The sequence below is a fragment of the Telmatospirillum sp. J64-1 genome, from assembly GCF_006980715.1.
Classification (GTDB): domain Bacteria; phylum Pseudomonadota; class Alphaproteobacteria; order Rhodospirillales; family Magnetospirillaceae; genus Oleiliquidispirillum; species Oleiliquidispirillum nitrogeniifigens.
This window is the reverse complement of sequence record NZ_SBHN01000009.1, coordinates 114,696-167,507: the sequence shown is the minus strand read 5'-3', so window position 1 is coordinate 167,507 and position 52,812 is coordinate 114,696. Positions and strand designations below refer to the sequence as shown.

Sequence of the window (52,812 nt, the reverse complement as noted above, 5' to 3'; positions counted from 1 at the left end):
TCCGTCGGGGGCTGTTCGCCGTTGGTCGGCGGTTCTTCACCGTCCGTCGGCGGCTGTTCGCCGTCGGTCGGCGGTTCCTCGCCATCCGTCGGGGGCTGTTCGCCGTTGGTCGGCGGTTCCTCGCCATCCGTCGGGGGCTGTTCGCCATTGGTCGGGGGTTCCTCGCCATCCGTCGGCGGCTGTTCGCCGTTGGTCGGCGGCTCCTCACCGTCCGTCGGAGGCTCATCGATCGCCGGCGGTTCGTCAATGACCGGCGGTTCGCCGTTGGTGGGCGGTTGTTCACCATTCGTCGGGGGCTGTTCGCCGTTGGTCGGTGGTTCCTCACCGTCTGTCGGCGGCTGTTCGCCGTCGGTCGGTGGTTCCTCACCGTCCGTCGGGGGCTGTTCGCCGTTGGTCGGCGGTTCCTCGCCATCCGTCGGGGGTTGCTCGCCGTTGGTCGGCGGTTCTTCACCATCCGTCGGCGGCTGCTCGCCGTCGGTCGGCGGTTCTTCACCATCCGTCGGCGGTTCCTCACCGTTGGTGGGGGCTTCCGTCACGTTGACCGTCGCGGTACCGGAGCTGGACTCGCCGTTCAGGCTCTGGATCGCATAGTCGAAGGAGGCCTCGCCGGTGAAGCCGTCCGTCGGAGCGAAAAGCACATGGCTCACGCTGCCGCCTTCGACATCGGAGATGCCCGTCAGCTGGACATCCTCAATATTCTCACCCTCGGGCAGCAGGTCTGCCAGGGAGAGGGCCACAGGCACGGAGGTCTGGGTCGTGCCGTTGGGCGAGGAGGGGTCTTCGCTGCCCGCCGCGACGGAGGTCACCTCGGCCGAGTCGCCGGAGTTGCCGTTCTGCGCTGGAGCTTCGTCGACCTGGATGGTGGCGGTGCCGCTCTGCTCGTTCCCGTCGGCATCCAGATAGGTGAAGGAGAAGGAAGCCTCGCCGGTGAAACCGGGCGAGGGAACGAAGACCACATGGCTGATCGAGCCGTTCTCGAAATTGCTGAATTCGAGCGACTGCGCCCCTTCAGACCCGGTCGGCAGCAGATCCTGGATCGCAACGGCGACTGGCGTGCCGGCGACGGTATCGAAATCCGGGCTGTCATCGGTCGGCGGTTCTTCACCGTCGGTCGGCGGCTGCTCACCATCCGTCGGCGGTTCCTCGCCATCGACCGGGGGCTCTTCGCCATCGGTGGGCGGTTGTTCGCCACCGGTCGCTTCACTGACATCGATGGTGACCGTCGCGGACTCGGTGTCGCCCTCCGTGGTCTGGATGGTGTAGTTGAAGGAGGCTTCGCCCGTGAAGTCGGTTTCGGGCATGAAGAAGACGTGGCTCAGTTCGCCGCCTTCGACACCCCAGACACCGGTCAGCTCGGCCTGATTGCCGTTATCGTCCACAGGCAGCAGGTCCGCCACGGAGATGACGACGGGCCATTGCCCGGTCTCGGCGACGGACGAGGCATCGTCCGTTCCGTTGCTATCGGTCCCATCGGTTTCCTGGCCCGTGCCGTCCGCGCCATTGACCTGAATGGTCGCGGAATCGGTCTGGGTGTTGCCATCCGCGTCCCGATAGCTGAAGGAGAGGCTGGCTTCACCTGTGAAGCCCGTATCGGGAACGAAGACCAGATGGCTTAGATTGCCGCCGGTGAAATTGCTGAACAGCACGACTTCCGCGTTATCGGCGTCATTGGACAGCAATTCGCGGATCGAGATGGCGGCGGGCTGGCCGGCGACGGTGCTGAAGGCATCGTCCACGGCAGCCGGGGGAGAGGGTTCTTCCGTCGGCGGTTCCTCGCCGTCCGTGGGTGGTTCCTCGCCATCGGTCGGCGGTTCCTCACCGTCCGTGGGAGGTTCCTCGCCATCGGTCGGCGGTTCTTCACCGTCGGTCGGGGGCTGCTCGCCATCCGTCGGCGGTTCCTCGCCGTCCGTGGGCGGCTCTTCGCCATCGGTCGGCGGTTCTTCGCCGTCGACGGGTGGCTCTTCATCCTCGCCATCGTCGACAGGCGGGTCTTCCTCGTCCACGGGCGGGACGAGGTCATCGTCGGTGGGGGTGACGACGAGACGCACGTCATAGCCCTCGAGCCTGACCAGCACCATCGTGCCGCTTTGTCCATCGGTTTCAAAGTCGGTCTGGCCGGTACCGTCCGGGGTGATGGGCTCGACGATGATGCTGCCGTCATTCCCATCGGTCGCCTGGGTGACCCCGATACCGCTCACCGTCGTGATGCCGTCGGGGCCGATGATGCTGACCGCGCCGCCCGTCGAGGCGCTGATCGTCCCCTCGCCGAAGCCCCGCGTGGAAGCCGTTCCATTGCCGGTCGCGCTGATCAGCGAGACCGTGTCCTGGTTATCTGATTGGGCCGTTACGTTCTGCGTCGTTGGCATAACCTCTCCTCCGTTATGGATGGAAGTATGGCCCGTATTTGGCCGGAGGGGGTGCCATGGTCAAAAAACATACAGGCTAGCTATACCGACGGATAGGCGAGTGAGATTGAGGATATCGCCTCAGGGGCGGCGGAACTCTCGAAGGAGCCGCAAGTTAATCAATGGGCGCTCCCGGAAGGGGCTCACTCCCGGAAGGTGAGTCCGTTTGGGTGGAGAACCAGCGCCCAGGCAGAAGCATATATCTGACGTATCTGTCCAAACGGAGCCGCCCATGTCCGAAAGCACAGCAAGGCCGGAATTGCATGTCGTCACCAGCGCCTCGGCCCTGCCCGAAGACCCGTTGTTGGGATGCCTGCTGGCCTTGTCACGGCATTACGACCGACCCGCCACGCCCAGTGCCTTGATCGCCGGGCTGCCGTTGGTGGGCGGGCGGCTGACGCCCGCTTTGTTCGTGAGGGCGGCGGCGCGGGCGGGATTGTCGGCAAGGGTGGTCAAGCGGCCGTTGTCAAAGTTGTCCGAACTGGTCCTGCCGGCAGTGGTGATCCAGAAGGACGGCGGGGCCGTGCTGCTGATGCGCCGCCTGCAGGACGGAGAGTGCGAGGTGCTGCTGCCCGAAACCGGCACCGGCACCGTGACCCAGAGCCTTGCCGAACTGGAAAAGAGCCATAGCGGCTATGTCATCCTGTCCCGCCCGGAATGCCGTTTCGACGATGCCGACGACCATGCCCGACGCAAGCGTCCTTCGAGCTGGTTCTGGGGAACGCTGAGGCAGTTCTGGCCGGTCTACGGACAGGTCGTCATGGCGGCGGTGCTGGTGAACCTGCTGGCCCTGGCGGTGCCCCTGTTCATCATGAACGTCTATGACCGCGTGGTTCCCAACCGGGCGGTCGAGACGCTGTGGGTGCTGGCCATCGGGGTGTGCGGGGCCATCCTGTTCGAGTTCATCCTGCGCGCCTTCCGCGCTTATTTCCTCGATTTCGCCGGGCGGCAGGCCGATGTGATGATCGCCAGCCGCATTTTCGAGCAGGTGGTGGGCATGGAGATGTCCCATCGTCCGCAATCGGCCGGGGGCTTCGCCAGCAACCTGCGGGAATTCGAGACGCTGCGCGACTTCTTCACCTCGGCGAGCTTGGCGACCATCGTCGACCTGCCCTTCATCGGCCTGTTCCTGCTGGTCATCTGGTGGATCGGCGGGCCCGTGGTGCTGGTGCCGCTGGCCGCCGTGCCGCTGGTGATCCTGGTTGGGATCCTGGTGCAAGTGCCGCTGGACCGGGTGGTGCGCCGCAGCTTCCGCGAAGCTTCGATGAAGCACGGTATCCTGATCGAATCTATTTCCGGCCTGGAAACCATCAAAAGCGTCGGCGCCGAAAGCCGCGTGCAGCGCGACTGGGAACGCTTCGTCGGCGCGACGGCGGCTTCGGGGATGCGGGCGCGAAACCTGTCCGCTTTCGCCACCAATTTCGCCCATGCGGCGCAGGGGATGGTGACGGTCGGCGTGGTGGTGGTCGGTGTCTACCTGATCGCGCAGAACCAGCTGAGCATGGGGGCGCTGATCGCCTGCACCATCCTATCCGGACGCATGATGGGGCCGCTGTCCCAGGTGACTTCGTTGCTGACCCGCTTCAGCCAGTCGATGACGGCGCTGAAGACGCTGAACCAGATCATGGCCCTGCCCAGCGAGCGTCCGGCGGGACGGCAATTCCTGCACCGTCCCGAATTGCAAGGCGAGATCGAGTTCCGCAACGTCTCCTTCGCCTATCCCCATCAGGACGGCAAGAGCCTGGAGGACGTGTCCTTCCGCATCGCGCCGGGCGAGAAGGTGGCCATCGTCGGCCCCATCGGCTGCGGCAAGAGCACCATTGCCCGGCTGATCCTGGGCCTCTATCGCCCCAACGAAGGGAATGTGCTGATCGACGGCACCGATTCCCGCCAGATCGATCCCGCAGACTTGCGCCGGACCTTCGGCTATGTGCCGCAGGACAGCTTCCTGTTCAACGGTACGGTGCGCGAGAATATCGCGCTCGCCTATCCCCGCATCGACGACGCGATGATCCTGCGCGCCGCGCGCATCGCCGGCATCCACGACTTCCTGCGCCGCAGCGGCCAGGGCTACGACTTGGCGGTGGGCGAACGGGGCGAGCGTCTGTCGGGCGGGCAGCGCCAAGCCATCTGCATCGCCCGCGCATTGTTGACCGATCCGCCGGTACTGATCTTCGACGAGCCGACCAGCGCCATGGACCAGTCGTCGGAGGAACGCTTCAAGCAGCGCCTGGGCGACAGCCTGCACGGCAAGTCGCTGATCCTGGTCACCCATCGTCCCTCGCTGCTGTCCCTGGTGGACCGGGTCATGGTGATGGATTGCGGGCGGCTGATCGCCGACGGCCCGCGCGATGCGGTGCTTCAGGCGCTGGCCCAGGGCCGGGTGCGGCTTTCGACCAGCGGCGGCGGCCGGACTGCAACGCTTTCCAAGGGGTAAGGGATGTCGCGCGAAGAACTGGAATATATGAAGGAACTCGACGCCGCCGCGCGGCGGCGTCCTCCTTTGGCCATGCGTTTGTTTCTTTTCTTCTCGGTGCTGCTGTTCGGTGTCGGCATCGCCTGGATGGCCTGGGCGAAGCTGGACGAGGTGACCCGTGCCGACGGGCAGGTCATTCCCTCCCGGCATGTGCAGGTGGTGCAGAACCTGGAAGGCGGCATCGTCACCGAGATCCTGGTGCGCGAGGGCGAGACGGTGAAGAAGGGGCAGGTCCTGGCGCGCATGGACCCGACCAGCTACGGCGCCGAGGTCAGCCGCCTCCAAGCCCGGCGGCTGGCGCTGCTGGCGGCCGTTCACCGTTTGCAGTCGGAAGCCTGGAACCGCGACCTGGAGATGCCGGAAGAGGTGCTGAAACTGGCGGCCTCCACCGCCGAGAGCGAGCGCGAGCTTTTCAATTCCCGGCGTGACGAGCTTGCCGCTTCGCTGGACGTGCTGCAGCGCCAATTGGTGCAGCGGCGCCAGGACCTGCTGTCCCTGGAGAACGAGGAGAAGGCCCTGGCGCGGAGCCTGCGCTTCGTGGGCCAGGAATTGGAGATGGCCCGCGACCTGTCCTCGCGCGGGCTGAAGTCGCGCATCGAGACCTTGCGGCTGGAGCGCCAGCATAGCGAGATCACGGGGCAGCTCGAGACGGTGCGGCTGAACGTCCCCGGCGCCCGCGCCGCCGTCGAGGAGGCCGAGGAGAGGATCAACGAGCGCCTGGAAGCCTTCCGGGCCCAGGCCTTGACGGAACTGAACGAACGCAAGCTGGAACTGGCTTCGGTCGAGGCCGAATTGATCGCCAGCCGCGACCGCATGACCCGGCGCGAGGTGCGTGCGCCCATGGACGGCATCGTCAAACGGCTGGACATCAATACCGTCGGCGGCGTCATACAGCCGGGCAGCGAGTTGATGGAGATCGTGCCTTTGGACGACACGCTGCTGATCGAAGCCCGCGTCCGTCCCTCGGACATCGCCTTCCTGCATCCCGGGCAGCGGGCGGTGGTGAAGATCACGGCCTATGACTTCACCATCTATGGCGGTCTCGACGGGCGGCTGGAACATATCAGCGCCGATACCATCGTGAATGAAGAAGGCGAAAGCTTCTACCTGATCCGTGTCCGTACCGATGCCACCCATTTCCAGGGGCGGGAAGGGGAGCTTCCCATCATTCCCGGCATGACCGCCCAGGTCGACCTGCTGACCGGGGAGAAGACGGTGCTCGATTACGTGATGAAGCCCGTCCTTCGCGCCCGCGAAAGCGCCTTGACGGAACGCTGATCCGGAAACTCCTGCCTGGAGGGCAGCAGGCGGCGGGATTTTCCGCCGCCTTTTGCTTGCCTATCCGAATTTCCCGCACTCGATCCATCCGGTTTGCACCCTTTGCCTTCATCCTCATCCGGCTGGACTTGGAACCGGAGCATTCGTCGGCTTTGCCTTGAGGGCCGTTCCTGACGGGCGCATGTAGCCGGAGGACGGCCCGGCGAAGAGATGTGCCCTTATCCCTTCTGACAGAGAAGTAATGGCGCAATGGACGCCCAGAAAAGCTGTTCGAGAGTAACGCGAATGGGAAGGGCGTCGCGGGCGGCAATGCTGTCCGGCCGGGGGATTTTGCTTTTTCGGGCAGGATGTCCGTCTGGCTAGGATACACAGTTCCAGGAGACCCGGATCTATGATGGGCGTTGACGAGAGGGACCATTCGCTGGGCAGTCATGCCCTGTCGACCTTATGGCAGCGCAAGGGGATGATCGCCGCCGTGGTCGGAGGGGTGACGGCCTTAAGCCTGCTGGTGCTCTTCCTCGTGACACCGCGTTACGAGGCCGAGACGCTGATCGCGCTGAAGGCAAGGCCCGGCCCGGTCCAGCAGGTGGCGAGCACGACGCCTCTACCGGCCATGCCGCTGCTCGATACCGCCTCGGTGCGAACCGAAATGGACGTGCTGCAATCGCGCGAAGTGGCCGCCCAGGTGGTTGATGAACTGAATCTTGTGGACGACCCGGAATTCAATCCGTTCCTGGAGGAGACAGGCGAGGGCATGCTGGCATCCGCCCAGGCACGGCTGGAGCGCGGTGTCGAATGGATGCGCGTGCAATGGGCCGAACTGACGGGAGCGCGCCTGCCGCAGCAGGCTTCTCCCCGCAGCGATGCGGCGCGGCTCAAGACCATCGAGAATGTGATGGAACGGATGCGCCTGAAAAGCGACACCGAATCCTTCGCCATTCATCTGACCTTCCAGTCCGAGGACCCGGAAAAGGCGGCGCTGATCGCCAATACCTTCGCAGATGTCTATATCCGCGGCCAGATGGACACCAAGACGGCCGAGTTCCAGCAGGCGACCAACTGGATCAGCAACCAGCTTCAGCAGATCCAGTCGGAGCTGAACTTCGCCACCGAGGATTTGGCGAAGTTCCGCCAGGAAAACCGCCTGTCGCCGCTGGATAGCGATCCCAGCCTGCTGGCCGCCCAGCAATTGGTGGCGCTCAATACCGAATTGGCGACGCTGGAATCCGAACGGGCCACGGCCGAAAGCCAGCTGCAGCAATTGCGCCGCCTTCTGGCCGCGGGTGGCAGCGCCGCGCAATCGGAAGTGGCCGCCGCCTCGCCCTTCATCGGGGCCTTGCGCGCCCAGGAAGCGGAATTGCTGGGCGAGGCCGCCGCCTTGTCGGCGCGCTATACCGACAACCATCCGGCCCTGCGCAGCCTGCGCGACCAGATCAGCCGTATCCGCTCCGACATCAATGCGGAGGTGCGCAACGTCATCAGCGGCCTGGAAAGCCGGGTGGCCGAGGCACGGGCGCGGGAAGAGACGCTGCGCACCCGGATGACCGACATCTCCAACCAGGCCAATGCCAACAGCCGGGAACTGGTGGGATTGCAGCAGCGGGAAATGGATATCGAGAACCGCAACCTGATGATGCAGTCCTTCATGGCCCGTTATAACGAGCTGGTGAACCGCATCCAGATCGAGCAGCCCGATGCCCGCGTGGTGTCGCGCGCCGAACCGCCGCTCGATCCGGCCTATCCGCAGAAGCCGCTCTTCCTGGCCGTGGCCTTCACCGGGTCGCTGGGGCTGGCCATGTCGCTGGCCTTCATGTTCGAGCGGTTCCGTCCCGGCTATGTCAGCACCCAGCAGATCCGCCAGGAACTGGCCCTGCCGACCCTGGGCGTCATCCCCGAGGTGCGCCGGTTGGAGAAGCGCTCCACGCCTTCGGACCAGCTTCTGGGCAAGCCGACATCGGCCTATACCGAGGCCGTGCGGGCGGCGCAGCTGGCCATCCTCAATGCACGGCAGGGGCCGGATTCCAAGGCCATCCTGGTGACCTCGTCGCTGCCGGGCGAGGGCAAGAGCGCCTTCGCCCTGTCCCTGGGCCGCAGCCTGGCGCAGCACGGTTTCCGCACGCTGCTGGTGGATTGCGACTTGCGCCGTCCCTCGCTGGCCCGCCTGACCAAGACGCGCCACGCGCCCGGCCTAGTGGATTTCCTGCGCGAGGAAGTGCCGATGGAAGAGGCGTTGCGCCAGGACGACAAGTCGGGGCTGCATTTCATTCCCGCAGGGTCGCGCTGCGACGATCCCCAGCGCCTGCTGGGCAGCGCCCTGGCCGCCCATACCTTCGATGCCTTCAAGAGCAAGTTCGACGTGGTGCTGATCGACAGTCCGCCGACAATGGTCGCCTCGGACTCCGCCTTGCTCGCCAAGAGCAGCGAACTGGCCCTCTATGTGGTCGAGTGGGACCGCACGCCACGCCGTGCCGTCCAGGCCGGGGTGGAATATCTGCGCTCGCTGGGCGTCAACGTGGCGGGCGTCGTCTTCTCGAAGGTGGACCTCGAGAAGCGCGGCTATCAAAGCGACTACGCGGATTTCTGCTTCCGCAACCCGGAATACTACCGCAATTGACGGCGCTTCATGCGCCGTCCCTTCCATCCAAGAGGAGATCAACCCCAGGAGCGGTCCGCATCCTATCCCACAACCCGCTCGATTCAGGAGGTGGTTGACGTATGAGTGATTCTAAGAAGAACCGATCCGTCCTGATCATTGTCGAGAATCTTCCCGTCCCGCGCGACCGCCGGGTCTGGTTGGAAGCGACGACATTGGCCCAGGCCGGTTGGGACGTGACGGTGATCTGCCCGGCCACCCAGGCCTATCCCAAGCGCCATGAGGTGATCGACGGCATCCACATCTACCGCCACCCCCTGCCGACGGAGGCCGAGGGCGCCATGGGTTATCTGGCGGAATATTCCGCCGCCCTGTTCTGGCAATTCGTGCTGGCCTGGAAGACCCTGTTCAAGCGCGGCTTCGACGTGATCCATGCCTGCAATCCCCCGGATACGGTTTTCCTGGTCGGCGGCTTCTTCAAGCTGTTCCTGGGCAAGCGCTTCATCTTCGACCACCACGATCTCAGTCCCGAACTCTACGAGGCGAAATTCGGCAAGCGGGGCTTCTTTCACAGCCTGTTGCTGCGTTTCGAGCGCTGGACCTTCCGCACCGCCGACCTGTCCATCGCCACCAATGAATCCTTCAAGCGGATCGCCGTCGAACGCGGCGGCATGCCGCCCGAGCGGGTCTATGTCGTGCGCTCCGGCCCCGACCTGGACAAGCTGAAGATCATCCCGCCGCAGCCGGAGCTGAAGAAGGGCCGCGATTACCTGATCAGCTATCTCGGCGTGATGAACAACCAGGACGGCGTGGACCTGCTGCTGGAAGCCATGCGTCATATCGTGCGCGACCATGGCCGCACCGACATTCACTTGGCGCTGATGGGCGACGGGCCGGAACTGAAGAACCTGAAGGCCTGGACCGAGCGCGAGGGCCTGTCGGACTACGTCACCTTCACCGGCTGGGCCGATTTCGGCGTCATCGTCCCCATGCTCAACACCGCCGATGTCTGCGTCTGCCCCGATCCCTACAATCCGTTCAACGACAAATGCACCATGAACAAGATCCTGGAATACATGGCACTGGGCAAGCCGGTGGTGCAGTTCGACCTGACCGAGGGACGGGTTTCGGCCGGCGCGGCCTCCCTCTATGCCCGCCAGAACGATCCCGCCGACATGGCGGCCAGGATCCTGGAACTGATCGACGACCCGGAAACCCGGGCGCGCATGGGCGAACTGGGGCGCCAGCGCATCGAGCACGAACTGTCCTGGCAGCATCAGGCACCCAAGCTGCTGGCGGCCTATGATTCGCTCGAGGCGGAGGCCAGCGCCCGCCGCCGCCTGCGTCCGGGCCAGTTGCAAGGCAAGGGGGGAGAAGGGTCATGACGGACGTTTCCTCCGCTGCCAAGCCTTTCGTCAGCGTCATCATTCCGCATCTCAACGACCACGACCGCCTGGCCCTGTGCCTGGAGCATCTGCACGCCCAGACCTGGCCCCGGGACCGCTACGAAGTGATCGTGGTCGATAACGGCTCGCAGCGGCCCATAGACGAGGTGGTGGCGCGTTTCCCTCTCTCGCGCGCCAGCTTCGAGGCCGAACGCGGTTGCGGTTCCGCCCGCAATCGGGGCGTGGCCGAAAGCAAGGGGGAGATCCTGCTCTTCACCGATTCCGACGTGCTGCCCGCGCCCGATTGGATCGAGCGCGCGGTCCATTGGCTGACGCAGGGTGATGCCGACATCGTCGGCGGACGGGTCCGGGTCTTTCCCAAGGACCCCGCCAATCCCACCGATGTGGAACTCTACGAGCAGGTCTTCGCCTTCCAGAACTGGAAATACATCCAGCGCAAGAACTTCACCGTGGGCTGCTGCATCCTGACCCGGCGCGAGGTCTATGACCGCGTCGGTCCCTTCCGCAACGGCAACCTGCCCGAGGATATGGAATGGGGGCATCGCGCCACCGCGATGGGGCTGCGCATCCGTTATGCCCCGGACGTGCTGCTGTCCCATCCCGCGCGCCATCACTGGCACGAACTGACCCGGAAGATGGACCGGACCACCTTCCATTACCGCTCCATGTGGCGTGAACGCAGTGGCCGGATGTTCTGGGTCAAATGGGCCCTGTTCACCGCCGCCCTGGCGGTGCCGCCGGTGGACAAGCTGTGGGAGGTTTTCACCTGCCGTAATCTCGACAACACGCAGCAGAAGATGCGCGCGGCCCGCGTGCTGCTGGCCCTGCGCTACTACAGGGTGCGGCGCATGGTCGAACACATGCTGCGTCCGGACGTCTTGCTACAGGAATTCAAGGTTTAAGGTTTCAGTCAGGGGAGTCGTCATGCCCAACCTAGGTCGTCGTCAGGTCTGTTCCCTGCTTGCCGGGGGCGCCGCCGCCGTCGCGATGGCGCGGCCCCAGGCCGCCTTGGCTGCGCAACGCATCGTCGAGAAGGTCTGTACGGCTCCGGCCGGGGGAAGCTTGCGGGCAGCCGCCTGTGCCCAGGGCCGCCTGTTCGGTACGGCGGTCGTCACAACACATCTGGAATACGATCCGCCCTACCGGGAACTGGTGGCGCGCGAATGCGCCGTGCTGGTGCCGGAATGGCAGATGAAATGGGGCCAGATCGAGCAGACGCGTGGCGTCGTCACCTTCCAGGCCGCCGACCAGCTGGCCGATTTCGCCCGCCAGCACGGCATGAAGATGCGCGGCCATACCCTGATCTGGTACCGCAACATGCCGAAATGGCTGCCGGAAATCCTGGGGGTGGAGAATTGGCAGCGCCTCATGGCCGACCACTTCGCCCGCATGATCCCGCGCTACCGCGACGTGGCCTATTCCTGGGACGTCGTGAACGAGGCGGTCGAACCCGAGCATGGGCGGCCCGACGGGATGCGCAATTCTCCCTGGCTGCGTGCCGCCGGTGTCGATTACGTGGCGGCGGCGTTCAAGGAGGCGGCGCGTCATGCTCCGGAGGCCGAACTGGTCTATAACGATTACGGCGTCGAGCATGACGACCGCTGGAACCGCCGCCGCCGCGTCGCGGTGCTGAAGCTGCTGGAACGGGCCAAGGCGGCGGGAGCGCCGATCCATGCCCTGGGCATGCAATCCCACCTGCGCGTCGGCGACGGCTGGCATGCCGGCAATCTCGTCTCCTTCCTGCGCGAGGTCGAGGATCTGGGCATCAAGCCCATCGTGACCGAACTGGAAATCCGGACCGACCGCGTCGGCGGGCGGCGCGGGGACGAGGCCGCGGCCGCCCTGGCGCGGGACTATCTGGAAACGGTGCTGGCCAATTCCCGCTGCGATACCGTCATCACCTGGTGCCTCAGCGACAAGTATTCCTGGCGGCGGGAAAGGGACCCACAGGCCCGGCCCCTGCTGTTCGACGACGAATTGCGCCCCAAGCCCCTCTACGACGCCCTGGCGGCGGTTCTTGCCAAGGATGTGGCCTGAACGATGTCGACAGGTGCACTCGTCGTCCGCAACGTCCGCCGCATCACCGGTCTGTTCGCGGACCCCGTGCGCGGCCTGTCCCTGCTCGAACAGGGGCTGCTGTCCGCCACTAATTTCGCCGTCATCCTGACCCTGGCGCGCAGCTTTCCAGAGGCGCATTTCGGGGCCTTCTCCTTCGCCTACATCTCCTACATGTTCCTGCTGAACCTGCACCGCTCGATCGTGGTGGTACCCTTCGTCATCCACACGGCGGATCGCGAGGAACTGAAGCGGGAAGGGCGGCTGTGGAACAGCCTCAACCTGCTGGTCATGGCCGCCTGCACGCTGCTGCTGGGCTTGGCCGCGGCCACGGTGATGCCGTTGGGCGGCCGGGAATGGATGGCGCAGGCCCTGGTGGCCGCGATGGTCTTCGTGCCGGCGGGATTCCTGTACGAATTCCTGCGGCGCTGGATCATCCAGCTGCACGATCCGGTGCGGGTGGTGATGGCGGCCGTGGCCTATTGCGCCGTCTATGTGCTGGGTCTGGTCTGGGCGATCCACACCCATGCCGTCTTCTGGGCCTTCGCCGGTTTCGCCGCCGCCAATCTGGCCGCCGCCCTGGTCTGCCTGCCCAAGGTTCTGGCCAGCCGCAAGGGGGCGCCCAAGCCGCGCAGCTTCCGTGCCTTCCTGGCGGAACTGGGGAGCTACCTGTCCTGGTCCATGCTCAGCAACCTGGCCTATAACGGTTACAATCATCTGCCGCCGCTGATTCTGGGCTTCCTGGCCGGGCCGGTGCCCGTCGCCGCCTACCAGGCCATGCGCAACTTCACCCAGCCGGTCATGACGCTGGGCACCGCCATCGACAATTTCGACAAGCCGCGCGCGGCCCGCGAGATGGCCCGCAACGGCCTGCCCGGCATGAAGCGGCAGTTGCGCGCCACCACGGCGGCACTGTTCGCCATGGCCGGTCCCTATATCTTGCTGATGCTGTTCTTCGCGCCCCAGGCCGAGGCCCTGGTCTATGGCGAGCGCTACGCCGACTACGCCTATCTGATGTATTTCTGGATCGCCTTCGCGGTCATGAACCTGGCGGTCTATCCCTTCGAGACCGGGCTGTTCCTGGTCAAGCGTCCCGACCTGCTGTTCAAGGGGCGGATCATCGGGGCCGTGCTGTGCACCATCGCCACCCTGATCCTGGTGCCCAAGATGGGCGTGGCGGGGGCCATGACGGGCCTGTTGCTGGGCTGGGTGGTCTCCGGTCTCTTTGCCGTCTTCCTGCTTGCAAAGGTAACCCGATGCCAGGCTCCCAACTGACTTCCCCCGACATCGCCGCCCAGGACCTTGCCGCGCCGGCCGCTCCGCTGCGCAGGACATCCGCACCGCCGCCGCCCCGGGGAGCCATGGTGGCGATCCTGGCGGTGTCCCTGCTGGGCTTCGTGGCCTGCCTGCTGCTGGTGCTCCGCCTTTCGCCGCAGACGCCGCTGCTCCTCGCCCTGCCGCTGGTCTTCGCCGGCGGCCTGATGCTGGTGCCGGTAGGGCTGTCGCTGCTGCGGGGCCGGGCGGAAGCCTATATCGGCTTCATGGGCCTGATGCTGTTCCTCACCGTCTCCCAGTTCCGTTCGCGTGCCTGGAACGACGGGTCGGTGGACTGGCAGGTGATGATGAAGGGCGGGGTCTGGGTGATCGCGGGTGCCATCGGCATCTGGCAATTGCAGCGCACCGCCAAATATCTGGCCCATCCGCCGGTGATGTTTGGGGCGTTGTTTATCCTGTTCCTGACCATGTCCACCCTATGGTCGCCGGTGACGGGATACACGGCTTTGTCGTCGCTGGGCTATATCTGCTTCTTCCTCTTCGCGCTGGCGGCCGTGGACCGTCTGGACGAGACGCAGCTGCTGCAAGGCCTGGCGCTGGGGCTTGGGGCCCTGGTGCTGCTGTCCCTGGCCATCTACCCCATCTATGGCGTCAGCTTCGCCGAAGTTTCTGAAGGCAGCACCGGCGAGGCCGACCGCCTGCGCGGCATCACCGGCCATCCGGTATCCCTGGCACAGGCCTCGGTCCAGTTCGCGCTGGTCTGCCTGCTGCTGATGGGACGGGTCAGGCGGGGAAAATGGCTGTTCCTGGTCATGCTGGCCGCCGCCGTGGTGACCTTGCTGTTGACCCAGTCGCGTATGGCGGCCGTGGCCATGACGGCGGGCTTTATCATCGCATGGGTGCATAAGCGGGGTTTGATCCTCTATGCCCTGCCCATCGCCCTGGCCGTGGGAACCGCATTGCTGATGGTGGCGGCGCTGGCCGGGATGCAGGCCATCATGCCCGACAACATCCTGGCCCTGTTCAGCCGTTCCGGACGGGCGACCGAGGTCGTGACCCTGACCGGACGCGTCGATATCTGGGCCTTCGTGCTGGAGCGCATTTCCGCCGAACCCATCTTCGGCCACGGCCATGCTTCGGCCCGCTTGGTGCTGCTCGGCAATTTCGGCCTCTGGGCATTGGCCCATGCCCATAACGTCTATCTCCAGGCGCTGCTCTATCTCGGCATCGTCGGCTTCGTGCTGATGATGCTGGCCCTGCTGTTCCAGGTGCTGCGCTTCCTGAAGGCGCCCTCGCTGATGCGCGACACGATCCTGATCTATCTGCTGATCCTGGGCGTGACCGAACAGGCTTTCCTGTCCAACCTGCCTGGGACGGAAACCTTCCTGTGGTTCGTGGTCATGGCGATGGCGGTCCCGGCGGCCAAACTGGCCGGCTCCCGCAGCCGGAGAGCCCAGGCAGCCTGACGGTGGCGGCTCCCCCCAAAGACGTATAATCTGCGTCGGATACCGGACGCTCTTTGGGGGCAGGGGGAATGGCGGTGAAGTCTAGATGGGCCAGCGGCGCTTGGTGGCGCGGCCAGTTTGGCGGTGGCCGGGCCTTGGCGCTGGTGCTGCTGGGCCTGATGGTCTGGGTGAGGGTGGCGGATTTCGAGGTGCTGGAACTTTCCCGCGCCAAGACCTTCGACTTCTACCAGAAGATCAAGCCCCGCGAGACGCCGCCAGACACGCCCATCGCCATCGTCGATATCGACGAAGCCAGCCTGGAGGAGTTCGGCCAATGGCCCTGGCCGCGCACGGTGCTGGCCGACTTGCTCGACAAGCTGCGCCTGAGCGGGGCGGCGGTGGTCGGCTTCGACGTCATCTTTCCCGAGGAGGACCGTGCGTCCCCGGCGGCCTTCGCCCAGACCGTGGCCGAACTGGACACAGATCTGGCCGAGCGCCTGAAGACCCTGCCCAGCAATGATGAGGTTTTCGCCCAGGCTATCGCGCGTATGCCCGTGGTCCTGGGACAGACGGGCATTTCAGATGCCCGTCGCGGCCGACCCGATGGCCGGATGATTTCTATTGCCGAACTGGGCGGCGATCCGCGCCCGTGGCTGACCGCCTATCCCTCGCTGCTGCGCAATCTTCCGGTGCTGGAGGAACAGGCGGCAGGGCTGGGAATATTCAACACCACCGCCGAAATCGACGGCATCGTCCGCCGCGTACCGGCGCTGGTGCGGGTCGAGGAGCGGCTTTATCCCTCCCTGGCGATCGAGATGCTGCGCGTCGCCACCGGCAACCAGTCCCTGGCGACCCGCCTGGACCCGGTGGCGGGGATGCAGGGCCTGGTGGTGCGGCCCAGTACCGTCCGTACCGACGGCCATGGCCGCATCTGGATCTATGCCGCCCATAGCGACCACAGCAAATACATCTCCGCCCGGGATGTGCTGAACGGCAGCATGCCGCCCGAGCGCGTGGCCGGAAAGATGGTTCTGGTCGGCACTTCGGCGGCGGGGCTGCTCGATATCCGCTCCACGCCGCTGGAGCGCAACATCCCCGGCGTCGAACTTCATGCACAGATGATCGAGACGATCATGTTCGGCACCCAGTTGCAGCAGCCGGCCGATGCCGCCGCCGTCGAGATTTTCGCCATGCTCGGCGTCGGCCTGTTGATGATTCTGCTGGTGCCGCTGGTCGGCGCGCGTTCGACGCTGGTGCTGTTCCTGGTGGCGGCCTCGGGCATCGCCGGCTGGTCCTGGTACAGCTTCACCACGGAATTGAAGCTCTACGATCCCGTCCTGCCGATCCTGACCTCGCTGGTCCTTTACATGATGCTGACCTATGCCGGCTATGCCCGCGAGGAAGCACAGCGGCGCCAGGTTCGTGGCGCCTTCTCGCGCTATATGTCCCCGGCCTTGGTTGAACGGTTGGCCCAGCATCCCGAGCAACTGAAGCTGGGTGGCGAGATGCGCGACATGACGCTGCTTTTTGCCGATGTGCGCGGCTTCACTACGATCTCGGAACAATTCGATGCCGAGGGGCTGACCCGGTTCATGAACCGCTTCCTTACCCCCATGACCGATGTGATTCTGAGCCGGCAGGGCTGCATCGACAAATATATGGGCGATGCCATCATGGCGTTCTGGAATGCGCCTTTGGACGATCCCGACCACGCCGCCCATGCCTGCGAGGCCGCCCTGGCGATGAAGGCCCGGCTGGAGCCGTTGAACCGCGAACTGGAGGAGGAGGCCAAGGCAGAGGGACGGCGCCATGTGCCCATCAATATCGGCATCGGCCTCAATTCCGGCGAGGTCTGCGTGGGCAACATGGGGTCGGACCAGCGCTTCGATTATTCGGTGCTGGGCGACACCGTCAATCTGGCCTCGCGTCTGGAGGGCCAGTCCAAGCCCTATGGCGTGACCGTGGTCATCGGCGAGAATACCTGGGAACGCGCCCCTGGCTATGCCACGCTCGAACTGGACCTGATCAAGGTCAAGGGCAAGACCGAGGCGGTGCGTATCTATGCCCTGCTGGGTGATCGCGCCGAAGCCGTCACTCCTGGTTTCCAGGCTTTGGAACAGGCCCATGAAGCCATGCTGGCAGCCTATCGCGCCCAGAACTGGGGCGTGGCGCGGGGTCTGATTCCGCGCTGCCGCGAGTTGGGAGGCGTGTATGACCTTGACGGGCTCTACGATCTTTACGAAGAGCGCATCCAGGCCTATGAGGCCGCCCCTCCCGGCGCCCAATGGGATGGGGTCTTCGTCGCCACCTCCAAATAGATTCGACCGAAGGAGCGCGGGGCCTCTCCGATCGCGTGAATGACGATCGGGGAGGAGGGGGCCATCTGAAGGGGATGGAGATCGAGCTTGCCACCAATGCCGACCTGTACGAGATCGTTACCCGGCTCGGCCTCGCCGTGCTGCTGGGCATGCTGCTGGGCCTGGATCGGGAACTGAATAGAAAGCCCGCCGGCCTGCGCACCTCGATGCTCGTCTCGCTGGGTGCGGCTTTGACCACTCTGGTCGCCTTCGAACTCTATTATTCGGTGGATGAGCTGAAGGGATCGAGCCAGGCCGATCCCTTGCGCGCCATCGAAGGCGTGGTCGGGGCGATCGGTTTCCTGGGGGCCGGAGTGATCATTCAGGGCCGGGGACGGGTCCAGCATATGACGACGGCCGCGAATATCTGGATCTGCGGTACGATCGGTCTGGCTTGCGGTGGCGGTTTTTATGTCGTCGCCATCATCGCCTTCATCTTCGCGATCGTCATCTTGACCGTCCTGCGTTGGGTCGAGCACCTGTTCATCCAGCCGAAACAGAAGGAATAGACGCTGAGAACCACAGCCCCCGCCGCGATGGGCGGCGGGGGCCGGAACAGGAAAGAGGGGACTTAGCCGCAGCAGCCCGTGTCGCTGCCGCTCGTCCCGGCATCGTCGGCAGCGCTGCTGGTATCGCTATCGCTGTCCGTATCGGTGGCGCTGCTCGTGCCGGTACCGCTATCCGTACCGGTGCCGCTGCCCGTGCCGGTCGCGCTATCGGTGCCAGTGGCGCTCGTGCCGGTCGCGTCGGCGGCCTCGCCGGTCACGTTGCCGGAATCATCCACGCTCATGCTGACGCCGCTCACCGCGTCGCCGGAGGCACTGCCGACACTCGTGGCCGTTCCGGCAACGCCGGTTCCGCCAGCGGCGGCGGCACCGGCCGCGCCAGCCGCACCGCCGGTCCCGCCATTGGAGGCATCGCCGCTGTCGCTATGCGTGTGGGTGTCGCGCAGCAGCGGCGAGCCCTGCCCCAATTCCCCAACCCCGCTATAGCCGGTGTCGAAATGCTGCGCTTCCTGGTCCCAGAAGGGCGCGGTGGCGGCGGTCGCCGCCAAGGGGGCGGCGGCCATGGGCGCGGATTGCTGCTGCGCCTGCAGGTCTTCGCTCGCCGGTCCCATCGCCACCATCTCACCGACGGCCTGGACCTGGATACCGAGCGCATCCAAGGTGGAAAGATCGACTTGGCCGGTCGGGCGCAGGCCCTCGTTGCTCTGGAAATTCAGGACGGCATTGCGGGTCTGATCATCCAGCACGCCATTGACCGGAACATTGTGGCCGCGCTGCTGCAGGCGTTCTTCGACCATGGCGACGACTTCCCGGTCGAGGCCTACGCTGCCTTCCTGCACCACGCGCTGCTCATAGGGGCTGAGATTGGCGTCCAGCTGCGAGATCTGGATGCCGGAATCCTGGAATTGGATGTCTTGGCCTGCCATGGCCTGCTGCTGGCCGGGCGCGGCGCCGGCGCCTTGACCGTAGAGATCCTGCTGCGTTCCCGCCATTCCCTGCTGCTGGGCCTGTTCGGGTTGAGCGAATTGGGGCTGGGCTTCCGCCTGTTGCCCGCCACCGGTCAAGGGTGCGCAGGCAGCCCCCAGGCAGACGAGGCCGAGCCCCGCCAGGGTCGGTGCCAGTTTCATGTCTAGCCTCCTGCAATGCCTTTGGAATGTGAAAGTATCAAATGAAGGACACGACCCCGAATGATCGGGGCCGTGCCTGAAAAGTCTTTACCATCCGGATTGAGTTCCGGGCTGGGTGGTGCCGTAGGTCGGTTCTCCAACCTCTCCATCCGGCTGAATGAATTGCTGCTGCTGCATCGGTTCGGTCGTCTGCGGAGTCTGGGGTGAGGTGTCCAAGCCGGATTGCTGCTGGGAGGTCTGGGGCGCGGCAAAGGGATCCTGGGCCTGCTGGTCGCCCCCCATCAGCTGGCCGCAGGCAGCCAGCAAGGTGGCGGCGCCGACGACCAGCGTCAATGAACGCAACTTCATGAAAGAGCCTCCTCGGGAATATGTTCTGAAAAACGGGTGGCGGTCATGGACCGCCACCCCGGGCAGGCTGGCCTTAGTTGGAACCGCCCGTACCACCACCGGTTCCGCCGCCACCGGTTCCGCCAGCACCGTTGTCGCTATGGCCGTGGGTGTCGCGCAGCAGTGGAGAACCTTGGCCGAGTTCACCGACGCCACTATCGCCGGTATCGTAATGCTGGGCCGGCGGGGCTTCGTCGAAGCCCGGCACGCCGCCCTGCTGCTGGCCGGTGAAGCCGCCCTGTTGGCCGCCGACCTGGCCGGTCTGGCCCACCTGGCTGCCCCCCTGCGAGATCGAGGCCAAGGTTTGGGGTTCGAGTTGACCGGTCACGGGAAGCCCGCGGTCAGCCTGGAACTGCATCAGGGCCGAACGGGTCTGGGGACCCCAGATGCCGTCGATCGGACCGACATTGTAGCCCTGCTGCTGCAGCTGGGCCTGGACCTGGCTGACCATCTCGGGATGCAGGGCCTGCTGCTGGCCGCTCACTTGACCGGTCTGCTGCTGGCCGCCTTGCTGCTGGACCTGGCTGCCGGAATGCTGCTCCATCCCAGCAGCATAAGCGGTGCCGGCCAGGATGAGGCCGGCCGCGGCGAGCGAAAGGGTACCCTTCATTTGTCGTCTCCTTTGTACAAGGGACGGCAGCAACCGCCTTCTGGCGATGCGCCGCCAACGATACAGCCTTCTTGAAAATAAACGCCTAGTTCCCCCAGGGTGTTCCCTAGTCCGAAAGTAGAACGCGGGGAAACCTTTCGGCCACCCCGCGTCGTCAGGCGTAATAAAACGCGAATTTGTTAGTTGGCGCCGGGAGGAGGCGGCGGTTCTTCACCAGCACCGGGCTGCTGATTGTCTTCTTCTGGAGTTTCGGCAGCCTGGACGTCACCGTCTTCCTCAAGGCCCAGCGAAGCAATGGTTTCGCTGTTCAGGCGGCCGGTATTGGGCAGGTCGTTTTCCTGCTGATACTGTTCCAGGGCACTGGCGGTTTGCGGACCCCAGATGCCATCGACCTCGCCGATGTCATATCCTTCCTGCTGCAGCTGTTCCTGCAGACGGCGGACGAATTGTTCATCGGCTTCCAGGCTGGCCGCCTGCTGCTCCTGCTGCCCAGGCTGCTGCTGGCCTTGCTGCGCGGCCTGCTGTTCCTGCTGGCCGGGAGGCTGATCCTGCGGCGCGGCGGCTTGCTGGTCCTGGGGAGCGGGCGGCTCTTCCTGTTGGCCGGCCTGCTGGTCCTGCTGGCCGGGCGGCTGTTGATCCGGCTGGCCGGCTTCAGCGGCCTGGGGGGCGCCTTCCATCTGTTCCAGTTCGGCCAGGAAATCGCGGTTGATCTGGCCGGTGGCGTCCATGCCCTGGGCGGACTGATATTCACGCAGGGCATCGCGGGTCCGCGGACCCCAGATGCCGTCGATCTGGCCGACTTCGTAGCCCTGTTCCTGCAGATGCGACTGCAATTCCTTCACCAGTTCGGGATCAAGGGCCTGATTCTCTTCCCCGGGGATCCCCTCGTCCTGGCCCATGCCGAATTGCTGCTGCTGGCCGTACTGGTCCTGCTGACCATACTGGCCCTGCTGGCCGAATTGATCCTGCTGGCCGAATTGATCCTGCTGGCCCAATTGCTGCTGGCTCGGCTGGCTGAACTGCTGCTGCTGCATCGGCTCAGTAATCTGCTGCTCCGATTGCATGCCGGGCTGGCCCATCTGCTGCGGGAAGCCGCCTTCCTGGCCGACCTGCGCGCCTTGCGCATACGCCGTGCCGGCAAGGAAAAGAGTAGCGACGGCGATGGAAACGGGACCTCTCATGACCTTTTCCTCCTTCTAGAGAACTGCCGCATGGGAAAGGCCGGGCCTTGCCCATGGGACCGGAATAGCGGTCGGAGCGTTACGGAGAGCCGCCACCGGGGGCCGGCTCGTTCATGTCCTGCTCCAGGCCGGGGCTTTCGCCGATACCCGGCTCGGCACTCGGCTGGTCATCGCCGGGCTGACCGAACTGCTGGTCGTCTTCGGGTACGCCTGCCGCCTGGATGTCATCGCCGACACCCAGTGCCGCCAATGTCTCCAGGCCGATCTGGCCTGAAGGCTCGATGTTGTTATCCTGCTGGAATTGCTGCAGGGCGCTGGCGGTCTGTTCGCTCCACTGGCCATCGGCTTCGCCGATGTCATAGCCCTGCTGCTGAAGCTGTTCCTGGATGTTGCGGACGAAGTCGTAGTCCAGGGCTGCCTGCGGACCGGCTTCCAGATCGGTCATGGCGCCCTGCTGCTGGTCCTGGTGTTGCTCTTCGACCTGACCGGTCTGAGGGCCTTCATAGGCACCGACGGTCCCGGTCTGCTGTCCGCCCTGGCCAGCGGCAAAAGCCGGACTGGCGACAATGGCGCCTGCTAACGCCAGGGGTAGCATCGATTTCATACGAAACCTCCTCGGTGGTTAGCCCTTTGGCGTTCCGCCGTGCATTCGGGCATCGTTGTCTGGGTAAATGCGTAAACCGCCAGCCTTGTTCCGGCTCGCCGAAAAAACTGGCCGTCTTCTCCGTTCGGGAACCTGTCGCGCGCGCAAGCGTTGGTCTTGGCAGAGGAAGGGGAGAAGCGGCCATGACCAGACTTCACAGCATGAGCACCATTTGGCTGCGCGGGCCGCTGATCCGCGCCGGGGCGATGATCGGGCTGGGCTTCGGCGGACTGGCCGATGCCGCCGTCTTCCGTCACCTGCTGCAATGGCATCGCCTGATCCCGGCGGGCGGCATGGCGGATGGAGTGTGGCTGGGGGGCTTCCTGCTGGTCCTGGTCATCGGCCTGGGCATGCTGTGGAACGGCATGCGCAATCCGCTGGTCAGCCGTTCGAACCGTTTGCTGGCCGGGTCGGTGATCCTGGGCATGGGGCTGTTCGCCGCCACCAAGGCCCTGCTGTTCCATCATGTCCTGCAATTGCACAATCTACGCCCGGGACCCGACAGGCTGGTCTGGGACATGACTTATCTGCTGGGGGCGTTCGCCCTGCTGGGGCTGGGCTGGCTGCTGATCCGGCGCACCGGATGGCAGTAGGAAGGAGGGGATGATGCGAAAGGACGAAACCGTTTTCGACCCTGCCAAGGCGCTGACCCGCCTGGCCCAGGCCTGCCGGGACGGCGAGCAGGGCTACCGCACCGCCGCCGAGGTGGTGCACGATGACGACGATACCCGCGTCATGTTCGAGCAACTGGCGCAGCAGCGCGCCGATATGGCCAACGAACTGGGAGAGATCGCCCGGAGCCTGGGCGGCGAGAGGGAAGACCAGCCGACGCTGATGAGCAATGTCTTCACCGGCTGGGTCAAGCTGCATGCGGCGCTGAGCACCGACGACACCCAGGCGGCCCTGGACGAACTGGACCGCAGCGAGAACTGGGTGCAAAGAGAGTTCGAGGACGTGCTGGATTCAGGCCTGGAGGGGGAGCTGCGGCCCTTGGTCGAGCGGCATTTCATCCGCGTGCGCGAGGCCCGCGACCGCATCCATACGCTGAGCGAGACGCGCCGGACCTGGGGGCGGCGCTAGAGGCTGCCGGGCTTCAATACGTCCAGAAGCCGCCGGTGGCGCCCACGGCGGTGGTGAACAGGCCGAGGGGAAGGTTGATGGTGATGATCTGCCGGATCTTCCCCAGCTGGCCGGCCGCTCCGGCCAGTTCACCCTTGTCGAAGCTGCGCCGGAAGGCGCGCCAGGGCAGGAAGAAGAGATAGGCGTAAAGCGCCATCATCATCAATCCGGTCGTCTGCATGATGTCGACATGGGGCGGCAGGTTGCCGAAGCCGCCATAGCCCCACAGCACCACGCCATACCCCGTCACCAGCAGCGTGGCGATGGACAGCCACACCCAGCGGAAGAAGCGCGGCAGGACCTGGCGCCACAATCCCAGCCGGTCGGCGGGCTGGCGGTCGCCGAGGGCAGGGCGCAGCAGCATATGGGCGAAGAACATGCCGCCGACCCAGATGACGGCGGCCAGGGTGTGCAGGGCCAGGACCCAGGGAAGCAGACTCAAGGGGCGTATCCTTTTCAGGCCGCGTTGCGCAGGCGGCCCATGATCTCCAGCGCCAGGGCCTGGATCTCGGCGGCGGCGGTGTCGCGGGCATGGGTTTCCACCACGCCCTTGCCTTCCATCATCGAGGCGGCGAAGGCCATGCGGTTGCCGATCTGGCTGTTGGCCAGGGGCACGTTCAATTCCGCCAGCTTGCTGCGCACCACGTCGGACAGGCGGCCGCGCGGCGGCATGCGGTTGAGCACCAGCACCGCCGCGGCTTTCTCCTTCTGCGCCATGTCCAGGGTCGGGCGCGTCGCCCACAGGTCCATGGGACTGGGCTGGACCGGCACCACCACCACATCGGCGGCGCGTACGGCGACGCGGGCATCGGTCTCGGCATGGGGCGGGCTGTCGATCACCACCATGTCGTATTTTCCGCGCAGGCGGTCCAATTCGGTGGACAGCTTCCAGCCGGCGACCTCGACCAGATGCAATCCGCCCGCTTCCTCGCCCAGGATCTCCTGGCGCAGGCGGTACCAGGCCGATAGGCTGCCCTGGGGATCGACGTCGACCATCACGACGCGATGCCCGGAATGCGACCAGGTCACGGCCAGTTGCGCCGCCAGCGTCGTCTTGCCGGCGCCCCCCTTCTGCTGCGCAATGGTCACGGCAAGAGCCGTCATGTCTCTTCCCCCTCAAACTTCCGCGATAGGCTAGACCCTACGCTTCTTATGCCGTTTTGCAAGCGGACCGGGTGAAAACCGCTGGTTTAGAAGCGGTCAAGCCCCAAGCCGCCGGGATCGATGTCGGGTTTGCGTCCGGCGATCAGGTCGGCGAGCAGCCGTCCCGCGCCGCAGGCCATGGTCCAGCCCAACGTGCCGTGGCCGGTGTTCAGCCACAGGTTGCGGACGGGCGTGGCGCCAAGGATGGGCACGCTGTCGGGCGTGACGGCGCGCAATCCGGCCCAGAATTCGGTGCGGTCGTACTCGGCCCCCTGGGGAAAGAGTTCCCGCGTCTTGCGCAGTACCGTCTGGGCGCGGATTTCGGTCAGGCTGGCATCCCATCCGGCCATTTCGGCGGTACCGGCGGCGCGCAGGCGGTTGCCCAGGCGCGAGAAGACCAGTTTGTTCTCGTCGTCGGTGATGCTGACCCGGGGGGCGATATGCCGGTCCGGGTCCAGCGGAGCCGTGATCGAATAGCCCTTGGCGGGATAGATGGGAAGCCGCAGGCCGAGCTGGCGGGCGAGCAGGGGAGAATAGCTGGCCAGCGCCAGCACATAGGCATCGGCGGTGAAGCGTCCCTTGTCGGTCACGACCGCGCTCAGGCGGTCGCCTTCGCGCTCGAAGCCCTGGATGCTGGTGTTCCAGGAGAAGGTCACACCAGCCTCAGCCGCCATTCCGGCCAGCCGGGTGGTGAACAGATGGGCGTCGCCGCTTTCGTCCTGCGGGGTGAAGATGCCGCCGGCAAGCTGGTTGCCGACCGTCCGCAGGGCCGGCTCGATGTCCAGGCACTGTGCGGGCGTCTTCACCTGCCGGACCAGGCCGTAGCGGGCCATGGTCTCGGCGGCATGGCGGGCGCCCTCGAATTCCGCTTCGTCGCGATAGATATGCAGGATGCCCAGCAGGCTCTGGTCGTACTGGATTCCCGTTTCCTCGCGCAATTCGCTGAGGCATTGGCGGGAATAGAGAGCGACACGCAAGGTGCGCTCGGTATTGATCTCGGTGCGGGCGGCGGTGCAATTGGCAAGGAAGCTGATGCCCCAGCGCCATAGCGCCGGGTCCCAGCGGGTCCAGCGGGCGACCAGCGGGGCATCGGGCTTGCCCAGCCATTTCAGCATCTTGCGCGGCGTGCCGGGATTGGCCCAGGGCTCGGCATGGCAGGGCGAGACCTGCCCGCCATTGGCGAAGCTGGTTTCCAGCCCGGCTCCTTCCCGGCGCTCGATCACCGTGACGTCATAGCCGCTTCTGGCAAGGTACCAGGCCGCGGTGACGCCGACGACGCCCGCGCCCATGACCAGAGCTTTCATATCTCCCCCAGGACACTCGCGTGAGAGGCTTTGCCTTATATAATCCGCTTCTGACGGCGAAGCCAGGAATTGCGAGACATTTTCGTTGCAGCGGAGCGGGCCCCGCTTGGCAGTCCTCTTCTCCGCTACTACCCTTTGGACATGACCGACGAACCTGGACATGCCCCGATGAACCAGACCGCCCTCCTGACCGTTGCCCAGATGTATGCCGCCGACCGGGCGGCCATGGCGCGGGGAATTTCCGGCGTGGCCCTGATGGAGGCGGCCGGTTGGAGCGTGGCGCGGGAAGTCCGCCGCCGCTGGCCCCGCCGTTCCGTGGTGGTGTTGTGCGGGCCGGGCAACAATGGCGGGGATGGTTTCGTCGCCGCCCGCTTCCTGGCCGGATGGGGAATGCCGGTGCGGCTGGCCCTGCTGGGGGAACGGGCGGCGCTGCAAGGGGATGCGGCCGTCCATGCCGCGCGCTGGCGGGGCAGGGTGGAGCCTTTGGGGCCGGACGTCCTGTCCGGCAATCCGGTGGTGGTGGATTGCCTGTTCGGCGCCGGGCTGTCGCGCCCGGTCGACGGGACGGCGCGCCAGGTGATCGAGGAGATCGTCCGGCGGCGGCTGGCGGTGCTGGCGGTGGACATGCCCAGCGGCGTGCAGGGCGATACCGGGCAGGTCCTGGGCGTTGCGGCCCCGGCGGTGGCGACCGTGACCTTCTTCCGCCGCAAGCCCGGCCATCTGCTGTTGCCGGGCCGCCTTCTCGCGGGCGAGGTGGTGGTGGCCGATATCGGCATTCCCTCCGCCGTGTTGGAGGAGATCGCGCCGTCCTACTTCGTCAACGATCCGGACCTCTGGCGGCAGGCCATGCCCCGCCCCGATCCCTCGGGCCATAAATACGACCGAGGCCATCTGCTGGTGGTGGGCGGTGCCCGGATGACCGGCGCGGCCCGTATGGCCGCCCTGGCGGCACGGCGTATGGGGGCGGGCATGCTGACCCTGGCGGCGCCGCGCGAAGCTCTGGCCGTCTACCAGGCGGACCGGCCCGGCAATATCGTCCTTCCCCTGGAGCAATGGGAAGAGCTGCTGGGCGACAGGCGGCGTAATGCGGTGCTGCTGGGGCCGGGTGGAGGGCAGGGGGCGGAGATGCGCCGCCTGGTGCTCTCGGCCCTGTCGGCGGGCAAGGCCTGCGTGCTGGATGCCGACGCGGTCACCAGTTTCGCCGGGGATCATTGCGCGGCCTTGACCGAGGCCTGCACTGCAAGATGCGTGCTCACGCCCCATGACGGCGAATTCGCCCGTCTCTTCCCCGATCTCGGCGGCGACCGCCTGAGCCGGGCGCGGGAGGCCGCACGGCGCCTGGGAGGAATCATGGTGCTGAAGGGCGCGGATACCGTCATCGCCGCTCCCGACGGGCGGGCGGCCATCAATGCCAATGCCCCGCCCAGCCTCGCCACGGCGGGGACCGGCGATGTGCTGGCGGGCATGGTGGCGGGGTTGCTGGCCCAGGGCGTCGATCCCTTCCTGGCCGCCTGCGCGGCGGTCTGGCTGCATGGCGCGGCCGCCACGGAAAAGGGGCCGGGGCTGATTGCCGAGGATATTCCGGAGTTTCTGCCCTTGGTAATAGCGCGCCTGGGCCTTTGATGAGGGGTTACCTCCGTTGTCCGGCTTGCCGGGACCGGGGGGCGACGACGATCATCTTAACAAGGCAGGGGAAAGGCTCCATGGAAGAAGTGAAGGAAATTCAGAAGCCGCTCTCGGCGCCTGTAAGCTCCGGTCTTCTCGACCGTCTGCGCGGCCTGTGGCGCGACATCGCCGGTCCTAGCCGCAACGGCGTCATGCCTCCGGTGCAGCCCGATCTGCCCGACGGCGATGCGGAAAGCCTGCGCAGCCAGATGCGCGATTGCCTGGCCGGACGTGGCGGTGAGGTTTCGGCGCGGAGCCGGGCGGCGGCCCTGGGACGGGCCTATCTCAGCCTCAATCCCGAAGGGCGGCGGCGTTTCCTGACCATCCTCGCCTGCGAATTCGCCACCGACCGGGATGCCGTGGACACCGCCATGGCCAAGGTCGCGGCGGCGCGCAACGACCGGGACCGGACGACGGCCGAGCGCGACCTGCGGGCGGCCCTCGAATCCCCGCGCCTGAAATTGCTGACGCAGTTCAATGCCTTGCCCGAGGGGGTGAAGTTCCTGGTCGACATGCGGGCGGAATTGCAGCCATTGGCCCGCCAGGATGCCAAGCTGGCGGGACTGGAGGCCGACCTGAAGGCGCTGCTGGCCAGCTGGTTCGACGTGGGCTTCCTGGAATTGCGCCAGATCACCTGGCGTTCACCGGCCAGCGTGCTGGAAAAGATCATGGCTTATGAGGCCGTGCATGCTATCCGCAGCTGGCAGGATCTGAAGAACCGCCTGGATTCGGACCGGCGCCTCTATGCCTTTTTCCATCCGCGTATGCTCGACGAGCCGCTGATCTTCGTCGAGGTGGCGCTGGTCAAGGGCATGTCGGGGAATATCCAGGCTCTGCTCGACGAAACGGCACCGGTGGACGATCCGCATGCCGCCGACACCGCCATCTTCTATTCGATCAATAACGCCCAGCGCGGACTGGACGGCATCAGCTTCGGCAATTTCCTGATCAAGCGGGTGGTCGACAGCCTGAGCGGGGAATTCAAGAACCTCAAGACCTTCGCGACATTGTCGCCGATCCCCGGCTTCTGCGCTTGGCTGGAGGAGCGGCTGACGCAGGACGAGCCCAAGCTGCTGAGCCCGGCGGAGCAGCGGACGCTGACGACCCTGATGGAAGGCGAAGGGAGCCTGGCCTATGCGCTGCACACGCCCGACTGGTATCGCGATCCGCTGATGGCCGAGGCCCTGCGGCCCATCCTCATGCGCCTCTGCACCCGCTATCTGATGGAGGAGAAGCGGAGCGGCGGGCGGCGCGCCCTGGACCCGGTGGCGCATTTCCACCTGAGCAACGGCGCCCGCATGGAGCGGCTGAACTGGCTGGGCGACGTTTCGCCCAAGGGACTGCGCCAGTCGGCGGGGATGATGATCAACTACCTCTACAAGCTCAACGAGATCGAGGCCAATCACGAAGCCTATACCGGGGCGGGGAGGATCGTTGCCTCCTCCGCCGTCAAGTCCCTGCTCAAGGGGTGAGGGGGCGTTTCCCTTGCTAGGAACGGATATCGCGCAGGAAGCCGTTGACCTGATCGTTCAGGCGTTCGGACTGGCGCGACAATTCCCCGGCGGCGACCAGCACCTCGCCGGCGGCCTGACCGGTTTCCCCGGCCGCCTGGGTGACGAGGCCGATGCTGGAGGAGACTTCGCTGGTGCCGCTGGCGGCTTCCTGGACGTTGCGGGCGATCTCCTGGGTGGCGGCGCCCTGCTGCTCGACCGCCGCGGCAATGGCCGAGGCGATCTGGTTGATGCTGGCGATGGTGTCGCCGATGCCGCGGATGGCGCCGACGGCGTCGCGCGTGCGGCTCTGCACGGTGCCGATCTGCGTGCTGATTTCTTCGGTCGCCCGGGCCGTCTGGTTGGCGAGGCTCTTGACCTCGTTGGCGACGACGGCGAAGCCCTTGCCCGCATCCCCGGCGCGGGCGGCCTCGATCGTGGCGTTCAGCGCCAGCAGGTTGGTCTGGCTGGCGATGTCGCTGATCAGCTGGACCACCTCGCCGATACGCCCGGTGGCCTCGGCCAATCCCTCGACCAGTTCATTGGTGCGCCGGGCTTCCGTGACGGCCGTGCCGGTGATGGCGGTGGACTGGGCGACCTGACGGGAAATCTCGCTGATCGAGGCGGTCAGTTCCTCGGCGGCGGAGGCGACCGTCTGGACATTGCTCGATGCGCGATCGGCGGCATCGGCCACATGATTGGCCTGCTCGGCGGTCTGGTCGGCGGTCGCGGCCATGGCGCGGGCGGTGCTTTGCAGTTCCGTGGCGGCGGAAGCCACGATTTCGACCAGTCCCTGGACTTCCTTCTCGAATTTCACCGCATGCTCGTCGAGCAGCTTGGCGTTGCTCTCGCGGGTGGTGTCGATATAGATGGAAATGGCGAGTTCCATATCGAGGAACACCACCTTGTTAACGGCGGCGAGCAGGGCGGCCAGCATCTCGGGCTTCTTGCGCCAGTGCTGCACGATCACCTGCGTCAGGCGGTTCAGGGTGAAGCAATAGCCCGCCATGTACCAGCGCGGTTCCAGCCCGATGCGTTCATGGGTGCGGCCGATGGTGGTGACCTGACGGAAGTAATTCTCGTCGAAGACCCCGGCGAAGACGCTGTCGAGCCAGTGGCGCCGCTGGATGCTGCGGGCGTGGTCCATGATCTGCTGATTGGGGAAGAGGGCTGCCATTTCGGCAGTCTGGCCGATATGGCGGTAGAAATCGTCGAGGATGGTATCAATATGAGCTTCGAGGACGGGCCTGAACTGGCGCAGAAGGCCGGTTGTCTCGTCGTCGATCTTCAAAAAGCGCAGCCGTCCGGTGCGATCATAATCCGCCATCGCTCAATTCTCCCGCCACAGGTTATATGCACGCACGTTACCGCAACCGGTTCTACCTGCAAGAAAAGAAATGCCGCCTGGTCACCCAGGGCGCGAGAGGAGTGTGCCCTTTTGCCTGTTTACGTCTCCGTGACTATGTTATAGACAGGGGTTCAGGCGGGGCGGCCGGTCCGCTTTCCCAAGCGGGCGTGGTGGAATTGGTAGACACACTGGATTTAGGTTCCAGCGGCGCAAGCCATGGGGGTTCAAGTCCCTTCGCCCGCACCAGCTGTTCCTTCCGGCGCCGGCACCACCCGTCGCGCGCGGCTCACAAGGCCGCGTATCACCACTCTTTTTGACGTTTCGATGGCAGAGATTTCGATGCAGGTAACCCAGACGAACGCTGATGGTCTGAAGCGCGAATTCAAGGTCGTGGTCCCCGCCGGCCAGATCGAGGAAAAGGTTCAGGACCGACTGACCGAAGTTGGTCGTACCGTGCGCCTGCCGGGCTTCCGCCCGGGCAAGGTGCCGATGCCGCTTCTGCGCAAGAAGTATCTTCCCTCCATCATGGGCGAAGTCCTCGAGGCGATGGTCAACGAGGGCACTCGTACGGCCATCACCGACAACAACCTGCGCCCCGCCATCCAGCCGAAGGTTGAGATCACCTCCTTCGAAGAGGGCAGCGATCTGGAATTCGCGGTGGCCATGGAGCTGCTGCCCGAATTCGAGACCATGGATTTCAGCAAGATCGAGCTGGAACGCGAGAAGGTCGAGATCGCCGAGGAAGAGATCAACAAGGCGCTGGAAACCATCGCCGAGCGCCAGTCCAAGACCGAGCCCGCCGACCGCGAGGCCAAGTCGGGCGATGTGGCCGTGATCGACTTCGTCGGCCGCCTGAACGGCGAGGAATTCCCCGGCGGCAAGGCCGAGGGCTACAGCCTGAAGCTGGGCTCGGGCACCTTCATCCCCGGTTTCGAGGACCAGCTGATCGGCGCCAAGGCCGGTGAAGAGCGCATCGTCACGGTGACCTTCCCCGAGGAATACGGCAACGAGGAACTGGCCGGCAAGCCCGCCGAATTCACCGTCAAGGTGACTGAGGTCCGCGAAGTCGTGCCGACCCCGATCGACGACGAACTGGCCAAGGCCGTCGGCCTGGAATCGCTGGACGCCCTGAAGAACGCCCTGCGCGAGGAAATGGGCCGCGACTACACCGCCGTCGCGCGCAACAAGGTCAAGCGCAAGCTGCTCGACGCCCTGGCCGAAGGCCATGACTTCGCCGTGCCCCAGAGCATGGTGGACATGGAATTCGACGCCATCTGGCAGCAGCTGCAGAAGGACAAGGAAGAAGGCCGTCTCGACGAAGCCGACAAGGCCAAGAGCGAGGACGAGCTGAAGGCCGAATACCGTGGCATCGCCGAGCGCCGCGTGCGCCTGGGCCTGGTCCTGTCGGAAGTCGGTCGCAAGAACAACATTCAGGTCAATCAGGACGACCTGAACCGCGCGCTGATGGCCGAAGCCCGTCGCTTCCCCGGTCAGGAACAGCTGGTATTCCAGTACTACCAGAAGAATCCCGACGCCATGAACTCGCTGCGCGCGCCGGTCTACGAGGACAAGGTCATCGACTTCATCCTTGAACTGGCCAAGGTCAGCGACAAGGCCGTCACGGCCGAGGAACTGATGAAGGACCCCGACGCCGAAGGCGAGGAGAAGCCGGCGGAAGAGGCTTCCAAGTAACCTCTGCGTTACCCCGGTTGGTTCGGCTCAACGAAGAAGACGATAAGGAACGAAAAAAATGCGAGACCCTATCGACCTTTATATGAACACCCTGGTCCCCATGGTGGTGGAGCAGACCAACCGGGGCGAACGCGCCTTCGACATCTATTCGCGGTTGTTGAAGGAACGCATCATCTTTCTGACGGGCCCGGTCCATGACGGCGTGGCGAGCCTGATCTGCGCCCAGCTGCTGTTCCTGGAATCGGAAAACCCGAACAAGGACATCGCCTTCTACATCAATTCGCCGGGCGGCGTCGTGACCTCGGGCATGGCCATGTACGACACCATGCAGTACATCCGCCCCGACGTGTCGACCGTCTGTATCGGCCAGGCGGCGTCCATGGGGTCGCTGCTGCTGGCCGCCGGTGCTCCCGGCAAGCGGTATTCGCTGCCCAATTCGCGGATCATGGTCCACCAGCCGTCGGGCGGTTTCCAGGGGCAGGCCACGGATATCGAAATCCATGCCCGTGAGATCCTTGCGCTGCGTTCACGGCTGAACGATATCTATGTGCAGCATACCGGCCAGCCGTTGGACGTCATCGAACAGGCGATGGAACGCGACAAGTTCATGACTGCCACGGATGCTAAGGAATTTGGCCTGATCGACGAAGTCGTGACCGCCCGCCCGGCTCGCCCGGACGAAGACAAGGCTTGATAGACCCCTCAAGGGTCTGGCCGGACGAGGGCGGAGGCAACTCCGCCCTCGTCTCGTTTGGGGCCATCATCCGTAAGATGTTCCCCAAGACACTGAAGGTGGAAGAGGGCGCGATCAGGCCGGATTCGGCCTGGAAAAGGGGGGTGTTGACGGTTTTTTTGCGTTGTGCCCTGCCTACGAACGCGGCTAACATCTTTCCATTGAGGTCTGGCCGCTTTACCGAATGGAGAACCGATGACCAAATCCACGAGCGGCGATTCAAAGAATACCTTGTACTGCTCCTTCTGCGGAAAGAGCCAGCACGAGGTACGCAAGCTCATCGCCGGGCCGACGGTCTTCATCTGTGACGAATGCGTCGAACTGTGCATGGACATTATCCGCGAGGAGCATAAGACGCACCTCGTGCGGTCCCGAGACGGCGTTCCCACGCCGCGCGACATCGCTGCGGTGCTGGATGACTATGTCATCGGGCAGTTCCACGCCAAGCGCGTTCTATCGGTGGCCGTGCACAATCACTACAAGCGTCTGAGCACGGGTGGTAAGGCCAACGAGGTCGAACTCGCCAAGTCCAACATCCTGCTGATCGGCCCGACCGGCTGCGGCAAGACGTTGCTGGCGCAAACTCTCGCCCGCATCCTCGACGTGCCCTTCACCATGGCCGACGCCACGACCCTGACCGAGGCCGGCTATGTGGGCGAGGATGTCGAGAACATCATCCTGAAGCTGCTGCAGGCCGCCGACTACAATGTCGAACGGGCCCAGCGCGGCATCGTCTATATCGACGAGGTCGACAAGATCTCGCGCAAGTCCGACAACCCCTCGATTACCCGCGACGTGTCGGGCGAGGGCGTGCAGCAGGCCTTGCTGAAGATCATGGAAGGGACCGTCGCCTCCGTGCCGCCGCAGGGCGGGCGCAAGCATCCGCAGCAGGAATTCCTGCAGGTGGACACGACCAACATCCTGTTCATCTGCGGCGGCGCCTTCGCCGGGCTGGAAAAGATCATTTCCTCGCGCGGCAAGGGCACGGGCATCGGTTTCGGGGCGGAAGTGCGTGGCCCGGACGAGCGCCGGACCGGCGACATCCTGCGCGAGGCGGAGCCCGAGGATCTGCTGAAATTCGGCCTGATTCCGGAATTCGTCGGCCGTCTGCCGGTGATCGCCACGCTGAACGACCTGGACGAGGCGGCGCTGATCGACATCCTGTCGAAGCCCAAGAACGCCCTGGTCAAGCAGTATCAGCGCCTGTTCGAGATGGAAGACGTGCGTCTGTCCTTCTCGGAAGACGCGCTGTCGGCCATCGCCCAGAAGGCCATCCAGCGCAAGACCGGTGCGCGCGGCTTGCGGTCGATCATGGAAGGCATCCTGCTCGACACCATGTTCGACCTGCCCGGCTTGGACGGCGTGGAAGAGGTGGTCATCAACAAGGAAGTGGTAGAGGGGCGCGCCCAGCCGCTCTACATCTATTCCGACCGTCGTGAGGACATCGGCTCCAGCGCCTGATTTTGGCATACCCCTTGAAGGGTAGCGGAGCGGAAGCCATTTTTAGATGGTCAATGAAAGCGAAGTCGGTCCGGCGACGAGCCGGACCGCTTTTTCTGAAGAGGTAGCATGGTCGAATTGACGAGTGGTGACGTTTACCCCGTCCTTCCGTTGCGGGACATCGTGGTTTTCCCACACATGATTGTCCCGCTCTTTGTCGGCCGCGAAAAGTCGGTGCGTGCGCTGGAAGATGTCATGCGCGAAGACAAGCAGATCCTGCTGGTCGCGCAGAAGAACGCCGCGCAGGACGACCCCACTACTGACGACATCTACATGGTCGGCACCGTTTCGACCGTGCTGCAGCTGCTGAAGCTTCCCGACGGCACGGTCAAGGTGCTGGTCGAAGGTGGTCAGCGCGCGCGCATTCGCCGTTTCGCCGAGAACCAGACGTTCTTCCAGGCGGAAGCCGAGATCATCGACGAGCAGGAAGGCGAACCCCAGGAGCTGGAAGCCCTGTCGCGGTCGGTGGTGTCGCAGTTCGAGCAATACATCAAGCTCAACAAGAAGATCCCGCCGGAAGTGCTGGTTTCGGTCAACCAGATCGAGGATGCCAGCAAGCTGGCCGATACCGTCGCCTCGCATCTGTCGCTGAAGATCGCCGAGAAGCAGGAATTGCTGGAGACCGACGTCATCAGCGAACGCCTGGAACGCGTCTATTCCTACATGGAAGGCGAGATCGGCGTCCTGCAGGTGGAAAAGCGCATCCGCAACCGCGTCAAGCGGCAGATGGAGAAGACCCAGCGCGAGTACTACCTGAACGAACAGCTCAAGGCGATCCAGAAGGAACTGGGCGAGACCGAGGACGGTCGCGACGAAGCCGCTGAGATCGAAGAGCGCATCAACAAGACCAAACTGACCAAGGAAGCCCGCGAAAAGGCTCTGGGCGAGCTGAAGAAGCTGCGTTCCATGAGCCCCATGTCCGCGGAAGCCACGGTCGTGCGCAACTATCTGGACTGGATCCTGTCCATTCCGTGGAAGACGCGCACCAAGGTCAAGAAGGACATCAAGGAAGCCGAGCGCATCCTGAATGCCGACCATTACGGCCTGGAGAAGGTCAAGGAACGTATCCTTGAATATCTTGCGGTGCAGTCGCGCACCAACAAGGTCAAGGGCCCGATCCTCTGCCTCGTCGGCCCGCCGGGTGTCGGCAAGACCTCGCTCGGTACTTCGCTGGCCAAGGCCACCGGCCGTAACTTCGTCCGCATCTCGCTGGGCGGCGTGCGCGACGAGTCCGAGATCCGCGGCCACCGCCGCACCTATATCGGCTCGATGCCCGGCAAGGTGATCCAGGGCATGAAGAAGGCCAAGTCGTCCAACCCGCTCTTCCTCCTCGACGAGGTGGACAAGCTGGGTGCGGATTGGCGCGGCGACCCGGCCTCGGCCCTGCTGGAGGTCCTCGACCCCGAGCAGAACGTGACCTTCAACGACCATTACCTCGAAGTCGATTACGACCTGTCGGACGTGATGTTCGTGACCACGGCGAACACGCTGCGCATGCCGCAGCCGCTGCTCGACCGCATGGAGATCATCCGCCTGTCGGGCTACACCGAGGACGAGAAGGTCGAGATCGCCAAGCGCCACCTCATCCCGAAGGAGATGAAGGCGCATGGGCTGAAGGAGAACGAGTGGAGCATCACCGACGAGGCCTTGCTCGACCTGGTGCGCTACTACACCCGTGAAGCCGGCGTGCGTAACCTGGAACGCGAGATCGCCAACCTGACCCGCAAGGCCATCAAGGAAATCCTGTCGGCCGATGTGGACAGCATCACGGTGACTTCCGAGACGCTGGAGAAATATGCCGGCGTCCGCCGCTACCGCTACGGCGAGGCGGAGTTGGAGGACATGGTCGGTGTAGTGACCGGCTTGGCCTGGACCGAAGTGGGCGGCGAGCTGCTGTCCATCGAGGCCGTGAGCATGCCCGGCAAGGGCGTGATCACCCATACCGGCAAGCTGGGCGATGTGATGCAGGAATCGGTGCAGGCGGCGCGTTCCTATGTGCGCTCGCGGGCGGTTTCCTTCGGCATCAAGCCGACGGTCTTCGAGAAGAAGGACATCCACGTCCACGTTCCCGAAGGCGCCACGCCCAAGGACGGCCCGTCCGCCGGTGTCGCCATGTGCACGGCCATCGTCTCGGTGCTGACCGGCATTCCGGTGCGCAAGGATGTCGCCATGACCGGCGAGATCACCCTGCGCGGCCGTGTCCTGCCGATCGGCGGCCTGAAGGAGAAGCTGCTGGCCGCCCTGCGCGGCGGCCTGAAGACGGTGCTGATTCCGAAGGACAACGAAAAGGATCTGGCCGAGATCCCGGACAACGTCAAAAGCGGCCTGAACATCATGCCGGTCACGACGGTGGACGAGGTCCTTCAGAACGCCCTGGTCCGTCCGCTGGTGCCCATCGAATGGGCCGAGCCGGAAGAAGAGAAGGTCCGTGTCGGCAAGGACAAGGAAGACGATGTGGGTGTCGTCACCCACTAAACCTTACCCGGTCGTTCTGGCTGAAGGGGCGCCGCGAAAGCGGCGCCCTTTTTCTTTGGAAAATCGGGCTGCGGGACCGGGAAATCCGCTTGACGCGCCTGAAATGAGGTCTTTCCGTATATTAGGTTTTTATTCAAATGCTATGTGTCATGCCCAAAGCATCAAAAAAAGCCTGAAAGGCGCACAATCCCTTGGGAAAGCGCGATTTCTCCGATTGACGAGTCTCAGAACTCCGATTTATGCTGCGCCTCATCCTTTTTCGGTATTTCCTACTCCGTAATATAACTTGTGGGTAGCAAAGGGGGCCTCAAGGTGAATAAGAACGATCTGGTTGCAGCGGTTGCCAATTCTACGGGTCTGTCCAAGGCCGATGCGGTTAAGGCCGTGGACGGCGTGTTCGATTCCATCACCGATGCGCTGAAGAAGGGCGAAGAAGTCCGCTTGGTCGGTTTTGGCACCTTCAATGTGGCCGAACGTGCCGCTTCTGAGGGCCGTAACCCCCGCACGGGTGAGAAGATCACCATCCCGGCTTCCAAGCAGCCGAAGTTCAAGCCCGGCAAGGGGCTGAAGGATTCCGTGCAGTAAGCACCGCACAGGATCGCAAATGGAACCGGCCGCCCCCAGGGCGGCCGGTTTTCTTTTATCCGCGTCTTCAGAGCCGCCGTTGAGGCGGTGGCCGCGCTAAGGCAGAGGCCAAACATATGAATATGAAGCGAGATGCAGATTTTCTGGGGCACGCTTTATGACGACGGCATTGCCTTTTGCGTTTCGTCTCGCCATACTCCGGCCTCCGATGGGCGGTTAGCTCAGCTGGCAGAGCGTCGCTTTTACACAGCGAATGTCGGCGGTTCGATCCCGTCACCGCCCACCATCCCTTTCCGTCGAAAGCCCCGCCGCATCCTCCGGCGGGGCTTTCGCTTTTCCTGCCCGGGGAAAGCGGGGAAAGCTGCTGCAAATGAGGATCGTTTGGCGTCTTCCGCATAACCATGCGAGAGACGCGGGCACTTTTCGGCATCTCGGCTGTTAGCCTCTCGATAGCTTCGTAAGGAGGAGAGGTGATGGACCTAGTCGAGTCCCTGCGGCATCTCGTCAAGGTCGATATGGATGCGGTGGGTGCCTATACCCAGGCGATCTATGCCATCCGCGACCGGGACATCAAGGAGCAGCTGGTCGAGTTCCGCGCCGACCATCAGCAGCATGTCAGCGACCTGACCAATGTGATTCTGGACCTGGGGGGGAAGCCGCCGCAGAAGCCCCATGCCTCGGGATTCGTGCTGGCCGGGTTCACCCGCATCGCCTCGGGCATGAGCCTGCCTTCCGCCCTGATGGCGATGCAGAGCAACGAGGTCGTGACCAACCAAGCCTATGAGATGGCCTTGGACAGCAACGACCTGACCAGCGACGTCAAGAGGTTGCTGGACCGGAATCACCGCGACGAGCAACGTCATCTCGAAGCTATCCGCTGGATGCTGGAAGACAGCACCCCCATGGGCAAGGCGCTCAGCGCCACGGCCACAGCCCAGGGTGCCGGAACCTCGCTTTGGCTCAATGTCATCAAGGAAAATCCGATGGCAGCCATGGTTGCCGCTTCCGGCGCGGCCATGCTGATCGGTGGCGCGATCATCAGCCGCCGGCGCTAGCGGCCTGCAATCCTCGCCGACTTCCCACAGCACATGTGCACGCATCATATGAAGCAGGAGGCATGAAATGGCGTTCAATCCGCTCTCCGAGAAGGGCATTCCGATCGATAGACAGCTTCGTAACTGGTCGGAACTCAACATGCAGCCCTACGACAAGAAAAGCGTTCCGGCCTATTCCCGCTGTCGTGGCATCGTCATGAACGGCATCGAAGTCGAAGCGGTGATGTTCGGCCATCAGATGGCGCGCCACACCATCGACATGGACCTGAAGCGGCAATTGGCGATGACGCGCCGTGTCGAGCAGCAGCAGCAGAAAGCCATCAACTGGCTGATCCCCGGCGAGGAAAGCACGTTGGAAGTGACCGTTGCCTACGAGCAGGTGGCCGTGGACCTGACCGCCTGGGTGGCGCAGAACGAACCGGATTCCTATGCCAAGCAGGTCTATGAGTTCGGCCTCCTGGAAGACTTCGACCATCTGTACCGCTATGCCAACCTGCTGGACATGCTGGAGTCGAAGAAGGCCGAGGAAATCGTCCAGGGCCTGACGGAAATCATGCCCGGCCGTCCGACGAACCTGGAACATCGCCATCCCTTCGACGATGTGCGCATGTCGCTGGACCGCAACAGCGCCAATCCCATCTCGCTGCTGCATGCCCTGACCGTCACGGCTGCCGAACAGCAGACCATGAATTTCTACATGAATATCGGCAACCGTCCGCAGGAGCCCATCGCCCGCGCCCTCTACCTGGAAATCGCCCAGATCGAGGAACAGCATGTCACCCAGTACGAATCCCTGATGGATGCCGGGGCGAGCTGGACCGAGATGCTGGTCCTTCATGAATACAACGAATGCTACATGTACTATTCCTTCATGCAGCAGGAGGAAGACCCGCGCCTGAAGCAATTGTGGGAGCTTCACCTGAACATGGAGATCGAGCATCTGCGCATCGCCTGCGACCTGCTGCGCAGCATCGACCGCAAGGACCCGGAAGCCATGCTGCCGAAGGAAATCCCCGAGGTGCTGACCTTCCAGTCCAACAAGGAATATATCCGCCGCGTGCTGGCCGATCAGCTGCACATGACGGCCGACGGCATCGACATCGTGCCGGTGGACAGCCTGCCCAAGGATCACCGCTGGTACAATTACCGCAAGACGGTCAACGGCCCGAACGACAACTCCCCGACCGAGGAAATCATCAACCAGGAACGCAGCGCCAAGGGTGATGAATATCGCCTCCAGACCGAAGGGGAACACCCGGTGGACTGGCTGCGCTGGAAGCATGCGGCCGAATAGCAAGGGCCGGTATGGGCGGGAAGGGGCGGGCCGGAAGGCACCGCCCCTTCTTTCTTATCCGATCTCGAAGCGGATGCCCTGGGCCAGGGGCAGTTCGGTGGAATAATTGATGGTGTTGGTGGCCCGGCGCATATAGGCCTTCCAGGCATCCGAGCCGGATTCCCGTCCGCCGCCGGTTTCCTTTTCCCCGCCGAAGGCACCGCCGATCTCGGCGCCCGAGGGGCCGATATTGACATTGGCGATGCCGCAATCCGATCCGATGGCGGACAGGAAGAGTTCGCATTCCCGCAGATCGCTCGAGAAGATGCAGGACGACAGGCCTTGCGGCACGCCGTTATGCAGGGCCAGGGCTTCCTCCATGCTGCGGTGGCGCAGGACATAGAGGATGGGGGCGAAGGTCTCCGTCCGGACGATTTCGGTCTGTTCCGGCATCTCGACGATGGCGGGGCGGACGTAATAGGCACCGGGATAGCGGTCCGCCAGCACGCGTTCGCCGCCATGGACGATGCCGCCATCACCCCGGGCACGCTCCAGGGCGGCCTGCATGGCATCGAAGGCGCCCTTGTCCACCAGTGGGCCGATCAGCGTGCCGTCCTCCAGCGGATTGCCGATGGGGGCCGAGCCGAAGGCCTTGACCAAGCGCGGCAGCAGGTTGTCATAGATGTCTTCATGCAGGATCAGGCGGCGCAGGCTGGTGCAGCGCTGGCCGCAGGTGCCGACGGCGGAAAAGGTGATGGCGCGCACGGCCATGTCCAGGTCGGCCGAGGGACGCACGATCATTGCCGCATTGCCTCCCAATTCCAGCAGGCTGCGGCCGAAGCGGATGGCGACCTTGACGCCGACCTCGCGGCCCATGGCGGTCGAGCCGGTGGCGGAAATCAGCGGCAGGTCAGGGCTTTCCACCAGTGCCTCGCCCAGGGCTTTGCCGCCGATGACGACCTGCAGCAGATTGTCGGGTGCATCGCCGAAGCGGGCGGCGGCGCGGTTGAAGATGTTTTGGCAGGCCAGCGCGGTGGCGGGGGTCTTTTCCGAGGGTTTCCAGATCACCGGATCGCCGCAGACCAGGGCCAGTGCCGCATTCCACGACCACACGGCCACGGGAAAGTTGAAGGCAGAGATGACGCCGCAGGGGCCCAGGGGGTGCCAAGTCTCCATCATGCGGTGGCCGGGCCGTTCCGAGGTCATGGTCAGGCCGTAGAGCTGGCGTGACAGGCCGACGGCGAAGTCGCAGATGTCGATCATCTCCTGGACCTCGCCCAGGCCCTCCTGAAGGATCTTGCCGGTTTCCAGGCTGACCAGGCGGCCCAGGTCCCCCTTGGCCGCGCGCAATTCCTCGCCCAGCAGGCGCACCAGTTCCCCCCGCCGGGGCGCCGGGACCTGCCGCCAGACCTGGAAGGCGGCTGTGGCGGCGGCGGTGACCTGCGGCATGGCCTCCGGCGGGGTCTCGCGCAGCCGGGCGATCTCGGCGCCGTCTATGGGAGAGAGGACCGGCACGCCGTCCGTGGCGGCGGGGATGCCGAGGCGTTGGAGGAGATCGGAAGGGGACATGGCGCTATTCATTGTCTCAAGCGGCAATGCGGGCTCAAGACGGGGAAGAGTGACTCCATCCTCCCGCCTTCCTCTAAAGGGTTGGAGGAGAAGGGGGGCGCTTCAATCTGAAAGAGGTCATACGAAACTCAGCGGCGTTTGTCCTTTCCGGTCTTGCGCTCGGGCGGCAGCATCCAGGCTCCGGTCCAGAACTGGAGCATCTGCTTGGTCATCTCGTTCATCATCAGGTTCTGCTGCCGGTAAAATTCCGCCATCCACAGGCCGCGTCCCGCTGAAAAGGCCTGATTGGCACCGCTGAGCCACAGGCTCATCATCGGGTTCTTTTTCATCTGTTTGTTCCATGAAGGAAAGGAAGGGAGGACGATGCCTCCCTTCCTTCGTTCGCCGATGTCTGGGCGGATCAGTGCTTGGCGTCGCCACGCCCCTGTTCGTTGCGCAGCAGATATTCCCGGGTGATCGGCGGAATCTGTTGGGAAAGCCACGAGACCATTTCCTCCTGGTCGCGGACGGCTTCGTCGCAGGTCGCCTTGATGGCCGGTTCGTTGTTCAGCTCGGCAGCCGTCGCCAGGGCCTTGAAGTTGGCCAGTTCGAATTCCTCGAAGGCGGCGGCGGCGACCACCTGCTTGACGATTTCGTCCGACGAGCCGCCGGTGATGGTCTGCTGGGCCATGCTGGCGAATTTGGTGGTCATCTCCTTAAAGGTGGATGTATCGGCCCCCAGATCCTTCAGATGGCGCTCGAGCTTGTCCGCCCGCATGCGCGATTCCTGCATGTGCTGCTCGAACCGGCTGCGGATTTCGGGATAATGTTCGAGATGGGACACCAACCGTTCCTGATTGTCGACCGTCGCTTGTTCCATGGCATGGGCATCGCGCAGCCACGCGATCATGGTGTCCTTGGCCTGTTGCATGAGAATTCCTCCACCAAATTTTCACACCGGAAGAAACAGTTCGCTGCCCCTTCTTGTTCCGCTTTCATTCGGGCGAGGAGGGCACCTGCCCTTTTGTGAGAGAGATCAATCCTGCTGCCAGGGTTCCCTGCGGCGGCGGCCCAACATGGCATTGCCCAGCAGCATGGCTGCCCCCGAGGCGGCGACGGCGGCGGCCAGCGGATTGGCCTTGATCACGTTCATCCAGACCGAGGTGCCCACGCCCTGGGCGGTGGCCGAGGTGCTGAGAATCCGCCCGGCGGGAGAACTGTCTTCCAGCCAGGTGCGGATGGTTTCCAGATGGCGCTGCTCGTCGCGGTGGTTGCGGTGGACCAGGTCCAGCACCTGCCGGGGCAGGCCGCTGTTCAAGGCGATCTCGTAGGCTTGGTTGGTCACCACCTCGTTGCTTTGCATCGCCATCAATGCCGTGGAGACGCCCATCCCCGAGGCGATACGGGTGAAGCCTGCCAGGGCGAAGGCAGAGATATGAGGCTGTTGCGGAGGATCGCCGCCCAGATCGCGGATGGCGGCGGAAAGGTCGCGGATATGCCTTTCATGATCCTCGCGGAAATCCTGCAATACCTCCTTCAGTCCGTCGTCTTGGATGGCGTGAATGGCCTGGGTATAGGCGCGTACGGCGTCCATATCGACCCGGACCAGATGGACCAGCGGCTCGATAGCGTCCATGGTCAGTCCTCCTGTCGTTCTCGACCTGTAAACACGCCTGCCGCGAAAACGTGCGCGGATCAGTTGGGGGTGACCCAGGAGAAACAGGCCGCGGGCAGGAAACCGCCGCTGACGAAGACGGCGCCGTGGCGGTAGAGCTGCCAGGAGGAGCCGTCCTCGCTTTCGCTCATATCCAGCACCCACAATTCGCCGCCCTGATTGCTCCAGACGGTGCGGGCGCCCACGGCGGCGACGGCGGTGAAGATTTCCTGGCTCGATAGGCCGGGCTTGAACAGCACCGTTACCGTCGAGCCGTCTCCGGCGGGGCCTGTGCTGATCAGGCCGGTGCCGATCACCATCCCGGCCAGGACGGCAACGAAAGGCGCGGATTGGGGCGCCCCGGAGCCGGGATGCCGGGGGCGCAGCAGCCATCCGGCAATCAGGAAGGCAATGCCGAACAGGGTGAACCAGACTAGGTCCCACATCAGCGGCGAGGATGTGTCCATGCGTACGCGGTGAAAGCCCAGCAGCCAGTGGAACAGGATGATGTCGAGGATATGCCAGAGGCCGAAGCCGAGCAGGACATTCGCCAGCAGCAGGCGGTCGCCCTTGGGCCGCACCGCATCCTGCCGCCCACGCCAGAGCAGGAACAGTCCCAGCACCGCCACGACATACATCCCCAGGTGAAACAGCCCGTCCGCCATCACCTGGATGCGCAGGTCGCGGAAGGTGGCGCCTTCCAATCCGCTCAGCAGGTGATGCCATTGCAGGATCTGATGCAGCAGGATGCCGTCGAAAAAGCCGCCCAGCGCGAAGCCCAGGCAATAGCCCGCCCAGGAATAGGCGCGGCTGAAAGGGGAAGGAACGGCGGGTGTGGCGGCCATGTCCGTTTTCTCCGGCAGGGTCGCAGCCTGTAACACGGCAATGCCGTGCAGGTTCCTGCGGAACTTTGCTCTCCTGCCGCACGTTCTCTTCCCGGTACAGCGGAGGCATCGGCATGAACGGTTGGACCAGCGGAGCCATCTCGGGGATCGTCGCCACGGCGGCCATGACTCTTGCCATGAACGCCCTCTACCGGCGCTTGCCGCGCGAGGAGCGCTATCCCTTGCCCCCGGCCGAGATCACGGCGGAAGTGGCACGGCGGGCGGGCTTGCCGAGGCAAAGCACGGTGGAGACGACCCAACTGGCCCATTTCGCCTATGGCGCGGCGGCGGGGGCCTTGTATGGCGCCGTGAAAGGGCCGGGCCGAGGCAATGTGGCGGAAGGCGCGGCTTATGGCGTCGGCGTGTGGACGGCCAGCTATCTGGGCTGGATCCCCGCCGTCCGAATCCTGAAACCGGCCACCCGCCATCCGCTGCGCCGCAATGCGCTGATGCTGGCCGTCCATCTGGTCTGGGGCGGCAGTCTGGCCCTGTGCAACCGCCTAGCCGAGGGGGCTAGCCCGCCGGAGCGAGAGACTGCACCAGCGTCTCTGCCGCATGCAGGCCCTGCTGCCAGCGCGCCGCGACGGAATGCGCCGAGAACTCGAAGCTATGCTGGGCGATATCCTCGTCACGGCGCCGGTGGGTGATGGTGTGGAGCCGGATATCCGGTCGTTCCCGCCGGAGCGCTTCGACGGCATGCCGTGATTGGGTCGAGAAGAACAGATCCTGCCCCAGGCCGACCAGGGCATCCGGCGACATATACGGCCAGTCCGGAAGGGTGAAAAGGTCGATGGCGAAGAGCGTGGAGCCCGGCGGCGCCTGCCAGGCCATGCGCAGGGGCAGGTTGGCGACGAAGCCGCCATCGGCGAGCCAGCGCCCATCGACCTGGCGCGGCGGAAAATCGGGCATCAGCGAGCAGCTGGCGACGATATGTTCGGGTTTGATCTTCCCGGCGGCGCTGTCGAAGATCACCTCCTCGCCGGTTTGAATATCGGTGCAATGCACTGTCAGGCGCGGTCCGCGTCCCAGATAATCGAAATCGGCCAAGTCCTCCAGCGTCCTTGCCAAGGGCGAAAGATCGTAAAGCGCGGGTATCGGCCATTCATCGGCTTTGGGGGCGCCCATGGGGCGGTAGAGGCCGGGCCGGCCCAGCAGGCGCGCCTGCAGCAGGGCGAAGCGGTTGGCCGCCAATCGCGCCGGTCCCCGGCTGGGCACCAGGAAAGGGCCGTCGCCCGTCGAGACTTGTGTCCAGAAGCGATGCAAGGCGGGCAGCCTCCGGTCCGGCGGATTGCCCGCGACCAGAAGGGCACAGATCGCCCCGGTGGATGTGCCGCAGACGATGTCGGGCTTGATCCCCGCCTTGGTCAGCCCCTCGAAAGCCCCGGCGACGAAGGGGCCTAAGGCGTTGCCGCCGCTGAAGGCGAAGATCACGATCGGCTTGTCTTTGGACATGGGGGGCCCTTTTCCTGCTGCGCATGCCCAACCAACCGCTGCGGCGGCCTTCTGTTCCTTCCGAGAAGGCGTTTGTCCGGGGAACAAAGCCCTGGGGAGCGCGGTTTAGAAAGGCAGGAATTGGTCATCTGGGCAAGGAGGCCATGCCGACACTGCGCGGTGTCATTACGGTGGTACAGGAAGGACGTTTCCGGCTGGCCTATGCGGACGGACGCAGCAAGCTTTTCGTCCTCTCTTCTTCCGCCCCGGTCGAGCCTCAGGACCTGCCCCTGCTGCAACGGGCGCAGGCGCGGGTTTCGGTACGCTATGAAGAGGCCGAGGACCTGCTGGCCGCCATCGCCCATGACCTGCGCATGGAAGAGAACGAGGGGAAAAGCCGATGAGGAAGCCCACCCGCCGCCGCTCGCTGCTCGATCGCATCAAGAGCTTCGGCAAGGAATGGTCACTGCCCCGGCAGCTTCAGGGCCAGTCCCATGTCGACAAGGCCGCCGAGAGCAGCATGTCGCGCAGCCTGCGGCCCCGGCTGGAAGAGGCCGATAGCGTGGGCACCAGCATCTGCCCCTATTGCGCGGTGGGCTGTTCCCAACTCGTCTATGCCAAGGACGGCAAGGTCATTCATGTCGAAGGCGACCCGCGCAGCCCCATCAACCAGGGCACGCTCTGCCCCAAGGGCGCGGCGACCTTCGGCCTGCTGACCAGTCCCCGGCGCATCGACAAAGTGCTCTACCGCCGTCCGGGCGGAACGGAATGGGAGGTCAAGCCGCTGGATTGGGCGATGGACCGCATCGCCTTTCTGACCAAGCGCACCCGCGACGAGAGCTTCGTACGCAGGCTGCCCGACGGCACCCTCGTCAACCATACGCTGGCCCTGGCCTCGCTGGGTGGGGCGACCCTGGACAATGAAGAGAACTATGCCATCAAGAAGCTGTTCTCCGGCGGGCTGGGGATGGTCTGGATCGAGAACCAGGCGCGCGTTTGACACTCTTCCTCGGTGCCCAGTTTGGGTGCCTCCTATGGTCGCGGGGCGGCAACCATGCCGCAATGGGATCTGGCCAATTCCGACGTCATCCTGGTGATGGGGTCGAACATGGCCGAGAACCATCCCATCGCCTTCCGCTTCGTGATGCAGGCCAAGGAACGCGGGGCCACCGTGATTCATGCCGACCCGCGCTTCACCCGTACCTCGGCCCTGTGCGACATCTATGCGCCGGTGCGGGCGGGCAGCGATATCGCCTTCCTGGGCGGGATCATCCGCTACATCCTGGAAAAGGACCTGTGGTTCAAGGAATACGCCCTGCATTACACGAATATCGCCACCATCATTGATGAGCGGTATCAAGGGCCGGACGAACTGGACGGGCTGTTCTCGGGCTGGGACGAGGAAGGCAAACGCTACACCTACGAGTCCTGGCAGTATGAAGGCATGACCGTGCCGTCCTCACTGGCCGAGCATTACATCGATACGACGGAAAGCTTCAACGACGAGACCAAGCGCCTGAGCGAGGGGCCGCCGCCGCAGGACATGACCCTGCAGCACCCGAATTGCGTCTACCAGATCATGCGGCGCCATTATGCCGGCTATACGCCGGAAATGGTCGAGAAGGTGACGGGCTGCCCGGCCGAGACCTTCCTGAAAATCTGCGAGGCCTTGACGAAGAATTCCGGCCCCGACCGCACCGGCGCCATCTGCTATGCCGTGGGTTGGACCCATCACAGCACGGGCGTGCAGATGATCCGCGCCGCCGCCATCATCCAGGCGCTGCTGGGCAATGTCGGGCGCCCCGGCGGCGGCATCCTGGCCCTGCGCGGCCATACCAGCATCCAGGGTTCGACGGATATCCCGACGCTCTATGACATGCTGCCGGGCTATCTGCCCCAGCCCCATGCCTTCAAGCCCCATGAGACCTTCAAGGATTTCCTGGAGATGGAACAGACGCCGACCGGCTGGTGGGCGAATTTCCCGAAATATGCCGTCAGCCTGTTGCGGGCTTGGTATGGCGACGCCGCCACGCCGGAAAACGACTGGGGCTTCGATTGGCTGCCCAAGATCATCGGCGACCATTCCCAGCTGCCCATGACGGTGGCCATGCGCGACGGCGTCATTCGCGGGCTGTTCCTGATGGGGCAGAATCCGGTGGTTGGTTCGAGCAATTCACACATGGTCCAGCGCGGCCTCGCCAATCTGGAATGGCTGGTGGTGCGCGATTTCGCCGAAACCGAATCCGCCACCTTCTGGTATCAGGGGCATCAGGTGCGCAACGGCGAGGTGCGGCCCGAGGACATCAAGACCGAGGTCTTCCTGATGCCGGCCTCGCTGGCGGGCGAGAAGGCGGGCACCTTCACCAACACCCATCGCCTGATCCAATGGCATGACAGGGTGGTGGACGGGCCGGGCGACAGCCGTTCGGAATTGTGGTTCGTCCATCATCTGGCGAAACGGCTGAAGGCGCTTTATGCCGAGAGCGACCGGCCCCAGGACGAGCCCCTCAAGAACCTGACCTGGGATTATTCCGAGGATGACGTGATGGGCGAGCCATCGGCCGACGACGTGCTGAAGGAGATCAACGGCTATACCTGGCCCGAGCGCAAGCAGGTGGGGGATTACCAGGACCTGAAGGATGACGGTTCGACCGCCTGCGGCTGCTGGATCTATAGCGGTGTTTATCCCGCCGAGGCTCACAACCAGTCCCGCTCGCGCTGCCCCGATGGCCCTGACGGGCCGGGGACACATCTCGGCTGGGCCTTCGCCTGGCCGTCCAACCGCCGCACCCTGGTCAACCGTGCCTCGGCCGATCCCGACGGCAAGCCCTGGTCCGAGCGCAAGAAGCTGATGTGGTGGAATGCCGAGAAGGGGCATTGGGACGGCCATGACAAGCCGGATTTCCCGCGTACCAAATCGCCCGATTTCAAGCCCGACTGGGACAGCCAGCCCCAGGGCATGGACGCCATCGGCGGGGCCGATCCCTATATCATGATCGCAGACGGCAAGGCGTCGCTCTTCGTGCCGTCGGGGCTGAAGGACGGGCCCTTGCCGACCCATTACGAGCCGGTGGAAGCGCCGATCCGCAACCCGATGTACAAGGTGCAGGGCAATCCCACCGCCAAGCGCTGGGAGCATTGGGACAATCCGCTGCACGATCCGGGCAGCCCGGACTACCCCTATGCCCTGACCACCTATCGCCTGACCGAGCATCATTCCGGCGGCACGCCCACGCGCTCGGTCCCGACCACGGCGGAATTGCAGCCGGAAGGCTTCGCAGAGATTTCTTATGAACTGGCCGAGGAACTGGGCATCAAGAACCTGGATTGGGTGGTGCTGACCACGGCGCGCGGCGAGATCGAGACCCGCGCCTTGCTGACCCATCGCCTGCGGCCTTTCCACTATGACGGCAGGATTATCCACCAGATCGGCCTGCCCTGGCATTTCGGCTGGAAGGGCTATGCGACCGGGGACATCGCCAATGTGCTCACGGCCCTGATCGGCGACCCCAATACCAGCATGCACGAGAACAAGGCCCTGACCTGCAACCTGCGCCGGGGGCGGTTGGGCAAGGGGCATTAGGGTGAGGCTAATTTAACAACCTCATGCTGAGGAGCCCCGCAGGGGCGTCTCGAAGCATGGGCAAGCGCCCCGAGGCAAGAGAAGGAGGTGACCATGGGGGTGCATCCCCGCGCGCAGGATTATCCCGAGTCCTTCCTGCCGGGCGTCATACCCGATGAATCGGAACTGACCGTCGGCACGAAGATCGAGCCGGGCAAGCGGTATGGCTTCTTCACCGACACCACGCTCTGCATCGGCTGCAAGGCCTGCGAGGTCGCCTGCAAGGAATGGAATTCGCTGCCCGCCGACAATATGGGCCTGTCGGGGATGAGCTATGACAACACCGTCAAGCTGTCCGCCGATACCTGGCGGCATGTGATGTTCGTCGAGAAGGTGGACGGCGCCACCGGGATGCAGCCTTTCCAGAGCAACTGGCTGATGATGAGCGACGTCTGCAAGCACTGCAAGAACGCGCCCTGCCTGGAAGCCTGCCCGACCGGCGCCCTGTTCCGCACCGAATTCGATACCGTGGTGGTGCAGCAGGATATCTGCAACGGCTGCGGCTATTGCGTGCCGTCCTGTCCCTTCGGCGTGGTCGAACTCAGCATGGCCGACGGCAAGGCCCATAAATGCACCTTGTGCTACGACCGCCTGAAGGGCGGGCTGGAACCCGCCTGCGCCAAGTCCTGCCCAACCGATTCCATCCTCTTCGGCGAAGTGGACGATCTGGTCGAGCGAGCCGGGAAAAGGGTCGAGGAACTGCACGAACGCGGCGTCACCGATGCCTATCTCTATGGCGCCCCGAACACGCCCGGCGCGACGGGCGGGCTGGAGCAGTTGAACGCCTTCTTCCTGCTGACCGACCGGCCCGAGGTCTACAATCTTCCCCCCGCGCCGACCCGGCCCGCCAACCGCCTCGCGCCCGGCCTGCTGGCGGGGATGGCGGCCATGGCCGGGCTCACTCTGGCGGCGGCGGCCATCTTTTCCGCGCCGGGGGAGAAGCGGCGATGAAGATGTCCGCGCCCTATGAGGGACAGACCTATTACGGCCAGCCGGTGGTCAAGACGCCGCCCTATGATTGGCGCATCGCCGCCTATATCTACTGCGCCGGGCTGGGCGGATCGGCGCAGATCCTGAGCACGCTCGCCCGGCTGTCGGGGCGGGAGATGGGGGATGTGGTGCGCAACGGCCGCTATCTTGCCGTGGCCGGAACGATACTGGGCACACCCCTGCTGGTTTCGGACCTGAAGACGCCGTCGCGCTTCTACAACATGCTGCGCATTTTCCGTCCTACCTCGGCGATGTCCATCGGCTCCTACATCCTGACCGGCTTCGGGGGCCTCAGCACCCTGACGGCGATGGGGCAGGCGGCTGGTGGCACGGCCGAGAAGGCGGCCACGGCGGTGCAGCTTCCCGCTGCTTTGGCCGGGGCGGGGATGAGCATGTATACCGCCAGCCTGCTGTCCGGCACCAATGGACCGCTTTGGGCGGCAACGCCGCGTGCCCTGGCGGTGCAGTTTGGCGCCGCCGCCATGGCTAATGCCGCCGCCGCCCTGTCCCTGGCCGAGCAGAAGGCGGGCCGCAGCCATGTCAGCGCCAGGCTCGATGCCGTGGCGACCCTAGCCCTGGCGACGGAACTGGCGGCTTCGGTCGTCGCTAAGGAAGAACGGCAGGCGCGGGGCGTGGCCGGGCCGCTGGAGGAAGGGAAATGGGCCAAGGCCTATAAATACGGGGCGTTGGCCTTGGGTGTGGCCGTGCCCTTGGCCTGTCACGCGGCCAATCTCGCCGCACCGCCGGGGCGGAAGAAATCGCGCAGCCTTTCCATCCTTGGCTCGCTGGCGGTGCTGGCCGGCGGCATGGTCCTGCGTCAGGCGGTCTTGCAGGCGGGCAACGAATCCCTCAAGCGCCCCGCCGATTACCTGCGCTTCACTCAGCCCAAGGCCGGACATTGGGACGAGCGCAAGGTCGGCAGCCTGGAAGGCCGCGCCGCACCGCCGCGCAAGGCCGCCATTTCCGCCAGCGAAATGAAGCCCCGGGATTACACCACCGGACCACGGAGGGCGAAGGATGCTGCCCCATGAGACATCGGAACGGGAACATTGCTGCAAGGCGCTGGAAGCGCTGAACCACGTTATCGTGGAAAAGCCTGAACGCCGTCACGACGAACTGGTCGAGGCGGTGCGCTGCCTGGTCAACATGCGCGACTGGATGATCGGCCAAAGGCGTGCCGGAACGGGTCCTGCCGGTCTGAATGAGCGGCTGGAGCATGTGAACTCGGTCCTGAGCATCCTGTCGGCGGGCAGTTTCCCGGCCGTCGGCATGCGGCACGAGCGGCTGGAAAGCGCGCGCGACCGGCTGGTCGAACTGATGGAGATGGAGCCATTGGCGGAGGCGGATGGGAATCGAACCCACCACCCGCGGTGAGCGGGTCGCTGGTTTTGAAGACCAGGAGGGCCACCAGACCCCTGTCGCCTCCCTATCTGTTTGGCCCGCCTCACCCTTCGAGACGGCCCTTTGGGCCTCCTCAGTGTGAGGCTATTTCAAGCAGATAAACTCTTTTCCTCGTTCTCGATGAAGCCCGGACGTTAACACGCATCCACCGGATGGGCCTTGGGGGCATCCGGTCCATGGCCGTAAGCCGAACCGATCAGGCGGCGGTCACCGATCCGCCGAGTCACCTTGATTTGGTCGAGATATTCCAGCAGCGGAATGCTGAACTTGCGCGAGATGCCCAGCAACTTGCCGGCCTCGGCCACCAGGAAGCCGTCCCTGCGATGCCCGAGATGGATTTCCAGGATGCGCCGGGCGCGGATCACGGCCTGACGGTGGAAGATGATGTCCCGCTTCTGCACGCGGTCATGGGTGCGGATCAGCACCGATTTGCGCAGCAGATAGCGCAGGGATTCGGCCTTCCTGCGGTCGCTGCCGACGATCTCGGCGATGTCGGGCGGCTTCAGTCCGCCCCGCCGGAAGGCGGACTCGATCGTCTCCAGCAGGGCGCGATCCGTATCGGACAGCAAGGCCTCGGGATTGAAGTCGGTCGTCCTGATCAGGCCCCGGCTGTGATTGAGCAGCCCCTCGCCGACCAGATGCGCCACCATCCCGTCGAGTAGGCGGGACTCCATGGACAGCAGGGATTGCAGCCGCGCCTTGCTCAGGCCCGGCTCGGTGGGGTGGCGGCGGTGGTGGTCACGGAGCTGGGAGAGAATCTGCCTTTCCATCCGCGCGCGGCTTTCGTCGTGGACGACCAGGTCGGGGCGCAGCAGGACCAGGCCGAAGCGGGGCAGGGACTGGCGCAGCTTGTCCGGCGAAAGGGCGGCCTGGCGGGCCAGATCCTCCAGGGGCATGCCCTCCTGCCGTGCTTTCAGCCAATCGGCCATTACCTCCAGCGCCGGACGCCGGGACAGGGTCTGCAGCATGGACAAGGTCTCGACGTCGATCCTCCGCCGACGCGGCGGAGTGGGGTTGATTACATAGCCTCCGGCGATGGTACGCGGCCGCGATTCAGTGCGCAGGATGAATACTTCCCCTGCCGGAAGGGCCGTTTCCGCCTCGAGACGCAGTTGCGCGATGCAGGAATGTCCCGGTTCCAGCCTGTCGCCTTCCAGCAGCCTGACACGCGCGGCGAGCGAGGAGGTGCCGAACAGCAGGCGCAGCACCCGTCCGTTTTCCAAGGCTGCCGGGGCGGATTTCAGCAGCGAGAGATGCACGTCCAGCCAGCGCGACGGCTTCAGCAAGCCGGGCGAGGCGAGGGCCGTGCCGCGCGGAATTTCCTCGGTGCCGATATTGCGCAAATTGACGGCAATGCGCCGTCCCGGTCCGGCGGACTCGACCGGGCGGCCATGGATCTGCAAGGCCCGTATCTGGGCGCGCCTGCCGCCGGGAAACACCTCCACCTCGTCCCCCACCGACAGCCGCCCCCGCCGCAAGGTGCCGGTGACGATGGTGCCGAACCCCGCCAGCGAGAAGACCCGGTCGACGGGCAGATAGAAGATGCCGTCCTCCCGCCGCTCCTTGTCGTCGCGCAGGATCGTCGCAAGCTGTGCGGCCAGTTCCTCGATCCCTTGGCCGGTGACGGCGGAGGTTAGGACGACGGAAGCGGCGATGCCGGACGAGGCCGCCAGCGCCGCCGTCTCGGCCCCGACACGCAGGGCCTCGGCTTCCGGCACCAGATCGGTTTTGGTTACGGCGACGATGCCGCGCTTGACGCCGATCAGCGCAGCAATGTCCAGATGCTCGACGGTCTGGGGCTTGATGCCTTCATTGGCCGCAACCACCAGCAGCACGGCCTCGATACCGGTGGCGCCGGAAACCATGGTGCGGACGAAGCGTTCATGGCCGGGCATGTCGATCAGGTCGATTTCGCCCCCCGGCACCGCCAAATGGGAAAAGCCCAGGACGATGGAGATGCCGCGTTCGCGTTCTTCGCGCAGGCGGTCGGTCTCGATGCCGGTCAGGGCCCTGACCAGGGCCGTCTTGCCATGATCGACATGGCCGATCACCCCCACCAGCGCCGTCTTCATGCCGAGACCTGCCGGAAGGCCTGGGCGATCAGGTTTGCTTCCTCGTCACTGACGCTGCGCATGTCCAGCACCAGCCGTCCGCCG

The 52,812-nt window shown here is 64.7% G+C and carries 44 protein-coding genes and 3 tRNA genes (1 of these 47 cut by a window edge); 28 read left to right on the top strand and 19 right to left on the bottom strand.

Annotated features, from left to right (window positions below):
* Positions 1-2,366: hypothetical protein (locus tag EPD66_RS24365; protein WP_370511876.1), on the bottom strand; the 2,366-nt coding region annotated here is incomplete at its 3' end.
* 271 nt (positions 2,367-2,637) lie between these two features.
* On the opposite strand from EPD66_RS24365, the gene EPD66_RS10860 reads away from it, so the two are divergent.
* The 10 genes from EPD66_RS10860 (at position 2,638) to EPD66_RS10815 (ending at position 17,799) form a co-directional block, all read left to right on the top strand.
* A complete protein-coding gene (locus EPD66_RS10860; RefSeq protein ID WP_142848524.1) occupies positions 2,638-4,842 on the top strand; it encodes a type I secretion system permease/ATPase in 2,205 nt (734 codons plus the stop codon).
* A 3-nt stretch (positions 4,843-4,845) separates the two neighbouring features.
* The gene (locus tag EPD66_RS10855) at positions 4,846-6,159 is read left to right on the top strand and encodes an HlyD family type I secretion periplasmic adaptor subunit (protein ID WP_142848523.1); all 1,314 of its coding nucleotides are present in this window, start codon (positions 4,846-4,848) and stop codon (positions 6,157-6,159) included.
* Positions 6,160-6,550: 391 nt separating this feature from the next.
* Positions 6,551-8,773, top strand: a complete 2,223-nt coding sequence (locus EPD66_RS10850) for a polysaccharide biosynthesis tyrosine autokinase (RefSeq protein WP_142848522.1) — start codon at positions 6,551-6,553, stop codon at positions 8,771-8,773.
* Between the two features lie 101 nt (positions 8,774-8,874).
* Entirely contained in the window at positions 8,875-10,137 is a 1,263-nt protein-coding gene (locus EPD66_RS10845) for a glycosyltransferase family 4 protein (RefSeq protein WP_142848521.1), read from the top strand.
* Positions 10,134-11,060, top strand: coding sequence for a glycosyltransferase family 2 protein (locus EPD66_RS10840; RefSeq protein WP_142848520.1), 927 nt, complete (start codon positions 10,134-10,136; stop codon positions 11,058-11,060). Before EPD66_RS10845 ends, EPD66_RS10840 begins: the two co-directional genes overlap by 4 nt.
* Positions 11,061-11,082: 22 nt before the next feature.
* Positions 11,083-12,195, top strand: a complete 1,113-nt coding sequence (locus EPD66_RS10835; RefSeq protein WP_142848519.1) for an endo-1,4-beta-xylanase — start codon at positions 11,083-11,085, stop codon at positions 12,193-12,195.
* A gap of 3 nt (positions 12,196-12,198) precedes the next feature.
* Positions 12,199-13,488: a lipopolysaccharide biosynthesis protein gene (locus EPD66_RS10830; RefSeq protein WP_142848518.1), complete on the top strand. Its 1,290-nt coding sequence runs from the start codon at positions 12,199-12,201 to the stop codon at positions 13,486-13,488.
* Positions 13,470-14,954 (top strand): O-antigen ligase, encoded by a 1,485-nt coding sequence (locus EPD66_RS10825; protein WP_142848517.1) that lies wholly within the window; start codon positions 13,470-13,472, stop codon positions 14,952-14,954. The genes EPD66_RS10830 and EPD66_RS10825 overlap by 19 nt, the downstream gene beginning before the upstream one ends.
* Positions 14,955-15,028: 74 nt before the next feature.
* Positions 15,029-17,251: a CHASE2 domain-containing protein gene (locus EPD66_RS24750; protein ID WP_304650058.1), complete on the top strand. Its 2,223-nt coding sequence runs from the start codon at positions 15,029-15,031 to the stop codon at positions 17,249-17,251.
* A 74-nt stretch (positions 17,252-17,325) separates the two neighbouring features.
* Positions 17,326-17,799 (top strand): MgtC/SapB family protein, encoded by a 474-nt coding sequence (locus EPD66_RS10815; protein ID WP_142848515.1) that lies wholly within the window; start codon positions 17,326-17,328, stop codon positions 17,797-17,799.
* Between the two features lie 62 nt (positions 17,800-17,861).
* Here the strand turns inward: EPD66_RS10815 and EPD66_RS10810 are convergent, their stop codons facing one another.
* The 5 genes from EPD66_RS10810 to EPD66_RS10790 all read right to left on the bottom strand — a co-directional run bounded on the left by EPD66_RS10810 (position 17,862) and on the right by EPD66_RS10790 (position 21,705).
* On the bottom strand, positions 17,862-18,923 hold the full coding sequence (locus EPD66_RS10810; RefSeq protein ID WP_142848514.1) for a peptidoglycan-binding protein: 1,062 nt from the start codon (positions 18,921-18,923) through the stop codon (positions 17,862-17,864).
* Between the two features lie 87 nt (positions 18,924-19,010).
* On the bottom strand, positions 19,011-19,271 hold the full coding sequence (locus EPD66_RS10805; protein ID WP_142848513.1) for a hypothetical protein: 261 nt from the start codon (positions 19,269-19,271) through the stop codon (positions 19,011-19,013).
* Positions 19,272-19,344: 73 nt separating this feature from the next.
* Positions 19,345-19,920: a peptidoglycan-binding protein gene (locus tag EPD66_RS10800; protein WP_221930957.1), complete on the bottom strand. Its 576-nt coding sequence runs from the start codon at positions 19,918-19,920 to the stop codon at positions 19,345-19,347.
* Positions 19,921-20,099: 179 nt separating this feature from the next.
* Complete coding sequence (locus EPD66_RS10795; RefSeq protein WP_142848512.1) at positions 20,100-21,101, bottom strand: peptidoglycan-binding protein; 1,002 nt, start codon at positions 21,099-21,101, stop codon at positions 20,100-20,102.
* A gap of 79 nt (positions 21,102-21,180) precedes the next feature.
* A complete protein-coding gene (locus EPD66_RS10790; protein WP_142848511.1) occupies positions 21,181-21,705 on the bottom strand; it encodes a peptidoglycan-binding domain-containing protein in 525 nt (174 codons plus the stop codon).
* Between the two features lie 182 nt (positions 21,706-21,887).
* Here EPD66_RS10790 and EPD66_RS10785 point away from each other — a divergent pair, with 182 nt between their 5' ends.
* Together EPD66_RS10785 and EPD66_RS10780 are read left to right on the top strand one after the other, a co-directional pair.
* Positions 21,888-22,337: a DUF2243 domain-containing protein gene (locus tag EPD66_RS10785; RefSeq protein WP_142848510.1), complete on the top strand. Its 450-nt coding sequence runs from the start codon at positions 21,888-21,890 to the stop codon at positions 22,335-22,337.
* Positions 22,338-22,347: 10 nt separating this feature from the next.
* A complete protein-coding gene (locus EPD66_RS10780; RefSeq protein ID WP_142848509.1) occupies positions 22,348-22,824 on the top strand; it encodes a PA2169 family four-helix-bundle protein in 477 nt (158 codons plus the stop codon).
* A gap of 13 nt (positions 22,825-22,837) precedes the next feature.
* Here EPD66_RS10780 and EPD66_RS10775 read toward each other — a convergent pair whose 3' ends face one another.
* The 3 genes from EPD66_RS10775 to EPD66_RS10765 all read right to left on the bottom strand — a co-directional run bounded on the left by EPD66_RS10775 (position 22,838) and on the right by EPD66_RS10765 (position 25,310).
* Entirely contained in the window at positions 22,838-23,305 is a 468-nt protein-coding gene (locus EPD66_RS10775; protein WP_255448446.1) for a CopD family protein, read from the bottom strand.
* 14 nt (positions 23,306-23,319) lie between these two features.
* Positions 23,320-23,967 carry a ParA family partition ATPase gene (parA, locus tag EPD66_RS10770; RefSeq protein ID WP_142848508.1) on the bottom strand — a complete coding sequence of 216 codons (648 nt, stop codon included), beginning with the start codon at positions 23,965-23,967 and terminating at the stop codon, positions 23,320-23,322.
* Between the two features lie 86 nt (positions 23,968-24,053).
* On the bottom strand, positions 24,054-25,310 hold the full coding sequence (locus EPD66_RS10765) for a D-amino acid dehydrogenase (RefSeq protein WP_142848507.1): 1,257 nt from the start codon (positions 25,308-25,310) through the stop codon (positions 24,054-24,056).
* Positions 25,311-25,478: 168 nt separating this feature from the next.
* Between EPD66_RS10765 and EPD66_RS10760 the strand changes: the two genes are divergently transcribed.
* Both EPD66_RS10760 and EPD66_RS10755 read left to right on the top strand, forming a co-directional pair.
* Positions 25,479-26,933, top strand: a complete 1,455-nt coding sequence (locus tag EPD66_RS10760) for an NAD(P)H-hydrate dehydratase (RefSeq protein WP_142848506.1) — start codon at positions 25,479-25,481, stop codon at positions 26,931-26,933.
* An 80-nt stretch (positions 26,934-27,013) separates the two neighbouring features.
* Positions 27,014-28,447 carry a malonyl-CoA decarboxylase gene (locus tag EPD66_RS10755; protein ID WP_142848505.1) on the top strand — a complete coding sequence of 478 codons (1,434 nt, stop codon included), beginning with the start codon at positions 27,014-27,016 and terminating at the stop codon, positions 28,445-28,447.
* Positions 28,448-28,463: 16 nt separating this feature from the next.
* Here the strand turns inward: EPD66_RS10755 and EPD66_RS10750 are convergent, their stop codons facing one another.
* Positions 28,464-29,792 (bottom strand): globin-coupled sensor protein, encoded by a 1,329-nt coding sequence (locus EPD66_RS10750; protein ID WP_142848504.1) that lies wholly within the window; start codon positions 29,790-29,792, stop codon positions 28,464-28,466.
* Between the two features lie 182 nt (positions 29,793-29,974).
* Between EPD66_RS10750 and EPD66_RS10745 the strand changes: the two genes are divergently transcribed.
* From EPD66_RS10745 to EPD66_RS10705, 9 genes are all read left to right on the top strand, one after another.
* Positions 29,975-30,059: transfer RNA gene (locus EPD66_RS10745), tRNA-Leu, on the top strand.
* 93 nt (positions 30,060-30,152) lie between these two features.
* Positions 30,153-31,505 (top strand): trigger factor, encoded by a 1,353-nt coding sequence (gene tig, locus EPD66_RS10740; RefSeq protein WP_142848503.1) that lies wholly within the window; start codon positions 30,153-30,155, stop codon positions 31,503-31,505.
* A gap of 58 nt (positions 31,506-31,563) precedes the next feature.
* Positions 31,564-32,199, top strand: a complete 636-nt coding sequence (gene clpP / locus EPD66_RS10735) for an ATP-dependent Clp endopeptidase proteolytic subunit ClpP (protein WP_142848502.1) — start codon at positions 31,564-31,566, stop codon at positions 32,197-32,199.
* A 234-nt stretch (positions 32,200-32,433) separates the two neighbouring features.
* On the top strand, positions 32,434-33,699 hold the full coding sequence (gene clpX, locus EPD66_RS10730) for an ATP-dependent Clp protease ATP-binding subunit ClpX (protein ID WP_142848501.1): 1,266 nt from the start codon (positions 32,434-32,436) through the stop codon (positions 33,697-33,699).
* Between the two features lie 108 nt (positions 33,700-33,807).
* Complete coding sequence (gene lon / locus EPD66_RS10725) at positions 33,808-36,213, top strand: endopeptidase La (protein WP_142848500.1); 2,406 nt, start codon at positions 33,808-33,810, stop codon at positions 36,211-36,213.
* A gap of 312 nt (positions 36,214-36,525) precedes the next feature.
* A complete protein-coding gene (locus EPD66_RS10720; RefSeq protein WP_142848499.1) occupies positions 36,526-36,798 on the top strand; it encodes an HU family DNA-binding protein in 273 nt (90 codons plus the stop codon).
* Positions 36,799-37,008: 210 nt separating this feature from the next.
* A tRNA-Val gene (locus EPD66_RS10715) sits at positions 37,009-37,084 on the top strand.
* A 187-nt stretch (positions 37,085-37,271) separates the two neighbouring features.
* Positions 37,272-37,853, top strand: a complete 582-nt coding sequence (locus EPD66_RS10710; RefSeq protein ID WP_142848498.1) for a ferritin-like domain-containing protein — start codon at positions 37,272-37,274, stop codon at positions 37,851-37,853.
* A gap of 67 nt (positions 37,854-37,920) precedes the next feature.
* Positions 37,921-39,147: a hypothetical protein gene (locus tag EPD66_RS10705; RefSeq protein ID WP_142848497.1), complete on the top strand. Its 1,227-nt coding sequence runs from the start codon at positions 37,921-37,923 to the stop codon at positions 39,145-39,147.
* 54 nt (positions 39,148-39,201) lie between these two features.
* On the opposite strand, the gene EPD66_RS10700 is transcribed toward EPD66_RS10705, so the two are convergent.
* The 6 genes from EPD66_RS10700 to EPD66_RS10675 form a co-directional block, all read right to left on the bottom strand.
* Positions 39,202-40,695, bottom strand: a complete 1,494-nt coding sequence (locus tag EPD66_RS10700; RefSeq protein ID WP_142848496.1) for an aldehyde dehydrogenase family protein — start codon at positions 40,693-40,695, stop codon at positions 39,202-39,204.
* 128 nt (positions 40,696-40,823) lie between these two features.
* Positions 40,824-41,024 carry a hypothetical protein gene (locus tag EPD66_RS10695; protein WP_142848495.1) on the bottom strand — a complete coding sequence of 67 codons (201 nt, stop codon included), beginning with the start codon at positions 41,022-41,024 and terminating at the stop codon, positions 40,824-40,826.
* Between the two features lie 71 nt (positions 41,025-41,095).
* Positions 41,096-41,605, bottom strand: a complete 510-nt coding sequence (locus EPD66_RS10690; protein WP_142848494.1) for a DUF892 family protein — start codon at positions 41,603-41,605, stop codon at positions 41,096-41,098.
* A gap of 105 nt (positions 41,606-41,710) precedes the next feature.
* Complete coding sequence (locus EPD66_RS10685) at positions 41,711-42,310, bottom strand: DUF2383 domain-containing protein (RefSeq protein ID WP_142848493.1); 600 nt, start codon at positions 42,308-42,310, stop codon at positions 41,711-41,713.
* A 59-nt stretch (positions 42,311-42,369) separates the two neighbouring features.
* Positions 42,370-43,173, bottom strand: coding sequence for a DUF2243 domain-containing protein (locus tag EPD66_RS10680; protein ID WP_142848492.1), 804 nt, complete (start codon positions 43,171-43,173; stop codon positions 42,370-42,372).
* 552 nt (positions 43,174-43,725) lie between these two features.
* Positions 43,726-44,664 carry a patatin-like phospholipase family protein gene (locus tag EPD66_RS10675; protein ID WP_142848491.1) on the bottom strand — a complete coding sequence of 313 codons (939 nt, stop codon included), beginning with the start codon at positions 44,662-44,664 and terminating at the stop codon, positions 43,726-43,728.
* Positions 44,665-44,807: 143 nt separating this feature from the next.
* Between EPD66_RS10675 and EPD66_RS10670 the strand changes: the two genes are divergently transcribed.
* The 5 genes from EPD66_RS10670 (at position 44,808) to EPD66_RS10650 (ending at position 50,629) form a co-directional block, all read left to right on the top strand.
* Complete coding sequence (locus tag EPD66_RS10670; RefSeq protein ID WP_142848490.1) at positions 44,808-45,047, top strand: hypothetical protein; 240 nt, start codon at positions 44,808-44,810, stop codon at positions 45,045-45,047.
* Positions 45,044-48,226 (top strand): formate dehydrogenase, encoded by a 3,183-nt coding sequence (fdh, locus tag EPD66_RS10665; RefSeq protein ID WP_142848489.1) that lies wholly within the window; start codon positions 45,044-45,046, stop codon positions 48,224-48,226. The genes EPD66_RS10670 and fdh overlap by 4 nt, the downstream gene beginning before the upstream one ends.
* Before the next feature lie 93 nt (positions 48,227-48,319).
* The gene (locus EPD66_RS10660; RefSeq protein ID WP_142848488.1) at positions 48,320-49,216 is read left to right on the top strand and encodes a 4Fe-4S dicluster domain-containing protein; all 897 of its coding nucleotides are present in this window, start codon (positions 48,320-48,322) and stop codon (positions 49,214-49,216) included.
* Positions 49,213-50,286: an NrfD/PsrC family molybdoenzyme membrane anchor subunit gene (gene nrfD, locus EPD66_RS10655; RefSeq protein ID WP_142848487.1), complete on the top strand. Its 1,074-nt coding sequence runs from the start codon at positions 49,213-49,215 to the stop codon at positions 50,284-50,286. Before EPD66_RS10660 ends, nrfD begins: the two co-directional genes overlap by 4 nt.
* Entirely contained in the window at positions 50,273-50,629 is a 357-nt protein-coding gene (locus tag EPD66_RS10650; protein WP_142848486.1) for a hypothetical protein, read from the top strand. Before nrfD ends, EPD66_RS10650 begins: the two co-directional genes overlap by 14 nt.
* On the opposite strand, the gene EPD66_RS10645 is transcribed toward EPD66_RS10650, so the two are convergent.
* From EPD66_RS10645 to selA, 3 genes are all read right to left on the bottom strand, one after another.
* A tRNA-Sec gene (locus EPD66_RS10645) sits at positions 50,589-50,681 on the bottom strand. The two genes, EPD66_RS10650 and EPD66_RS10645, sit on opposite strands and share 41 nt — an antisense overlap.
* Positions 50,682-50,790: 109 nt before the next feature.
* Positions 50,791-52,728 (bottom strand): selenocysteine-specific translation elongation factor, encoded by a 1,938-nt coding sequence (gene selB / locus EPD66_RS10640; RefSeq protein ID WP_142848485.1) that lies wholly within the window; start codon positions 52,726-52,728, stop codon positions 50,791-50,793.
* On the bottom strand, positions 52,725-52,812 hold the final stretch of the coding sequence (gene selA / locus EPD66_RS10635; protein ID WP_142848484.1) for an L-seryl-tRNA(Sec) selenium transferase. The gene runs 1,304 nt beyond the window's last position; 88 of the gene's 1,392 nt are visible here — the last part of the coding sequence; its start codon lies off the right edge, out of view; the stop codon is at positions 52,725-52,727. Before selA ends, selB begins: the two co-directional genes overlap by 4 nt.

Excerpts from the sequence above, each read along its gene's own strand:
- EPD66_RS10860 (WP_142848524.1), top strand. The coding sequence starts at position 2,638 with ATGTCCGAAAGCACAGCAAGGCCGGAATTGCATGTCGTCACCAGCGCC.
- EPD66_RS10855 (WP_142848523.1), top strand. The coding sequence starts at position 4,846 with ATGTCGCGCGAAGAACTGGAATATATGAAGGAACTCGACGCCGCCGCG.
- EPD66_RS10850 (WP_142848522.1), top strand. The coding sequence starts at position 6,551 with ATGATGGGCGTTGACGAGAGGGACCATTCGCTGGGCAGTCATGCCCTG.
- EPD66_RS10845 (WP_142848521.1), top strand. The coding sequence starts at position 8,875 with ATGAGTGATTCTAAGAAGAACCGATCCGTCCTGATCATTGTCGAGAAT.
- EPD66_RS10840 (WP_142848520.1), top strand. The coding sequence starts at position 10,134 with ATGACGGACGTTTCCTCCGCTGCCAAGCCTTTCGTCAGCGTCATCATT.
- EPD66_RS10835 (WP_142848519.1), top strand. The coding sequence starts at position 11,083 with ATGCCCAACCTAGGTCGTCGTCAGGTCTGTTCCCTGCTTGCCGGGGGC.
- EPD66_RS10830 (WP_142848518.1), top strand. The coding sequence starts at position 12,199 with ATGTCGACAGGTGCACTCGTCGTCCGCAACGTCCGCCGCATCACCGGT.
- EPD66_RS10825 (WP_142848517.1), top strand. The coding sequence starts at position 13,470 with ATGCCAGGCTCCCAACTGACTTCCCCCGACATCGCCGCCCAGGACCTT.
- EPD66_RS10815 (WP_142848515.1), top strand. The coding sequence starts at position 17,326 with ATGGAGATCGAGCTTGCCACCAATGCCGACCTGTACGAGATCGTTACC.
- EPD66_RS10810 (WP_142848514.1), bottom strand. The coding sequence starts at position 18,923 with ATGAAACTGGCACCGACCCTGGCGGGGCTCGGCCTCGTCTGCCTGGGG.
- EPD66_RS10805 (WP_142848513.1), bottom strand. The coding sequence starts at position 19,271 with ATGAAGTTGCGTTCATTGACGCTGGTCGTCGGCGCCGCCACCTTGCTG.
- EPD66_RS10800 (WP_221930957.1), bottom strand. The coding sequence starts at position 19,920 with ATGAAGGGTACCCTTTCGCTCGCCGCGGCCGGCCTCATCCTGGCCGGC.
- EPD66_RS10795 (WP_142848512.1), bottom strand. The coding sequence starts at position 21,101 with ATGAGAGGTCCCGTTTCCATCGCCGTCGCTACTCTTTTCCTTGCCGGC.
- EPD66_RS10790 (WP_142848511.1), bottom strand. The coding sequence starts at position 21,705 with ATGAAATCGATGCTACCCCTGGCGTTAGCAGGCGCCATTGTCGCCAGT.
- EPD66_RS10785 (WP_142848510.1), top strand. The coding sequence starts at position 21,888 with ATGACCAGACTTCACAGCATGAGCACCATTTGGCTGCGCGGGCCGCTG.
- EPD66_RS10780 (WP_142848509.1), top strand. The coding sequence starts at position 22,348 with ATGATGCGAAAGGACGAAACCGTTTTCGACCCTGCCAAGGCGCTGACC.
- parA (WP_142848508.1), bottom strand. The coding sequence starts at position 23,967 with ATGACGGCTCTTGCCGTGACCATTGCGCAGCAGAAGGGGGGCGCCGGC.
- EPD66_RS10765 (WP_142848507.1), bottom strand. The coding sequence starts at position 25,310 with ATGAAAGCTCTGGTCATGGGCGCGGGCGTCGTCGGCGTCACCGCGGCC.
- EPD66_RS10760 (WP_142848506.1), top strand. The coding sequence starts at position 25,479 with ATGAACCAGACCGCCCTCCTGACCGTTGCCCAGATGTATGCCGCCGAC.
- EPD66_RS10755 (WP_142848505.1), top strand. The coding sequence starts at position 27,014 with ATGGAAGAAGTGAAGGAAATTCAGAAGCCGCTCTCGGCGCCTGTAAGC.
- EPD66_RS10750 (WP_142848504.1), bottom strand. The coding sequence starts at position 29,792 with ATGGCGGATTATGATCGCACCGGACGGCTGCGCTTTTTGAAGATCGAC.
- tig (WP_142848503.1), top strand. The coding sequence starts at position 30,153 with ATGCAGGTAACCCAGACGAACGCTGATGGTCTGAAGCGCGAATTCAAG.
- clpP (WP_142848502.1), top strand. The coding sequence starts at position 31,564 with ATGCGAGACCCTATCGACCTTTATATGAACACCCTGGTCCCCATGGTG.
- clpX (WP_142848501.1), top strand. The coding sequence starts at position 32,434 with ATGACCAAATCCACGAGCGGCGATTCAAAGAATACCTTGTACTGCTCC.
- lon (WP_142848500.1), top strand. The coding sequence starts at position 33,808 with ATGGTCGAATTGACGAGTGGTGACGTTTACCCCGTCCTTCCGTTGCGG.
- EPD66_RS10710 (WP_142848498.1), top strand. The coding sequence starts at position 37,272 with ATGGACCTAGTCGAGTCCCTGCGGCATCTCGTCAAGGTCGATATGGAT.
- EPD66_RS10705 (WP_142848497.1), top strand. The coding sequence starts at position 37,921 with ATGGCGTTCAATCCGCTCTCCGAGAAGGGCATTCCGATCGATAGACAG.
- EPD66_RS10700 (WP_142848496.1), bottom strand. The coding sequence starts at position 40,695 with ATGTCCCCTTCCGATCTCCTCCAACGCCTCGGCATCCCCGCCGCCACG.
- EPD66_RS10695 (WP_142848495.1), bottom strand. The coding sequence starts at position 41,024 with ATGAAAAAGAACCCGATGATGAGCCTGTGGCTCAGCGGTGCCAATCAG.
- EPD66_RS10690 (WP_142848494.1), bottom strand. The coding sequence starts at position 41,605 with ATGCAACAGGCCAAGGACACCATGATCGCGTGGCTGCGCGATGCCCAT.
- EPD66_RS10685 (WP_142848493.1), bottom strand. The coding sequence starts at position 42,310 with ATGGACGCTATCGAGCCGCTGGTCCATCTGGTCCGGGTCGATATGGAC.
- EPD66_RS10680 (WP_142848492.1), bottom strand. The coding sequence starts at position 43,173 with ATGGCCGCCACACCCGCCGTTCCTTCCCCTTTCAGCCGCGCCTATTCC.
- EPD66_RS10675 (WP_142848491.1), bottom strand. The coding sequence starts at position 44,664 with ATGTCCAAAGACAAGCCGATCGTGATCTTCGCCTTCAGCGGCGGCAAC.
- EPD66_RS10670 (WP_142848490.1), top strand. The coding sequence starts at position 44,808 with ATGCCGACACTGCGCGGTGTCATTACGGTGGTACAGGAAGGACGTTTC.
- EPD66_RS10660 (WP_142848488.1), top strand. The coding sequence starts at position 48,320 with ATGGGGGTGCATCCCCGCGCGCAGGATTATCCCGAGTCCTTCCTGCCG.
- nrfD (WP_142848487.1), top strand. The coding sequence starts at position 49,213 with ATGAAGATGTCCGCGCCCTATGAGGGACAGACCTATTACGGCCAGCCG.
- EPD66_RS10650 (WP_142848486.1), top strand. The coding sequence starts at position 50,273 with ATGCTGCCCCATGAGACATCGGAACGGGAACATTGCTGCAAGGCGCTG.
- selB (WP_142848485.1), bottom strand. The coding sequence starts at position 52,728 with ATGAAGACGGCGCTGGTGGGGGTGATCGGCCATGTCGATCATGGCAAG.